We start from the raw sequence: 57671 nt of genomic DNA, 5'->3' as shown, positions 1-57671 counted from the left end.
TCTGGCTTTCTTCAGGGAAGTGTTGGGCAAAGGTCTTCGACAAGATCTGGATAGCTGGCCGGTCCGCATCTTCTAGGGTCACCGGGACGTCGAAACTAGCCTGGATCTGCCAATCAGGCAAAAGACTTTGGATCTTCTGCTTCAATTCATCCGAATGCGAGCCATTGGGAAAGCGGCAGTCGACGGCGAGTTTGATAGCGGACTGAGCTCGAAAATCCACCTGACCTAGGTTAAAGGTCAAGGCTCCCATTTCCGGACTGGCATAGGCGATGCCGACTCCTGATCCATCGCTAGGGCTGAAGGTCCGGCCTAGTTCGCTAAAGCTTTCCAAGTCCAGGGCTTCTCCCAGGGTCTGGAAGAGCCGGCTGATAGCATTAATCCCGAGCTGGGGTTCTGAGGCGTGGGCCCCCTTGCCGTCCAGGCGCAAGTGGGTCTCACCATCTTGGTAGCTAACTTGGCCCGGCCAATCTTTCTGATCCAGATAAGTCTGGAGAAGCTCTTGGTAATCACCAGCTAAACGGGCTTGGGCCTGAGAAGGCACCACATTGGCTCCCTCTCCACCTGATAGCTCGAGGACTGGCCCGTAGCCTGCCAGTTCATGGCGGAATTCCCAGGTAATGGCGCCGAATTCCCCTACACAGACAGGAAAGACGCCATCCGGAGTGAAGGCAAAGTCAGGCTGGCCGGCCTGGCGCAAATAGGGCTCCAGGTCTAGCATCTCTGTTTCCTCATCAGAGCCATAGACCAGGCGCAACTGGTTGCGGAGAGGAATTTTGTAGTCCTGGATAATCTTCATGGCATAGAAGACCAAGAGGCAGGACCGTTTCATATCATTGACCCCGCGCCCATAGAGCTTGCCGTCTTCTTCTACCGCTTCAAAGGCGGGCCGGGTCCAATGACTGCCTGCTTGGACCACATCCAAGTGGCTGACCACGCCGATCCGGTAGGGGGTCGCTAACTGTCCGGGCAGGTCAATGGCAATCGCCTCATTAGCATAATTTTGTACAGTCAGGCCTTCTGCTTGGGCGAGCGCTATCATATAGTCCAGGGCGCGCCGGATTTCTTGACCATAAGGCGCCTCGCTGGAGGCTGTAGCCTCGTCGCGAACGGATGGAATGCGGACGAGGGCCTTGAGCTCGGCCAATAAGTCCTCGAAATAAGCGTCATAATTAATGGCTAACATCTGTGCCACCTCTTTCTAATTCATTACAAGAGCAAGTAACGGATCCCAGCATAAATAAGTAAGTGGGCCGGATAGAGAAAGTAGAACCAGCGGCTATTCCCCCGCCCCTTTTCTCCATTATAGTGGTAAATAAGGAAGTAAGCGACCAAAACACCAGGCCCCTCCCAGATCGAAGCCAGGCTTCCAACTAGCGCTTGATAGAAGCGGTTGGACCGGCTCAGATAGAGGAGAACCACCAGGGCTACCCCAAAGTAACCGTAGTCAACTCCCCCCAGCTCAGCGAGGACCATCAAGAATAGAGGCCCGATAACTTTGAGCCAGCGGTAACGGTCTTGTTTTAAGCTGACCAGGGCCAAGAGCGCTGCTAGAAGGGTAAAGAAAACATTCTGATGACTCCAGTCAAGGCTTTGCCGGAAGAGGGCCAGGTCGAAAGGCAGTTCTGAAAGGAGGGCCAAGACCCCAAGTCGCCCGGCATAGGCCTTGACCGACCGGGTGTGGACGAAGCCCTCAATCAGAAGGAAACAAAAAATAGGAAAGGCGATCCGGCCGATCGACCGCATGATGAGGTAGACCAGAGCCAAGCTATCGCTGGACACCGTCAAGAAGTCCAGCCAGGTCACTGGCACCAAGAGCTGGGGCTCTATGAAAACCACTGCCGCATGGTCAATAAACATGGCCAGCATGGCAATCAGCTTCAACTGGGTCCCCGTCAAGGAGAAGATTGGTCCTCTACTGTCATCATCGCACGTGTTTTGCATCTGCTTCCCTCTTTTCCTGAATGGCTTTGTTCTTCTGCTAGTTTTGTTTTATAATGCTCCTATCAAGACATAAAGGAGATGACACGATGGCAAGTGAATATCGTGCCCGTTTAAGGTCCTTACAAGACCGACTGGAAAGCCAGCATGTGACCCAAATCCTAGTGACTGACCCCTACAGCATCTATTATTATACCGGCGTCTTAGTCGACCCCATGGAGCGGCTCTGGCTCCTCATTGTGCCCTATAAAGGACGGCCCTGCCTCGTAGCCAACGAGCTCTTCCGCTTCCAAGTGGATGATATTTTTCAAGTGCTTCGGACCAAAGACCAAGATGACTTCGGCCAGCTGGTCAAGCGCTTGCCCCTAGAGGAAGTGGGAAATTTCGGCATCGATAAGCAGATGACAGCCAACTACCTCCTCCCCCTCATCACGACCTATCCCTTGAGTAACTTCAGTCTGGCCAGCCACTTGGTCGACCAGCAGCGCGGGATCAAGTCTGCGGATGAACAAGTGCTCATGCGCCAGGCTTCCGCCCTCAACGACCAAGCCATGGCCCGCTTAGTAGAAGAAGTGCTTCCCTATGGCCCCAGCGAAATCGAAGCCTGCTAGGCCTTGGAAAAGATCTACCGCGAAGTTGGAGCAGACGGAGGCTTTAGCTTCGAACCCATCGTCGCTTACGGGGCGAACGGGGCCGACCCCCACCACCTGTCGGACCACAGCCGACCTCAAGTGGGAGACGCCATTGTGGTCGACATCGGTTGCCGCCACCAAGGCTATTGCTCGGACATGACCCGGACCTTCTACTACGGCCAGGTCTCAGACAAGGACCGGGCCCTCTACCAGCTGACCCTGGAGGCCCAGGAAGCTGGAATTGCAGCCGTTAAGGTCGGTCAGGCTACTTTCCAAGCCATCGATTCGGCCTGCCGGACCACCATCGCCCAAGCTGGCTACGGCGACTGCTTCATCCACCGGACAGGTCACTTTATCGGCCAGGAAACCCACGAAGCCGGCAACGTCAGCCAAGCCAATACTCAAGTGGTTCAAGCCGGCCAGTGCTTCTCCATCGAACCCGGCATCTACCTAGAAGGCGAAACCGCAGTAAGAATCGAAGACCTAGTCATCGCCCAAGCCGACGGAGTCGAAGTCATCAACCACTACCCAAAAGAACTCACAGTTATTCCTGTAAAGGGTGAGAGGGAGCGCGGTTAGCTTCCTTTCACTGGAGCAAGTCACCAGAGCAGTCTGGAGGACTGCGATGGAGACTTGTGAAGTGACAAGGAAGCTGCGCGACCGAACCCGACTAAGGGTGCGAGCAAGAGCGGTTAGCTTTGGATGCTTGGAGTAAGTCGGAATAAGGGCAAGCCCTGCTTGTACGGTTCCGACTTGCGAAAGCACTCCAAAGCTGCTCTTGCGAACCCAACTAAGGGTGCGAGCAAGAGCGGTTAGCTTTTAGTAATTGGAATGGTGTCAAACAAGGTTCTAGCTGTCTGATTTGCATAGGGCAGTTCTGAGCACAATTGCAGCTGCCATTTTGTACTCAGCAGCTCTGAACGCAAATAACCGCTATCATTTTGCATTCAGCAAGTCTGAGCGCAAATTACTCAACCCCAACTAAGCTGTGAAGGCTAGCGGAAGAAATAAAGGTCTGGAACAAAGAGGATAAGACTGCCTTTAGTCGGTCTTACCAGTCATCCCCTCCTGCCTCGCCACTAAAACCAGAGCTGGGCCTGGTGGAAGAGGCCGCGCAGGTAGCTGATCACGAAGGGACCGATGAACCAGAGCAGGACCAGGGTCACGACAACCAATCCCAGGGCTAAGAAGCGGTAGGCGCCATGCTGGCTATCCGACCAGAACCACTGGCGCTTGCGCTCGCGGTCATAGAAGATTTCATTGGTATCCAGGTCGATCTCCCGCGTTTTGGAATCGACGGCTTCCCGGTCTCGCTTGCGGTCATCCGTCGCGTAGATTGTGGTTTCCTGCTGGTAGTGGGTATCGAATAAGGCTTGGCCTTTCTTTTTGGCGCGTTCTTTTTCCTTGGCGAGTTCCGCCTTGGCCTTGCGGTAGCTTGCGCGTTTCACTTGGTCCCCTCCTCTCTATTTTGGCGTCTAGCCCGCCCCAGTGGACCAGGCAGACACACTTTGCTTTTATTTTACCGACTATGTTTGAATTTTTAACGAACTTTCAAGATATTATTTGACCATTCCCAGCTTTACAATTACATGCTAGAATAGACAAGGAATAAAACGGAAAATATCCTTGCCCATTAAGGAGGACAAAATGTTACAAAACCATTATTTATTTACCAGTGAGAGTGTTACCGAAGGCCATCCCGACAAAATCGCTGACCAGATCAGTGACGCTGTCCTGGATGCAGCCCTCAGCCAGGACCCTAACAGCCGGGTAGCTTGTGAGACCATTGTGAATACCGGCCTGGTTGTGATCTTCGGTGAAATCTCCAGCCAAGCCAATCTCGACTTCCAGACCATTGTCCGCGAGACCGTCAAAAATATTGGCTACACCCGGGGCAAATACGGCTTCGACGCAGAGAACCTCAACGTAATGGTCGCGCTCGACCAGCAATCCCCTGATATCGCGCAAGGGGTCGACCAGGCCCTCGAAATCCGGGATAAAGAAGGCGAAGAAGCGCTCGGTGCTGGGGACCAGGGCCTGATGTTTGGCTTTGCCTGCGACGAAACCGAAGACTTCATGCCCCTGCCTATCCAACTGGCCCACCGCTTGGCCGAGCACCTGGCCTACCTTCGCCACGAAGAGATCCTGCCCTACCTGCGTCCCGACGGCAAGACCCAGGTTACCGTGGAATATGATGAGAACAAGAAACCTGTTCGCGTCGACACCATTGTCGTTTCCACCCAACATGCGGAATCAACACCCCTGGAACAAATTGAAGCTGACATCCACAAGCACCTGATCAAGGAAGTCATCCCAAGCCATCTCTTAGATGACGAGACCAAGTACTATATCAACCCAACTGGCCGCTTTGTTATCGGCGGGCCCAAGGGAGATGCTGGTCTAACGGGACGGAAGATCATTGTGGATACCTACGGCGGCATGGCACGCCACGGGGGCGGCGCCTTCTCCGGTAAGGACGCCACCAAAGTTGACCGGAGTGCTTCATATATGGCCCGCTACATTGCGAAAAACATCGTTGCTAGCCAACTGGCCAGCCGGTGCGAAATCCAACTCGCCTACGCCATCGGGGTTGCCCAACCTGTTTCCATCAATATCGATACATTCGGCACCGAAACCGTGGCCAAGGAGAAAATCACCCAAGCCGTCCGGCAGATTTTTGACCTGTCGCCACGCGGTATCATCGACAGCCTGGACCTGCGCCAAGCCATCTATGAACCCACTGCCGCCTACGGACACTTCGGCCGCCATGCAGAAGGCCCCTACTTCCCTTGGGAGCGGACCGACCGCATTGACGACCTCAAAGCTGCTGTGGACGCCCTGGACTAAGATAAATAAGATAAAAAAGAAAGCAGCTCTCTCCGGTCCAGGTTGGCTAGGGGAGAGCTGCTTTTGTTTAGTAATTACTTTTGAGCATCCGTTTTGCATTTGGACCTGGGCAACTTGCTAAGGAGACCGTCGTTCGCAAGTAGAGCCGCTCCAACTTGCGAATGGAAGCTCCGTTTGAAAGTAGTACCGCCTCAACTTGCTAATGAGGGCTCCGTTTGAAAGTAGCCCCGCTTCAACTTGCGAACCGGACCATCATTCGCTAGTTCAACACGCTTCTCCAAAAAATTTCCACAAAAAACTGCTAGGCAAGGCGATTTATTCCTTGGCTGGCAGTTTTTCCCCTCTATACTAGTCGCGCAATTCGGGATAAGTCGCTTCTAGGTGCTGGCAGAGGCCCTGGATGCCCTTTGTGACCAAATCATAGGTCAGGTCAAAGTTCCCGGTATAATAAGGGTCGGCGATCGGTCCAGGCTGGTCAGTGAAGTCCAATAATTGGTAGACCTTGTCGCTAGTGCCAACAATTTTCTCAATATTTTCGATATTGCTGTCGTCCATGCCAATTAAGTAGTCGTAGCGGTCGACGTCACCGGCTTCCAGCAGGCTGGCATACATATTGTCCGTGCTGATGCCCTTAGCTGCTAACAGATTGGCGGTGCCGGGATGGGGGGCTGAGCCCAGGTTCCAATCTCCTGTCGCTGCTGATTCCACCAAAACCCTATCCTCCCAACCGCGCTGCTTAACTTCCTCGCGCATCAAGGCTTCCGCCATGGGAGACCGGCAAATATTACCTAAACAAATAAAACAAATCTTAACCATAGAACCTCCTAAGTGAAATTTAATCATATTTTCTCATGGGCAATGCTAAAATAAGAGTAAGTCTCTTATTTGACCAATGAATAGAAAGAAGTGAATCACATCCAATGGTTACTGCTTATCGCCGCGCTAGCCGCGCTAAGATTTCCCTAGATGCTATTATACAGAACTACCGAGGGATTAAGCAATCCCTAGCCCCAGGCAAGCTGGTCTATGCCACGGTCAAGGCAGATGCTTATGGACACGGAGCTAAGGCCGTCAGCCAGGCCTTGGAAGAGGCCGGTGCCGATGGTTTCTGTGTGGCCCTAACCGATGAAGCCCTCGAACTCCGCCAGGCCGGCATCCAAAACGATATCATGGTCTTAGGGGTGATCCCAGCTTCCGATGCCCTGGAAATGGCCCAGGCCCAGATCGCCGTGACGGTCAGCCGGATAGACTGGCTAGAAGCGGTGACGGAAGAACTCGAAGCTTGCACTTACCCTGCCCTAGAGATCCACTTAGCTGTTGATTCCGGCATGGGACGGATTGGCTTCCTCGATAGTCAGAGCTTACAGGCTGCCATCGACTGGATTGCCGCTCATCCCAAGGCCTTCACGCTCAAGGGCATCTTCACCCATTTTGCGACGGCAGATAGCCAGGACCCCCAAGGCAAAAGCAAGCAGGCCACCCAAGCCCAAGCCTTCCAAGACATCCGCCAGGCCATCGATTGTAGCCAGCTCCCCCAAGCTCCTCTCTTCCACCAATCCAACAGTGCCATGGCCCTCTGGTATCCGGATGAGACCCTGGACATGGTACGTTTGGGAATTGCCCTCTACGGCGCCAATCCGTCGAACGGGGCAGAAGACCTCCCCTATACCTTGGAGCCTGCCCTCAGCTTGGAGACAGAAATTGCCCATGTCAAACAGATGCATGCTGGCGAAACAGTCGGCTACGGGGCCACCTACACCGCTAGCCAGGATGAATGGATTGCCACCCTCCCTATCGGCTATGCGGACGGCTGGCTGAGAGCCTATTCAGGACTCGAAGTCCTCGTCCAAGGCCAGGCCTGCCCTATCGTTGGCCGGGTCTGCATGGACCAGTGCATGGTCCGCCTCGACCAAGCCTACCCCATCGGCACCAAGGTCACCCTCATCGGTGAAAACCAGGGCCAGGTCATCCGGGCTGAGGACGTCGCCGCTCATGCCGGCACCATCGCCTATGAGACCTTCTGCCTCTTAAGCCAGCGCCTACCCCGGGACTACCAAGATTAAAGTCCTTTAACCGTTTTATCCTTGACTATTAATAGTGGCTATGTTAGATTAATAGCAATAGAAAAGTAGAGATATAGAGGCCGCGCTCACCATCATTAGGAAACGAAAGGGGTCAGCGCCGAAGCAAGCTTGCTTGCTGGGGGCAGTACTGAACAAGGCTGTCACTGTCAAATGAGAAGCCCATTCTTATTTTGGAGGACTTATCCTACTTGGGCCCGTGAACCATACACGCTGACTTTGTATAGGCATACCCAAGTAAGCTAAGATTCCTGAATCTTAGCTTTTTCTATTTTACTAAGCTGTTTAACCATTAAGGAGGAAATCAAATGTCTATTTATAGAGGATCTGGGGTGGCCATTGTTACCCCCTACCAGGATACAGAAGCGCGTGAAATTAACTATGAGGTCTTCCGCCAACTCGTTGAACGCCAAATCGAAGCAGGAACCGACGCCATCATTGTGGCCGGAACAACCGGCGAAGCCAGCAACCAAACCGATGAGGAACAGATTGATCTCATCCGTTACTGTGTAGAAGTTGTCGACCAGCGCGTCCCTGTCATTGCCGGCGCTGGTTCTAACGACACCCGCCACGGAGTCAACCTCTCCAAGGAATGTGAAGCAGCTGGTGCTGACGCCTTGCTCTCTGTTACGCCCTATTATCTCAAAACCAACCAAGAAGGCCTCTACCAACACTTCGCTGCCATCGCCAAGGCAGTAAATATACCTATCATCTTATACGATGTGCCAGGTCGGACCGGCATGGGCATTGCGCCGCAAACCCTCCGTCGCCTCATCGATGACTTTGAAAATATTGTCGGCCTCAAAGATGCGACCGGTAACTTCAACCACGCCGTTGACAACCTCCACTACTGCGGCGACCAGGTAGACGTGTACTCAGGCAACGATGATACCGCTGTACCCCTGATGAGCCTGGGCGGTCAAGGCGTGATCTCTGTTCTGGCCAATATCGCCCCTAAAGAAGTCCACGACATGATCCACGCCGCCCTCGACGGCGACTTCGCCAAGGCCCGCGAGCTCCAAGCCAAGTTCAAACCTCTAATCGACACCCTCTTCTGCGAACCCAACCCCATCCCCGTCAAAGCAGCCCTAGCTATCCAGGGCTTCGAAGTCGAACCAACCCGTCTCCCCTTGGGCCAACCCCAAGCAGAAACTGTGAATAAATTAAAAGAACAAATGGATGAACTCGGCCTTTTAAACAAATAGTATGACTTTCAGCCAGCTTTTCCAGCTGGCTTTTTGCTTGGAATGGAGTGATTTTAGCTGCTTATTTTTAACTTCACTAACTTGAATAAAATCGGTTTTAGTATAAAATAGTATCTATCATATACAACAATTGGAGGCTTAAACTAATGACCGACCGACAAGTCCCCTTTCGAATTAAAGCAACCGCGATGGATGAAGACTTCATCGACCAATATAACCGCTCTTCCTTCCACCGCCATGAGCTCGTTTTTGTCACTAAGGCGCTGCGGATCACCGTCAACCAGCAGTCACTTGAAGTCGAGCCCAAGCAAATCATCGTCATTCCTTCAAGCATTGACCTCAAACTCGAGGCAGGCCAACACTACGCTTCCCCTCAATTCTATGGCTATGTCCTCTCCATTGGGGACAACTATCTCGATGAGATCAACCATACCTTCATCGACACCACTGACCTCATCCAGGTCTTCAGTCAACTGCGCATCCTCCCCGTGAGCGAAAATAACTGGCAAGTCTTCCTCGACCTCTTCGGCCAGCTCAAACAAGTTCAAGCGGAAAAAGCTACCCTCTACCAGCAGAAGATTATCTTCCACCTGGCTAGCCTACTCTTCCTCGAAACCTGCCAAATCTACCAGTCGCCCAACGACCCCCTGCTCCACGAACATACCAAGCGCGACCAACTGGCCAGCGACATCAAGCAATACGTCGACGACCACTTCAACGAACCCATCACCCTCCAAGACACCGCCAAACGCTTCAATATCTCGACTTCAACCGTCAACCGTATCTTCCAAAAATACTACCACGACACCCTCTACCAATACCTCATCACCAAGCGCCTCAGCTACGCCCACGACTGCATCAAAAAAGGCCAATCCATCAGCCACTCCTGGAAAAACGCCGGCTTCAAAGACTACAGCAACTTCTACCGCTCCTTCATCAAACACTACCATTACAGACCACACGACGCGAAATAAAGGGTGTGAGGGCGCGCGGGTAGCTTCCTTTCACTGGAGCATAAAGCCAGAGAAGGTTGAAAACCTTCGACGGCTTTATGTGAAGTGACAAGGAAGCTGCGCGCCCGAACCCGACTAGAAAGGGTGTGAGCAAAGGCGTTTAGAAAGGGATGACTGGAGGCAAAAGAGACAAGAGCGGCTTCGGCCGGTCGGTCTCTTTTGCTGAAGTCACTCCCTTTCTGCCTTTGCGAACCCAACTAGAAGGGTGCGAGAGGATGCGGGAGAAAGGGACCTCTGGAGCAAAGAGCCAGAGAAGACTGCAAGTCTTCGACGGATCTTTGTGAAGAGAAGCTATTTCTGCATCCTCGAACCCGACTAAAGGGTGTGAAGGCTAGCGGGAGAAATAGACCTCTGGAGCCAAAAGCCAGAGAAGGCTGAAACCCTTCGACGGATTTTGGTGAAGAGGAGCTATTTCTGCTAGCCTGAACCCGACTAAGGGTGTGAGCAAGTCCCTGTACAAACAGATCAATCCACAAGCAAAAGCTCTGAGTGTGGATTGCCATCAGCCAAGCCACACTAGAGGCCCCCCAATGTGGATTGACAACACCCGGCATTCAAACTATCCCCAAAAACAATTTTTAATAAGATAAATATAAAAGCTAGCGCCTCGCTAGCTTTTTTCATTATACTAAGCCAGAGGATCTTGCCAGCAGCGGTCCTACTTGCTAATAAGAGCTCGGTTCGCAAGTTGCCGCTGCCCGACTTGCTAACAAGACCCCCATTCGAAAGTCAACACTACCCTACTCGCAAACAAGACCCCCATTCGAAAGTCAACGCCACCCTACTCGCAAACAAGACCTCCATTCGCAAGTCGCCGTCACCCTAAGCCTACCCTCCAACTCCATATAAGATACAAAAAGACCTATCTCCCGCCATTCAAGGTCGGGAGATAGGCCTTTCTATCTTTCTTTAAGTCAATCTTATTGGAAGACCATGCCGCCATCGGTCACAATGATTTGACCGGTAATATAGTCCGCTTTTTCTGAGGCGAGGAAGGAGACTAAATTAGCCACATCTTCTGGTTCTTGGGTGCGGCCGAGCGCAATATTGGCCACCTGTTCCTTGAAGGTCTCCCCTCTTTCAGCGCCAGTCAGTTCCGCGAATTTTTCATCTAGGCGGTCCCACATGCCGGTGCCAGCGATCCCTGGCGCATAAGCATTGACGGTAATTCCATCATCTGCTAATTCCTTGGCTGCGGTCTGGGTCAGGCCACTCACCGCGAATTTAGTCGCTGAGTAGGCACTGAGCATTTCAAAACCTTCGCGTCCCGCAATACTGGAGGCATTGATAATCTTACCTTTAATGCCGAGTTCCTTCATCTGCTTGGCTGCGGCTTGGATCCCGTAGATGGTCCCCTTAATATTGATATCGAAGAGCGCCCCCAGATCTTCCTCTTCCAGATCGATCAGCGGTGCCACTCGCCCTTCAATCCCGGCATTATTAACAAAAACATCTAAACGGCCAAATTGGTCCACCGCATAAGCCGTCAGGTCCTTCTGATCTTGGAGCTTGCTGACATCCGCTTCCTTAATAGCTGCCTCGATGCCTTGGTCTGCAAATTCTTTCTGGGTAGCTTCTAAGGTCTCTCGGTCGATGTCCGCTAAGACCAGGTCAAAGCCATCCGCCGCTAATTGCTGGGCGATAGCCTTGCCTAAGCCCTGGGCCCCACCTGTAATCACTGCCACTTTCTTCTCTGACATAAAATAAATTCCTCCTTTTCTTGACTTAGCTTAAGTATAACAATTTCGGAACCGAAATAAAACTCAAAGCCCTCGACCCAAATTCAAAAGCGAAACAGATTCCCCTCCCAAAACAAAAAAGCCTCCAAAGACAAGTCAATGTCCTTGGAGGCTCTTCAATTTCTACATATTTAATTGACGTTGTAGGTTGGCGATCACAGCATCGGCAGCGACTTCCTGGTCCTGGGTTAGGGACTGGTAGAGCTTAAAGTAGAAGCGGGCTGTCTTCATATTGCCCAGTTCTACTGCTGCTTGGGCCATGTTGACCAACTTGCAGAGGGCGGCATCGGAAGGGAATTGGTCCAACTTGTAGTCTTGGAGGATCTGTGCCACTTCCTTATTGGTCGAGGGCTCTTCAACTTCCAGGCCCTCTTCCTTGAGCGATTCGAGCAGGTCGGTCGCGCCCTCATTCTCCTTCCAACGCAGGCTAATCTTAGCAAAGTTCAGGGCAGCTTCTAAGTCCCCCTTGCCGGCGTAGAATTTCGCTAAGCAGGCATAACCTCGGGCCAAGGCTGACCGTTCGATTGAATACTTCAGGCCTTTTAGGATCATAGCATAGGCCATGCCGTACTGGTCCATATCCAGGTAGAGAGCCGCCAAGTCATAGATCATCGCCACTTGGTAAGGATGCCAGAGCAGGGCCTGTTGGTAGGCGTCCGCCGCTTCCTTGCGCTCATTAGCCTGGAGCAGGACCTTGGCATAGGTCTGGTAGATCTTGCTGAAGTCGCGGTGGGTCGGCAAGAGCTGCATGCCCGCTTCTTCGTGGAGCAAGAATTCAAAACGCCCCACCAAGTCAAAGATACTCAAGTGACGCTGGCCAGGTTTAGGATTGTACTGGTCAAAGTCAGAATCTAGGCTACGGATGAAGTCTTCCATGGCAAAGCGCGCCTCTGTCACCTCACCCGCCGCTAACATCTCGTCGATCTTAGCCATTAAGATATTGTCGGAGTGCTTGTCCGAGTCATCATAACGCTTGCGATTCTTCAAGGTCTCTTCAGGATAAGCTTCATAGAGCAGGTCCTCTAATTTCGAAAGGAATTCTTCGTTACGGATCAGGACAATATTTTCCACCAATTTTTGGCCCACTTCGCTAATGGCCTGGCTATAATTGCCCACAAGTAATTGTTCAATTTCTTTTAGTAAATGTTCTTGATCTTGATTCATAATATTTCCCCTTAATTCGGAATAATGATTACCGGTCAAAGACACCAGTAATTATTGTAATCGGCCCTTGGTCAAAGTTCAAGGCTGGGCATAGGGTCAGTGATGCCTTTTACCGATCACTCTTGATTAATCATCCAAGGGCCCAGCAGGAAAGCGTTCCTCCAAAGATTCCTCCATCTCTTCCAGAGACATCACTTTGACAAAAGAGTCTGGGGTAAAGCGGGGCTTATAGTCCGTTGGAAAGTCATCAAATTCTGCCGAATTAAAGAGGTATTTTTGCTTCTCGTCATCGGATAGGGTCCGGAAATAAGCCATGGGAATCATGTCATCGGCCAAGCGATTATTGGCCAGGCGCTTGATGAAGTGTGTAATATTCGAGAGGTCGTAATAATAAGCGTAATAGAGGTCAGACTGGCGCTGGTCAACTGGTGTCATGGTGAAGTCCACTAAGAGCTTTAAGAGAGCCTGTTTTTCTAAGATTTGTCGGTTATTGAAGCCCTGGAAGCTCGTCCGCAGCATATAGGGCTGGTCCAAGTTGACCTCCGCTAGCTTACTGTCATCATCATAAATCTTCAAGACACGAAAACTCTCGCCCTCCCACTCCTTGGTCGTCACATAATAATTCTCAATGAAAGCCAAATGATTCAAACGGGTATATAATTCATCCAAACGCATGGTCTCGCCTCCACCCTCCTAGTCAAGCTATTGAAACGCTAACAGTCTTATTATAACAGACTCTGCAAGGAATAACCGCCAAAAGCGCTAGTTTATTTATTTGATCAAAAGTACATTGGATGGCCAACCCGTATTCACAGCAAGTGACTAATTGTGCGAGTGAGCATCCCTTCCGCTTTTGAAATTGGCCTTTAGAGGACTACACTTCCCATAAAAAAGAGGCCTGCTGGGGCCCTTTTTAGTCTTTATTCGCTTTGACGACCGCAAACCAGCGCCGGTCAACGATCCCGCGGTTGTTGGCTAAGCCGCGTTTCTGGACGCCTTCTTCCTGGTAGTCGCAGGCTTCTAAGATGGCTTGGTTGGCCTGGTCCTCCACGTCAATTCCTACTTGGACCCGTTCCGCTTGAACAGCGTCGAAGAGGAAGTGGGTAACTGTCCGGACCGCTTCCGCCCCCAATTCGGTGCGCTGGTCCGACTGGGCGAAGAGAAATTCCAGTTCACAGGTCGCAATCTTTTTAACGATCCGTTTCACGTGGATTTCACCAATAAGGGCCTGACTAGCTTTGTCTTCCACCCCCCAGCGGTAGATTTTATCGTTAGTGCGCTTGGGCTGCCAGTGTTCCAAGAGCTTCTTGGTGGTACGCTTGGACTCATGGACACCCCAACTGGCGTACTGGGTCAGCTGGCTATCCCCTGCCCAATTCTGATACATCTGTTCATAATCAGACACATCAAACTTGCGTAAGAGCAAGTTCTGTGTCTCAATGGTCTTTGTTCCTTTGTGATTCATACAAGTTTTTCCCCGATTCCGGCTCAGTCGAAGCCTAAATATTCATTGTCACGGCTTATTATAACATAAGTTCCAAACATTTGGCCTAAGATCCTGACTTAACTTGGTCCCGGTAGCGGGCCAGTTGCAAGTATTCTTCTAGGGTCAACCCATATCGCTGGATAAAGGCGGCGTGTTCTCTGCCGACATAGCGGTAGTGCCAGGGTTCAAATTCATAACCCGTAATGGCTTCGCGATCCTTGAGATAGCGCAAAATGAAGCCATACTTATGGGCATTATCGGCCAACCACTTGGCCGCTGGATCCTCAACGAAGCTGTCATCGAGGCCTCCACCCTGGTCCAGCCAAGCCTGGCTCAACCAGTCGAAGGCCAGACCCGTCGCATGTTCCGTTGCCCGCTCCGGTGCGATGTAGGCATCCGTCATCCGCTCGGCTTCTTCCCTGGACTTGCCCTGGTTGAGATAGGTCTCATATTGGTGCTGGCGGTTGTAGGCCTGGGATTCGATGGAGCGGAAGGCCGAGATGGTGCGCAGGTCATAGCCCGCCGCTTGGGCATCGGCCATGAGGGCTTCCAGGTCCCCTTGGAGGCGCTGGTCATAGACTTGACCTTCTGGCGTCTGGGCAGCTTCAAAATCCGGTTCCTTATCTAGGAGCGCCTGGCGGTTGACAAGGATCAAGCGCCAGTCCTTGGGGTCGATAGAGTCAGGCATCTCAGCAAGGACTTGGTCTAATTGGCCTCCGAACCTAGCCTCCAATTGGTCAGCGCCCGCTACCTGGAGCTTACCCTGGCTGGGGCGTTCATTCGCTTTCAAGGTAGGCACTTGGTTGGTCAGCTTGGCCTGACTCTCAAAAGCAGACGACCGGTCCACAAGTCCCAAAACCACTACCATTCCGGCTAAGAGGATCATATAGACCATCTGTCTCACACGTTTAAAGCCCTCTCCTGTCATCGCACCCGCCTCCTTAAGTCTTACTTCCTATTATAACAGTCTTTAGTCCCAGTCGAAAGCTTTTTAAACCAGGCAAGGCTAGGCAAACTATGGTACAATAATGAAGAAATTATGAGAGAACGGAGCGATGAAGATATGGAGCGCCAAGACCTAGCCCATGCCCAACGCCTAGTATTCAAAATCGGAACCAATTCCCTATTAACAGACCAAAACACGATCGACTACCCGCGCATCGACCGGCTCGCCTTCACCCTGGCTAGCCTCCGCCAAGCCGGCAAGGAAGTTGTTCTCGTCAGCTCAGGTGCCATCGGGGTCGGCTGTGTCCAACAAGGGATCGCCCAGCGCCCCCAAGCCATCCCCGAACAACAAGCCCTGGCTGCCTTGGGTCAAGTCACCCTGATGAGTATCTACAGCCGCTTCTTTGCTTATTACAACCAGGATGTGGCCCAGATCCTCTTAACCCGGGACGTCATGGACTATCCGGAAAGCCTGAAGAACTGCCGGAACAGCCTGGAAGTTCTCCTAGCTCAAAAAGTTATCCCCGTCATCAATGAAAATGACGCAGTCGCTGTCGACGAACTGGACCACCAGACCCGCTTCGGGGACAATGACACCCTATCTGCTCTGGTTACTAATATTGTTGAAGCCGACCTCTTAGTCCTACTTACGGATGTCGATGGCTTCTATACCGCTGACCCCCACTCCGACCCCCAAGCCCAAAGAATCAGCCGGCTGGAAGGCATCAGCCAAGACAACTTAGACCAAGCTGGCGGCAAGGGATCCAGCTTCTCAACCGGTGGCATGACCACCAAACTCAAAGCCGGCAAGTTGGTCTTGGACCAGGGCCGGAGCATGGTCATCATGGGCAGCCAGGAACCCGCCGATATCTTCAATCTTTTAGCAGGAGAAGATATTGGTAGCCTGGTCTCCGCCCGCCAATCATCCCAAAAGGAGGAAAAATAAAATGGACATCAAAGACCTTGAAGTCATGGGCCAGAAAGCCCAGACCGCTGCCCGCCAACTTGGCCAGGCCAGCAGCCAAAGTAAAGAAGCCGCCCTCTTAGCCATGGCAGACCAACTCCGCCAAAAGCAGGCAGCCATCCTCAAAGCCAATGCCCAAGATATCGCCAGGACCCGGGACCAAGGCCGGCCCGACAGCTTTATCGAACGCATGACCCTGACCGAAGACCGGGTGGAAGCCATGGCGCTCGGCCTGGAAGATGTGGCTCGCCAGCCCGACCCCATCCACGAAGTTATCACCGGCTGGACCACCCCCCAGGGCCTAGACATCGTCCAAAAACGCGTCCCCCTCGGCGTGATCGGCATTATCTACGAGTCCCGGCCTAATGTCACCGCCGACGCCGCAAGTCTCTGCTTTAAGACGGGGAACAGCGTCATCCTGCGCGGAGGTAAGGAAACCCTCCAATCCAACCTAGCCATCGTGTCGGCCCTCCAAGCGGGACTCGCTGACGTTGACCTGCCCCAGGACGCCATCCAATACATCGATGACCCAGACCGAGCCTTGGCCACAGCCTTCATGCAGCTGGACCGCTATATCGACTGCCTGATCCCCCGGGGGAGCGCCAACTTGATCCAGAGCGTGGTCCAAAACGCCACCATCCCCACCATTGAAACCGGTGTGGGCAACTGCCACCTCTACGTCCACCAGTCTGCCGACTTAGATGAAGCCGTCCAACTCTTCATCAACGGCAAGGCCCAGCGCGTGTCTGTCTGCAATGCCCTGGAAACTTTAATCCTCGACCAGGAAATTGCCAAGGACTTCCTGGACCAGGCCCGTCTCCTAATTGAGCAAAACGGGATCCGCCTCCACGGTGACCAACGCACCTGTAGCCTGGTCAAGGATGCCATTCCAGCCGAAGAGAAGGACTATGCGGAAGAATACCTGGACTACGATATTGCTGTTAAGATCGTCGACTCCTACCAGGAGGCTATCGACCATATCCAGACCTACTCCAGCAAGCACTCCGAAGTCATTGCCACAAAGGACTACCAAGTGGCCCAAGACTTCATGAACGATATCGACGCGGCTTGTGTCTATGTCAACGCCTCCTCTCGTTTCTCCGACGGCGGCGTCTTCGGCTTTGGCGGCGAGATCGGCATCTCCACCCAGAAACTCCACGCCCGCGGCCCCATGGGACTCAAGGCCCTGACCTCCTACAAGTACCTGATCCAGGGTCAGGGGCAGATCCGGGAATAGCATGTCAGTTTATAGCATTCAAAAAGGCATCACTTGAATTCTTCTCAAGCCATGCCTTTTTACTGTTATTTTAATGACGAGAGTCCACTTTACTGAGGTTTTTGCCGTTAATTTTTTTCAATCGAATAGGAAATCTGAACATTATATTTTGATTAAATTAAATATAAATTAACCAAAATTCTTGAAAGCGCTTTTTATGCTTGTTATATTGAATGTGTAAGGAACTAATAGCAACTGAAAGGAGCAGTTATATATTTAAACAGAAACTATTACTCTCAAGTGCCGTTGCCTTTTTACTTTCACCAATTGCAGTAACGGGAGTACAAGCAACAACCGTTCAGCCAAACGATTCTATCACTCAGCATGTATCCGAAGGTCAAAAAATAACTGAGTATTACAGTTTTACAAACCATGAATTTTTCGAAACTGCGAAAGAGCTTGGTTACGACCTTGAAGAACCAATAAATGATCCGAACTATGATCCTAATGAACTCAATACAATCCAGCCTGTGACAACAAGTTTTAGATCTGGAAGTATACTGGATCAAACTACTGTTACCCTATCACCAGAGGTTGTCAATAAAGTTAAAAATATTGGTGTAGGGGCTGGTTCATTAATACTAGCCGCAAAACTACCTGGCGGTTGGAAATTAGCACCTCAGATTGCTAATGTAATAATAAGTCAGGTTGATGCTACAAGGCCTTTACAAGTTTCTTTAGTCCTACAACGAACTGCAAATGGAGCTCAATGGTTTGCTACTGGTTATCAATGGGTGTAAAAAATGAGTAAGAAAAAAAAGAAAAATATCTATACAGCGATTATAATGGGCGTCTTAGTCTTCCTCAGTAGCCCAGGGAGTGCAAACGCAGTCTTTATATCGGAAACCTCCCTCAGAATTTTAAAAATTTTGCTTGTTCTTCTCTGTTTCTACTTATTAATTAAGCTAGAAAAATCGTAAGTCCTTTACTAGTCTTCAACTCTCTTACTTAAAAAGAATTTGAAATAAAATTTCCAATCTCTATTGCAAAAGGAGGTCCTATCAATGACCAAGCGGTGATTGATAGGGCCTCCTATTTTTCTATATAATTAAAGTTTAAGAAGAATCTATTTAGCCATTTATTGATGAGCAAGAGTGGAGCTCGAGTTTGATCGTTAGCCATGAATAAGCAAACGAAGCGAATTAGGGAGAGTTGGCGCAAGCCTTACTCTCCGTTTGAGTCTCGTTAGGCGAGAGACCGAGGCTCGAGCTGGTGCCATGGCTTTTTAACGATCAAACTCGAAGCGGAACGGATGCTCATAGCGCCATTTATTAAAGACGCTAAATCTTTTCTTCTGCTAAGACCTGTCCCTCTTCTGCTGCTTCCTCTTTATCCTTATAAAATTCTGCATCTGGTACCGGTGCTTTCTGGTCCTTGCGCTGGCAGGCGCTGGCGTAAAGAGTACCCACTAAGGTGTGGAGGACGGTTGTAGCTGCCCCAGCCAGAGCGACATTAGGATTGAAGTGTTGGAGGGCCAGAGTCGAAGCTAAGCCCCCGTTCTGCATGCCGATTTCAATGGCAATGGCCCGGGTGGATGGGATGTCGTAGTGGCGGAATTTGCAGACCAGGTAGCCGGCCATATAGCCACTGATATTGTGGATTAAGACAGCTGCCACAATGACCCAGCCAGTCGCCTTCAAGGTGTCTGCATTAATGGCTACAGATCCTGCCAAAACCAAGAGAACTGCCAAGGAAGATAAGCTCGGCAAGAAGTCTTGGACTCCATTCAAGCGGGCGCCCGCAAAGTAATTAATGGCAATCCCAATCACAATCGGTAAGAGAACGATTTTAACAATGGAAAGGAACATGGGCCAAAAGGCGATATCAATGTAGGCACCTCCGTAAGCGGCTAGGAGCAAGGGTGTCATAAAGGGCGACAGCAAAGTCGACACCGAGGTCGCGGACACCGATAAGGCCACATTCCCATTAGCCAAGAAGGTAATCACATTGGACGAGGTACCACCTGGGGCACAGCCAACGAAGATCAGGCCCAGAGCCATCTCTTGGGGCAGGTTGAAGAGCTTAGCCACCACATAGGCAGAAGCAGGCATGAAGCCGAATTGGACCACTGCCACCAGTAAGACCTGGAGAGGGTGCTTAAAGACCTCGGAGAAGTCGTGGGGCTTCATGGTCAAGCCCATGGTAAACATCACCAAGCTCAGAAAAATTGAGGTATAAGAAGACGCCCAGATAAAGGCCTGGGGAGCCAGCAGAGCACCCAAACCGACAACCAGGACAATGATCGCCAAATACCGGTTAAAATACCCATTGATACGAGCAAAAAATCCCATCAATAAAACTTCCTTTCTTCTATTTATCATCATTATCTCATTAATTTATCATTTTTCACCTAGTCTATACCTTCTCTCCATATTTTTCAAGCCCTTTACGGAATATTCTGTCATTTACTTTAAAAGACAAAAAGCCAGCTACCTAGCTAAACTAGACAACTGGCAATTTAAGACTAAGGCCTAGAATTTGCCTCGGGCCTGTCCGCGTTTGTAATAGAAGATAATCAGTAAGGCATAGAGGCAGCAGGCCCAACCGGAACTGAGGATGCTGTAGCCCCCGCCAGTGAAGAAGAGCGGTCCGCCCTGGTAGTAATAATAAGCTGGAGCCAGGCTGATCCCGCCCTCTTCTAGGGCCGGATCGACAAAGTAAAGCACCGAAGACAAGCCATTCAGGGCCACATGGAAGGCCATACTGGACCAGACATTGCCCTCCACATAGGCAACAAGGGAGAAGAGCAAGCTGGCAAGGAACCCAGCCAGGACTAGGATGACCTGGGAGGGACCATCCAGGGGCTTGTTCAAGAGATGCATGAGACCAAAGAGGCCGGCTGGTAGGAAGATCCCCCAGTAAACCGACCTTGCCCGCCCCAGGAGCTTCAAGGCGATAGCCCGGAAGACCAATTCTTCTTGGACTGCTCCATTCAAGCCATCCGCTAAGACTAAGTAGGCCAAACTATAGAGAGACACTTCCCCCGATTGGACTTGGCCGTCTAAGCCTAAGACCGTTCCCAAGACTAGGATGACAGGCAGAGCCAGGGCAAGAAGAGCAGTCGAAATAGACACAGACCGCGGCGCCAGCCCTAATTCCCTATCCCCCATTTTCAGAACCTTTATTTGGTAGACTTTAAAGATTCCTGCAAAGATCAAAAGATCGAGCAAGGGGTTGACCAGGCTAGCCAGCCCTTCATCCGATATTAAATTCGTCATAAGGGTCGCCAAGACTTGGGCTAGGATCATCAACAGGAAAGCGACCCCACTGTAGACCAGGGCACGGCTTAAAGACTTATTTTTCATTAGATTACCTCGCTTCTCTATGAAGTGAATTTCATCGGAAAAGTTTAGCACAAAAGCCAGACCAAGACAAGAGCTTTTAGGACAGGGATAGCTTATGATTAGGTAATCCTAATTATTTGCGTTATACTGACTATTGATTAGATAAATTATTGTAGTAAGGAGATTTTTATGTTTGATTTCTTTCTCAACTTACACCCCGTCGTCCAAGCTGGCCTGGCCGGTATTGTGACCTGGTTCTTTACCGCGCTCGGCTCTTCCTTGGTATTCTTCATGGGGGAAATTAACCGTAAATTATTGGACGCCATGAACGGTTTTGCGGCCGGGGTCATGATCGCAGCTAGCTTCTGGTCCCTGCTCGCGCCTTCCATTGAATACGCCGAAGCTGGCGGCTATGGCAAGTGGGCCTTCTTTCCGGCCCTGGTGGGATTTGTGGCAGGGGGCCTCTTCCTCAGCCTACTGGACAAGATTATCCCCCACATGCACATGGATAAGACCCGGTCTGAAGCAGAAGGGGTGCCGACCCAACTTTCCTCCACCTTCCTCCTCTTCCTAGCCATCACCATCCATAATATTCCGGAAGGACTCTCAGTTGGCGTAGCCTACGGGGCAGTCGGGTCTGGTCTCGCTAATGCCAGTATGGCTAGCGCTATTTCCTTAACCCTGGGGATTGCCCTGCAGAACTTCCCTGAAGGCTCTGCCTTGGCCATGCCGATCCGCGCTAATGGGAATAGCCGCTGGCGGGCCTTTAACCTGGGCCAAGCCTCTGCCCTGGTCGAGATTGTTGGGGCGATCCTGGGAGCTTGGTTGGTTACCCAGATGACTGTTATTCTCCCCTACGCTCTAGCCTTTGCGGCGGGCGCCATGATCTTCGTCTGCGTGGAAGAGCTCATTCCTGAATCCCAAAGCAATGGCAATGAAGACCTGGCTACCCTGGCTCTGATTGCTGGTTTTGCGGTTATGATGGTCCTCGACGTTGCCTTGGGATAGGCAGCTTTTGACAGGAACTAACCGACTTGTAAACGCTTTGAGCAAATGATTTGTATCTCAGCGGCATTCTGTTATGATTAAGCTATAGGAGGTAGATATTATGAACCAAGTAACGATTGAAGAATTTTACGACATTGTAAAAGCAGACGAACCCGTTAACATCCTGGATGTTCGCCCACGCGAATTATACGAAGAAGGCCACGTACCAGGCGCCGTTCACTTCCCTCTCTCTCAGATCGAAGACCACTTAGATGACTTAGACAAGGACCAAGTCTACTATGTCATCTGCCATGACGGCAAAGGGTCCAAAAAAGGCACTGAAATCCTAGAAAAGAATGGTTTCAATGCCGTTAACGTTGAAAAAGGTACCCCTGATTACCCAGGCGAATTAGAAAAATAAGTTTAATGATTTGACTAAAAGGCACCGTATCGGAAAATGATACGGTGCCTTTTTTTGATTTTCTAATAGACTGTGCTAGTGAGCATGCGTTGCGCTGTTGAATTTGGTCCTTGAATTATGGAGGGTCAAGAACGTCTGACGCCGTTTTGTACTTTATCCGTAAGTCGCTTTGCTCCTACGGCTAAAGCAGCACCGGTTCGGGCCAAGGTCTCTCACCTAGCCGTAATTCACATCTAGTCGGGTTCAGGCTAGCAGAAATAGCTCCTCTTCACCAAAAGCCGCCGAAGACTTGCAGTCTTCTCTGTCTTTTGGCTCCAGAGCTCTATTTCTCCCGCTAGCCTTCGCACCCTGAAGCTTGCTTAGTCACGGCTAAGGACCAACTTCAACGCTCCACTCCTGCTCAGAATCAAAACTGTTATTAAAACGCATATTTCCAATCGTTTGCTAACCGATTAAAATAGTCGCTTTCCCTTTTATCAAATCATACTAACCAAAAACTATATGCGAATTAATCAGCAAAATCAAGGCAGAACGGATGCTCATCAAAACTTTGCTCTTCCTGGAAACCTGTTCCAAAAGTCAGTCCTGACATCCACTTCATAAAGGCTATCCGAACTTTTAGTAATGTTCACCTAGCCTTTATTCCAGTGATTCAGTTCTAAACGACTTTTGTCACACGCTCTTATTTTTTGCCAAGGAAGTTAGCCAGGATCTGGCGGCCTTCTGGGGTCATGATGGATTCGGGGTGGAATTGGACGCCGTAGATGGGATAGTCCTGGTGTTCTAGGGCCATGATTTCAGCCTGGTCGGTCTGGCCGGTGACCTTGAGGCAGGCTGGCAGGCTCTTGGTTTCTGCGACCAAAGAATGGTAGCGAGCAACTGGGAAACGTTCAGGGCAGCCTTGGAAGAGCTGGCTGTCGGTGTCGACCTGAATCTCCGACTGCTTGCCGTGCATCATCCGGTCAGCATAGGTCACTACCCCACCAAAAGCCTGGCAGATGGCTTGGTGGCCTAGGCAGACCCCCAAGGTTGGAATCTTGGGACCAAGCTGGCGAACTAGGTCGACAATAACCCCCGCATCTTCAGGTCGGCCGGGACCAGGCGAAATCACAATGGCGTCCGGCGCCAGGGCTTCAATCTCTTCCAGGCTCAGCTCATCATTGCGGACCACCTGGATGTCTGGATCCAATTCCCCCAGTTCCTGGTAGAGGTTATAGGAGAAACTATCATAGTTATCAATCATTAAAATCATTAGTCCACCTCCTGGGCGAGTTCTAGGGCACTTAGGGACGCTTTGGCCTTGTTGAGGCACTCTTGGTATTCTTTTGCCGCTTGGGAGTCAGCGACAATCCCTGCCCCACTGCGGACAAAGACCTTGCCATTCTTGGCATAGATCAGGCGGATGCCGATGCAGGTTTCCATATTGCCGGTAAAATCAATGTAACCAATGGCGCCGCCGTATACCCCGCGCTTGCTTCCCTCCAATTCCGCAATCAACTGGCAGGCCCGGATCTTAGGCGCTCCCGATAGGGTACCAGCTGGGAGGACGGAGGCAATGGCATCCAGGGCGTCGCAGTCTGACCGCAGCTGGCTGCCGACCACCGACCCAATATGCATGACATGGGAGAAGCGTTCGATGGCATGGAGTTTTTCTACTTCCACACTGCCAATCTCACTGACCCGGCCTAAGTCATTGCGGCCCAAATCCACTAACATATTGTGTTCAGCCAATTCCTTACTGTCGGAGAGCAGGTCCTTTTCTAAGGCCTGGTCTTCTTCTACCGTCTTGCCTCGGGGCCGCGTTCCCGCCAGTGGGAAGGTGTGGAGCCGGCCTTCTTTTAGCTTGACCAAGGTTTCCGGCGAAGCTCCCGCTAATTCCACATCCGTTCCTGAGAAATAGAACATATAAGGCGAGGGATTCACCGTCCGCAAGAGCCGGTAGGTGTTGAAGAGGCTGCCCGAGAAAGGCGCGGATAGATAATTGGAGAGGACAATCTGGAAGATGTCCCCTTCCCGGATATAAGTCTTGGCACGCTCAACAATGTCACAGAATTCCTCCTGGTTGAAGTAAGGGGTCACAGGGCCCTGGATCCGACCTGCTTCTTCCTGGACCTTATCACCCTGACGAAGAAGGTCCTCCATAGCATTCAGAGCTTCCACAGCCTTGGCATAGTTAGTCGCCACATCATCCAGCTTGACATTAGCTATCAGAATAATTTTTTGTTTCAAGTGATCAAAGGCAATCACCTGGTCGAAAAGCATCAGGTCCAGGTCCTTGAAGTTCTCGTGGTCCGCAACCGGACGCTTGGCTGAAGGCTCCACATAGTTGAAGTAGTCGTAGGCGAAGTAACCCACCAGACCTCCCGTAAAAGTTGGAAAGTTGTCCAAGCGCGGGCTCCGGTAGTCAGCCAGTAATTGGCGGATGTAGGCCGCTGGGTCTTCCGTTTCATAGACTTGGTCCCCCATTTCTAAACGGCCATCCTTACAGGTCACTTCAAGCTTAGGCTCATAGCCGAGGAAGCTATAACGGCCCCAGGTCTCATTGGCCTGGGCTGACTCCAGCATGTAGCAGTGAGTCGAGGCCTGCTTCAGGATCCGCATGGCTTCGATGGGAGTAATAAAGTCCGATAGAATCTCACGCGCCAGGGGCACAATGGTATAGTCCGTATCTTGGGCGAAGGCTTGGACCTCCTCCAGGCTTAGGTTTAAGGGCATAATCTTTCCTCCAAATTCTTAAAACCGCCTGCCAAGAAAAAAAGTCCTTGACAGAATTACACATCTGTCAAGGACGAATCGTTACTTTGAGTAAATAATCCGCGGTGCCACCTTGAATTTACGCTTGCGCGCACACTTGGCTAGGATACCAACATATCCCCGGTTCGTCACGCCAACCTCACGTCGCAGGCTACTCGGCCTCAGCCTTTCATTGCGCCCTCTGCAGTCCATTTGACAACTTGTTTCTGGTCCGGCTCTCATCTCCCCGGGCTCTCTGCGCAGGCATCGTTGCCGTTATCTCCGCTTCATCGGTTTAATTGCCACTAGTCTAGCACGCTAGATATTACCTGTCAATAATAAAAATACAAAAACCGGCCCCAGATCAGGACCGGCCGAAAATTCATATCACTGCTAGGTCGTCAGAGACTACATGCCAAAGCGTAATGCGCGCTCACTGACACAGCTACTTGTACTGATCTCGCCTTTTTATTCTTCAGCACTGCTCACTTTAAAATTTGACTAAGGTTACTTAACAATCTCCTTGTGAGCAGAAGTGGAGCTTGAAAGTGATCGTTAGCCATGAAAAGCAAGCAATGTGAATTAGGGATAGTAGGCGCTAGCCGTACTAGCCCTTTGAAGCTTGCTAGGCGAGAGACCAAGGCTCGAGCCGGTGCCATGGCTCTCTAACGATCACTTTCAAGACGGAACGCATGCTCACTAGCACAGTTCATAGTCGGGTTCGCAAAGGCAGAAAGGGAGTGACTTCAGCAAAGTGGAACGACCGGCTAAAGCCGCTCTTATCCTCTTTGCCTCCAGTCATCCCTTTCTAAACGCCTTTACTCACACCCTGTCATACCACCAAAACATAAATAAAGTGAGCAGCTGCGCCCGCCACTAAACCACCGATCGTATGGCTGAAGAGGGCATAACCCGTCATCTCCTGGGTATCCAGGGCATCCATCATGGCAATATGGGTCGACAGGTAGCCCGACCAGCACATGCACATGGCGGTAAAGACAGCCAGGTCATTGCCGTTAGCCAGGCCCGATTCCACCAGCTTGGCAGCCAAACCCACAGCCGCTCCCGCTGCACCCAGGGCGGTAATTGGTACCGAGATAGCCTCAGGATTAGAGAAGCCAAAGATAGGAGTCAGGATAAAGGATAATTTTTCCCCAATCCAGGGTAAGAAAGGAACCCCCTGGCCGATCTCACCGGTATAGATGCCATCTGGTCCTGGGCCGTGGGTGAGTAACATAACCATGGTGCAGACCACGACCACGCCCGGAATAATGGCCATACCCATTTCTACCCCATTCTTACCCCCATCCAAGAGAGCGGAGAGGGCGCGCGATCCCACGCCCCCTGCCCGGACCACCCGGAATCCTTCTGGCAGGTCTTCTTCGTGGTCGATCTCCACATAGTCTTCCGTCCCATAAGCCTTCTTAGTGAAGTGGAGCATGAGGCGGACACTGACTAAGCTGCCGACAACGGCTCCTAGGTTCCCAATCAGAGCGGCTGTCGCTGAGCCTTCGAGCGGGATCGCCAGGACCGTTGCCGTCACAATCAAGCCCATCCCAAAGGAGGTCCCAATATTCGTTAGAGCCGGCAATTGGTATTTTTTGAAATAACGTTTGAAATTATCCTCCTTGGCCAAGGTTAGAACGGCTGGATTATCTGACATATAACAGTTGAGCACACCCAAAGACGAAGCCCCCGGCATGTCATAGATCGGGCCAATTAAGCGCGACAAAAGCTTGTCGATTAAAGCCACGAAACCAAATTCCGAAAAGAGCGAGGACAGGGCTCCCGTCACCACCGAAATGGCCATCAAGAAAAAGCAGGTATTCATGAGCAGGTCATAAGCCGTCGCCATAATCGTCGATAACATATTGACCACACCCATCCGCCAGCCAATCGCCCCAAATATCCCAAAGAAAACAAGCACAAAGAGAACCGGCTCTAGGCCGATCGCCTTTTTATATCGATAACGTTTCACCATTCCACTCCTTACCAGCTAAATCGTCACATAAAACTTTTCCCATTATAGCACAAAATCCCCGCTCTAGAGATAAGAAAAAGACGCCACAAGTATTGAGGCGCCTCTTCCTTAACCTTTAGCGACTAGTTCTTAAAGAAGGAAACCACCTTGGCCTTGTTCAAGGCGCGAGCGGTTTGATAAGCTAACTCAAAGTCCACCATGCCGTGGATAATCCCGCCCAAGCCAACAAAGACAAAGAGGGTGGTAAAGTAACCGGCAGCTGAATTGTCGGTCCCTATCCCAGTTACCAAATAGACAACGACCACCTCAGCTAAGGCATGGATAAAAGCCAGCACGAAGGAGAAAGCTGTTCGTGTAGTCAATTTGTCTACCACGCTGGGGTGCTTTTGGAAGTAGTAGGCCCCAAAAGTAGCGAAGAAGACGTGGCTGAGGCCGCGCAAGCCAATCACAAAGGGGAAACCGGCCAAGAAGAAGCCGATACCAGAAGCTAGGGCAACAAAGGCGGCTGGAGCGGGCCCCATGAAGATGGCCAAGACAATGGGCAGGTGGCTGGCCAGGGTGTAAGAAGCTGGGCCGAGAACCACTTTGATAGGCATGACCATGGGGATAAGAATCGCCAAGGCGGTCAAGAGAGCAGTTAGGGTTAGGCGTTGGATAGACTTTTTATTCTGACTTAGAGACATGGAATCACCTTTCATATATTTTTTGTTCTTAATCAAATTGACTGAGTGAGCATCCGTTCCGCTTTTGAAGTTGCTCCTTGAATTTTAGAGGATCAAGAACGGCTTTCGCCGTTTTGTACTTTATCCGTACGTCACTTTGTTCCTACGGCTAAAGCCGCACCGGCTCGAGCCGAGGTCTCTCACCTAGCAAGCTTCAAAGTTAGAGTGCGACAGAAGTCGTTAAGCTCTGAACCACTGGAGCAAAGGATAGAAGAGCCTTGTCAGAGGCTCGACTAGCCTTTGTGAAGTGGAGTCAGAGCTGACTTTTGGAGCAGATTTTGGCTAGTACGGCTGACGCCTACTATCCCTAATTCACATCTAGTCGGGTTCGGTCTGGCAACTTTCGTATCACTTCACAAGTCTCCGCCGCAGTCTGTGAGACTGCTCTGGCGACTTGCTCCAGTGAACGAAAGCTAACCGCCAGACCTCTCACCCTGTGACTTGCTTTTCATAGCTAAGGACCAACTTCAAAGCTACACTCCTGCTCAAAATTAAGATTACATCTCAACTACTATCGCTTAAATAATTCTATTTGTTTATCACCACGTGCCCTACTTATAGGTCCCGATACATGATATAGATATTACAATAAGTGCTATTCTTCAGTAGGAAGCCCTTGGGAATGGTGCCAATAATTTGAAAGCCCTGCTGGGTATAAACCTTAATAGCAGCATAGTTGATAGCCACCACCGCATTGTACTGCATGCCTCTAAAGCCCAGGGTCTTGGCTTCTTCCAGCGAAGCTTCCACCAGGCTGGAGAAAAGCCCCCGCCCGCGGAAGGCCTTGTTCATACAATATGAGGCGTTAACCACATGCCCGCAGCGGCCGATATTGTTGGGTTGGAGGGTGTAGAAACCAGCCACCCTGTCCCCTTCCTTCAAACAAGTCGCCGCCGACTTATGGCTCAGGTAGTCAGTGAAATCTCCCTCGCTATAAAGCTCCGTCCCTGGAAAGGCCAAACCATCTTCGAGAACATCATTCCAGATAGCCGTCATTTGCGAAATATCTTCATCTTGATAAGCTAACAGTTCCAATTTCTTACCTCTTTCTCATCTTTTACTCATTTATTATAGAGGACAAGTTTCCCTTTGCCTAGGGGGATTTTGAACTTTACCCTGCCACCAAAAAAATCCAAGGCTCTTTTGATTGATCCTTGGATTTTGATTCAAGTTTTAGCTTTTTATTCAACGGAGCTCAGCGCTTCTAGCATGTCCACCTGTTTGAGGCGCTGGTTAATGACTAGGGCTAAAAGCAGACTGATCCCAGCAACTAGCAGACTTGGTATGAGGAAAGGCCGACTAGTGAGCGCCGGATTAAACATCACATCGGCTGGGGGCAACATATGGATGATGTAGCGGTGGAGCCACTCGCCAATGCCGAAGCCAAAGACAATACCAAACAAGGTCAGGATAATAGTCTCACGGTAGATATAGAGAGTGACTTCCCTGTCATAGAAGCCAAGCACCTTGATGGTCGATAATTCTCGCATTCTTTCCGACACATTGATGGTGGTCAGATTATAGAGAATGACCGCAGCTAGAAGGCCAGCCACTAGGATCAAGACCATCATAATCTTATCAAGGGAATTCACAATGGTTCGAATCTGATTCTGAAGGCTGGTATTCTGCACGATCCCTTTGACTCCATCGATAGCCATAAAGTCAGCCGCATAGTTTTCTGTATTTTCTTGACTTGTGTCCTTTAGGTTGACAAGCTGGGCATTAGTTTGGCAATCTTTGCCAAAGATATTCGCATAGCCGGCTTGGTTGGTGAAGACAAAGTGGCCCATGTACATTTCTGTAATCCCGGTCACCTTCATTTCATAGGTCTTGTGATCGGCATCTTCTAAGGTCAGCACATCACCTGGCCCAACGTCCAACAATTGAGCCAGGCGCTCTGAAATGATGACCCCATCCTCTTCCAGGCTCAGGCCTTGCCCTGTTTCTCGGTTGACTAAGTTGACATAGCGGTGGAAGTGGGCAGGGTTTTCTGGGACGATCAAGTGGATGGCTTGTTGGTCTTGGGCAGATCCTGCCGTCTTGGTCAATTGTTCATAGTGGATGCGGTCATGGCTGGACACCCCGCCCCCTGCTAGAAGGTCGGCTATCGCTTGCCGGTCATCGTCTGACGCCTGGTCCGCTTCAGCCACAATCATCTGATAGTGGATCAAATCGTTGAACTGGCGGTCGTTAATCCCCCTAATCGAATCTTGGACAGCTAGACCCGCGAAGAGGCAGGCCACCGCCCCAGCTACCCCAAAAATCGTCATCAGCATCCGCTGCTTGTAGCGGAAGATGTTGCGGGCCGTAATCTTTTGCATAAAGCCCAGACGATTCCAGATACCAGGAAAATGCTCCAAGAAAATCTTGCCCCCCGCTTTGGGCGCCTTGGGCATGAGGAGCTGGGCAGGCTTTTCCTTTAAGGCTCGGCGGGCTACGATGTAGGCAGGTAAGACTGCACAGAGAAGGGCCAGGGCGAGGGCCAGTAAGGAAATGGGCCAGTAGAAATGCAACTGGATCCGAGGCAGGGTAAAGCCTGTGCTATAGGCATTGTAAGCAATCAGGGGTAAGAGGATATGGCCCAGGCCAATCCCTAGCACAGAGCCCAAGAAGCTGGACAAGAAACCATAGACCACAAACTTCTTCACAATATCGCGCCTGCCGTAACCCAAGGCTTTCAAGGTCCCTGATTTAACCCGCTCTTCATCAACAAAACGTGTCATGGTGTTTAAGGTCAACAAGGCAGCTACAAAATAAAGAAAGATGGGGAAAATATTGGCCAAAGCATCCACAATATGGGAGACCGAGCCATAAATCCGGTAGCCCTCGCCACCGGGTATCTCACGGCGGCTATTGATCATGTAGCTGGGGAGATCTAATTGGTCCAGCCTTTCTTTAGACTCTGCCATTTCCTTGGTCTTTTGGTCGATTTCAGCTTGACCGGCTTTGACCTTCTCCTCTCCCTCTTTCAGGGCCTTTTCTTGGTCGGCTCCGATAGGCATCTGGGCTAGACGGGCCCGGTCTAAGTCTTGCTTGGCTTGGTCTAAGCGTTGGCTTTCCTGGTCCAGCTTCTTTTGAGCCGCTTGGATGCTTTGGTCAGCCGCTTGGAGCTGCTTGTGGCCTTGATCTTGAATCGCCGCTAGACGCTCTTCGGGCCGGTCTGCCAAGACCTCTGCCACCTGGTCCTTATGGGCTTGGATTTTGTCCGTATAAGCTTGGCCGTAAGGATCTAAGCCTTCTAAATCTTCAAAAGTCATCCGGGCCAACATATAAAGCTCGGAGTCAAAGGCCTCTTCGGCTAAAACTCCATAGCCCTTGAGCGCACCTGTGCCAGCCGTAGAGGGCCCGCGGTTAATGTCAGAGAGGATTTCACTAGAATAGACGAAACCTGTCAGAGTATAGCTGTCCCCCTTGAGCACTTTCTGCCCAAGCGGGTTCTCTGGCTCCTCAATTTGAATCTGGTCGCCAATTTGATAGTCCCCACGATAAGAGCCATCGAGGGCAATTTCATCCGCTGTTTCAGGTAAGCGACCTTCTAGAAGCTCCGCTTGGGACAAGTTCTCTGTCTTTGAAAAAAGACGCAAACTCTCCTTATCCCCTTTGAGTGTAACATCTTTCAAATAGCCTGCTTCAACTTCTTGAAGGCCATCTAGGCTTGCAAGCTGGTCCAAGTCCTCCTGGTTGAGGCCCAATGACCCCATCACCGTCAGATCAGCCGTATTCGCAGCTGCAAAATAATCCCGCCCGGTCTGCCGCATATTAGGCCCCGTTACCTTCAAGCCAACTAAAGCAAATGAACCAATCAGCATCAACATGAAGATTGAAATAAAACGAGCTTTGGACTGGCGAATGGACCGCCAGATTTCCTTCCATAATGTAGGCATCTTGTCACCCCCTACCATTCAATTGCTGCAATATCTGCGGGCTTATCGTTTAGCTCAACCGTCTCGACCCTAGCGTCCCGCATCCGGATCACCCGGTCGGCCATCGGAGCCAGAGCCGCATTATGGGTGACAATAATAACGGTCGTCCCCTCTTTTCGACACTTGTCTTGAAGAATTTGCAGGACCTGCTTGCCTGTTTGATAGTCCAAAGCTCCCGTTGGTTCGTCACAGAGTAAGAGCTTAGGCCGCTTAGCAAGCGCACGAGCAATTGACACCCGCTGCTGCTCCCCACCTGAAAGCTGGGAAGGAAAGTTTCCCATCCGCTCATCCAAGCCGACTGACTGAAGGGTTTCAACCGGATCTAAGGCATCCTTAACAATTTCGGTGGCTAATTCCACATTCTCTAAGGCCGTCAAATTAGGAACTAAGTTATAAAATTGGAAGACAAAACCAATCGCCTCCCGTCGGTACTGGGTCAAGGCCTGGGAACTATAATTTGAGATATCCTGGCCATCGACCAGGATCTGGCCCTCATCATTGCTGTCCATACCGGCCAAGATATTCAAGACCGTCGATTTACCCGCACCTGATGCGCCTAGAATGATGGCTAGCTCTCCTTTTTCAACTTCAAAGGACACCTGGTCATTGGCCACAATGCGGTTATCTCCCATCTCATAAAACTTGGAACTTTTTACCATTTCAATATAAGCCAATCTTACTCTCTCCTTTATATAAACAACGTGTTGATTTAACTACCCAGCCAGTATAAAATAAGAGTGAATAGAAAACAATCATCAATATCAACAATCTGTTGATTTAAGCAAAGAAAGGATAAGTAGGCATGAAAAGACAGACCGCAAGTAAAGATAAAATCAAGGTCGCCTTTATCGAACTAATCCATGAAGTTGGCTTCGACAGTCTCACGGTTAGCGATCTTGCCCGCCGCTCCGGCATTAACCGTGGCACCTTCTACCTGCACTATGTAGACAAGTATAACCTGATGGACCAGCTAGAAGAAGAAATTATGGACGAACTTGAGGCAATTTTCTTTAAAGAAGAATATCAGCAAGGCCAGGAAGTGGACGCGCTCAGCCTGATCCCTTACGCTGCCATCCTGGAAGCCCTCCAATATGTCGAGAGCCAGTTCACCCTGGTCCAAGCCCTGGCTAGCCCCCAGGGTGATCCCCATTTTATGATTAAAGTTAAGGACATCCTCAGCCGCTTAATTAGCGCCAAAGTGGAGGCGAGCGACCGGCTTAACTTTCCCCCTAAAGACCTCCCCCTTCCCTATGCCAAGGAGGTCCTTCTATCTAGTGTCGTTAGCATCATCAGGCTCTGGATCCAACGCGGGGGCCAGGAAAGCCCCGAAGATATCGCCCAGTTCATTGACCAGGCCAAACGTATCCCACCTTATCAGCTGATTTCTTAGCCTAGTTAAGAGATAGAGAAAGCCCTCTTATTTGGACCAGCATTGTCGCTTGGAAGATGCTATACTGGACATAAGTTCAAGAAATAAAGGAGTGCTAAGAGATGACAAGAGAAAATCAAGACAAGGTCGCCATTATTACCGGAGGCGGTTCGGGACTGGGCCATGATATCACAGAAGCCTTCTGCCAGGCCCACTACCAGGTGGTCATTACCGGACGAACGGAAAAAACTTTAGCTGCCACCGTCGAAGACTTCCGCGAACGCTATGAAGCACAGATCCACTACTTCGTGGCCGATGGCGGTGAAGAAGACCGGGTCCAAGAAGTGGTTGCGGCCATTGTGGACAAGCTAGGGCGAATCGATGTCCTCATCAACAATGCCCAGGCTGTGAACACCGGCATTGCCCTGGAAGACCAGACCCTGGACGACTTCCGCCTGGCCATTAATTCCGGCCTCTACGGGACCTTCAACTACATGAAGGCCTGCTTCCCCTACCTAAAAGAAAGCAAGGGCAGTATTATCAACATGGGATCGGGTGCAGGCATCACGGGTATGGCCGGCTTCGCCTCCTATGCTGCGACCAAAGAAGCCATCCGCGGGCTCACCCGGGTAGCAGCGACCGAATGGAGCCAGTACGGCATCAACACCAATGCCATCTGCCCCGCCGTCCTCACCCCTGCCTTCGAAGAGTGGTCCAAAGAACACCCCGAAGAATACCAAGCCGTCCTCGCTAGCGTCCCCGCCCGGCAATTTCCAGACGGCGCCACCCACGTCGGCGGCACCTGCCTCTACCTCGCCAGCCCCGCCGGTAAAATGATCACCGGCCGCACTCTGGATGTCGACGGCGGCCAAAACCAAAGACCGTAAAGGGTGTGAGACTTGGCGTCTAGGCTTGGATGATTGGAGCAAGTCAGGATAAGAACGAAGCATTCGCTCGTTCCTCACTTGTGAAATCACTCCAAGCCTGCCAAGTCGAACCCAACTAAGGGTGAGAGGGCGCGCGGTTAGCTTCCTTTCACTGGAGCATAAAGCCAGAGAAGGTTGAAAACCTTCGACGGCTTTATGTGAAGTGACAAGGAAGCTGCGCGACCGAACCCGACTAGGGTGTGAGGGAACGCAGGTAGAGGTAAAGCTCTGGAGCAAAGATTTTTAAATGATCTAACCCTCAATCAAAGCTTACAATTGTGGCTTAGCGACTCCCGACATCCACTCAAAAGCTCAGAGTGTGGGTTGACGTTATTCAACATTCAAACAGAGGCCCCGAGTGTGGATTGACAAGTTTCAACACCCAAACAAAGCCATCCAGTGTGGCTTGGCAACATCTAATACCCAAACAGAGTCTTTAAGTGTGGCTTCATACTTCGACCCTATCTAAGGCTATGAACAAGCACACTTAGCTCCGTTAATTATCTGCACCAAAAAAGGCTGGAAACTTAGCTCCAGCCTTTTTAACTGTCAAAAGCTCCCCTAATCAAGAGGAGCTTGCGATGAACAAACATACCAGCTATTGAAAGAGCAGTCTCTTTATGCACCGGGCCTATCTAAGGCCCAAATTCAACAGCGAAACGCCTGCTCACCAGCACATTTCATCTTGTAAGCAGAATATTTTTTTACAAAATCATCCTATTCCCCAAAGAACTGGTAGGCGATCTCATGGCCTTGGTCGATCTTAGCCCACTGCTGGTCTTCGGTCAATTCATTGCCGCAGTCGCAAGAAGCAAAGCCACATTGGTGGGAGAGGTATAAGTTTTCTTTAGGAATGTACTTGGTCGCTTCGTCGAGGAGGCGGAGGGCACGGTCCGCGTCATCCAAACCAGCCGTCTTAGAAGACAGGGCACCCACAACGACTTCCACATCTGGGCGATCTTTGAAGACCTTGAGTGCAGACAAGCTACCGGCCCGTTCGTCATCCCATTCTAAGTAGAAGCGGTCATAGTGCTGACGGGCCAGGAAGTACTGGGCGACTTCTGTATAGGCGCCATCTGTGAAGGCCCGAGAAGCATAGTTGCCCCGGCAGTTGTGGCCGTAGACTTTGAGCCCGAGTTCATGGGCATAGTCAGCTACCGCATTATTCAATTCAATCAATTGATTGGCCAGTTCTTCCTTGGAGAAGCTGGACCCATCGAAATCTAGGGAGTCTAAGCGGATTTCATCCTCATCACCGACAAAACTGGCCCAGATACAGTCGTCAATTTGGAGAATTTCAGCCCCAGCTTCCGCATATTCCTTAACGAATTCCTTGTAAGCATGGGCTAGGTCATGGCGGAATTCAGCTAGGTCAGAATAGAACTTCCCTTCCCCAATTTCACCAAGAGCCAATAATTCAAAGTAGAGGTGACCCGGCGCGAAGATGGTGTGTTTAACCGCCACATCCTCTGGCGCAAGTTCCTTGACCAGCTTGAAGTGGTCAACGAAAGGATGGTTCTTGCCCGATAATTTACCGGTCACATGGAGGCCGATATCGCGTCGGGTTTCATAGTCCTGCTTGTTGCCATCTTCATCCTCTTCGTAGAAGTGGTAGCCGGAATCATTGATATAGCGGTCGATCCCCTGTAGGCCCCAGGCAAAGTCCAAGTGCCAGAGTGAGCGTTGGAATTCCCCATCAGAGATTTCGGTCAGACCATGGGCCACTTGCTTGGCCACAATGTCCTTGACTGCTGCTTCTTCAGCTTCCTTGTAGCCTGGCAGGTCATCATAGAAGGGATAAGTAATGTCATCGCGTTTTTCAATTTCATTTTTATATTTTAAAAGTTCTTTTGGACGTAGGAGAGAGCCTACTGTTAAGAATCGTTTGGAAAAAGTTGTCATGTCAATCACTCGCTTTCTTGACTCTTACTATACGCGAAGGCCAGAAAAATTTGAAATATCTATTTACAAGAGCTAGCTATAGCGGTAGACTATAGCCAATCTTTTGAAAAGGAGCCAGACCATGCGCCTCGAAGACTTTAAATATTTCCAAACCATCGCCAGCGAGCTATCCCTCAGCCAGGCTGCCAACAAACTCTATATCTCCCAACCTTCTCTATCCAATGCCATGACCAAACTGGAAAAGGAACTGGACGTCACCCTCTTCACCCGGAGCTCGCGCGGGATCTCTCTGACCACGGACGGCGAGGAATTCCTCCAATACGCCAACCAAATCCTGGAGCAGATGCAGCTGGTTGAGCGCCGCTACTTCGACAAGGAACCACCAGCCCTGCCCATCTTCTCTGTCGTCTGCCACCACTATGCCTTCGTCGTCGAGGCCTTCTCCCGCCTGCTCAAGCGCCACCAGGACAAGGCCTTCCAAGCCTCGGTTAAAGAGGTTCGGACCTATGAGGTAATTGAGGAAGTTTACCAATTGCGGAGCGAATTGGGCGTTATCTACCGCAGCCACTACAACCGGCAGATCATTGACCGAGTCCTCTCTGACAAGCACCTCAGCTTCACCCCCCTAGTCACCGCCAAGCCCCATATCTTCACCTACAAGGGACACCCCCTGGCCCATAAGAAGCGCCTGACCTTCGAGGACCTAGCCCCCTACCCCCGGCTCAACTTCGACCAGGGCAAGCACAACTCCTTCTACTTCTGGGAAGAAGTCCACGCTGACCAGGACGTCAAACAATCCATCGTCGTCAGCGACCGGGCCACAATCTTCAACCTCATGATTGGCCTCAACGGCTACACCATCTCCTCGGGCATCATCAACGCCAACCTCAACGGCGAAGACATCATCGCCATCCCCCTCGACTCCAGCGAAGAAATCGAAATCGGCTACCTCACCAACGACAGCCACACCCCCAACCCCATCGCCAAAGAATTCATCAGCATCCTAGAAGACTGCCTAAAAGAAGGCTTAGAAAAACAAAGGGTGTGAGACTTGGCGCTTAGGCTTGGATGATTGGAGCAATTAAGAATAAGGGCGAAGCATTCGCTCGTTTCTTAATTGTGAAATCACTCCAAGCCTGCCAAGTCGAACCCAACTAGGGTGTGAAGGCTAGCGGGAGAAATAGACCTCTGGAGCCAAAAGCCAGAGAAGACTGAAAGTCTTCGGCGGATTTTGGTGAAGAGGAGCTATTTCTGCTAGCCTGAACCCGGCTAAGGGTGTGAAGGCGCGCGGTCAGCTTCCTTTCACTGGAGCAAGTCACCAGAGCAGTCTAACAGACTGCGGCGGAGACTTGTGAAGTGACAAGGAAGCTGCGCGACCGAACCCGACTAGGGAGGGTGTAAGAAAGAGCGCTTAGCTTTAGTTGCTTGGAGTAAGTTGGAATAAGGGCAAGCAAGGCTTGGACGATTGCCCATCGTGAGTAAAAAATACTATTTATAAAAAACGAGACCGACCCACAAACAAAAACCTGAAGTGTGGGTTCGTTAGATCTAACACACAATTAAGACCTTCCATAGTGGCTTGACTGCTTTCAATCCACAATTGGACCCTTTTAGTGTGTACTGGCAAGATTCACCACACAATTAAGACCTTCAAATGAGTGTTCGCAAGCGCCAACACACAAACAACGATCCCAATTGTGTATTGGCAATTTTTTTCAATAAAATAATCGGTTAAACAAGCTAGCAGGACCTCGCTAGCTTGTTTTCATTATGGGAAGAGAAATGGCAGCTTGCCTATTAGGGGCTACTTGCTAATGCTGGCCTTGTTCGCGAGTTGGTGCGCCCCTACTTGCTAAGCAGAGCCCCGTTTGCGAGTCGACGCAGCTCTACTTGCTAATGGCGGCTCCGTTTGCGAGTTGGCGCAAGTCTACTTGCAAATCCGGTCATCATTTGAAAATTCGACAAGCAAGCACCAGAAGAACGAAAAACCAGCAGAGCCCACATTCTGCTGGTTTTTCCATAGCTTCTATTAAGCGTCCCTCACTGTTCCCAAACTAGGCTTCCTCATCGAGGACCGCAATTACTTCAGCTGGGAAGGCAACGGCATCTTTGATATGGGGTGCGTTGATCATAATCGCACTGCCAACAGCAGGGACCTGGTCCAAATTAGCCATGACTTCGACCTGGAACTTGTTTTCGTTGAGCCAAAAGCGCTGGGCAACCAGGTCACCGGCTGCAGCGGCTTCAGGGCCTGCATCAGTATTCAGTGTCTCGTGGCCAATGGCGGTAATCCCCTGGTCGCGGCTCAGGTATTCCAAGGCAGCCACCGACCAGCCCGGCGTCACTTCCACCCCATCTTCATTGGTATTGGTGAAGGCCTCCTGGGAATGGATCCGCTTGTACCAGCCGGACGAGAAGGCGACAAAAGCGCCTGCTGGAATGTCGCCATAGCGGGCTTCGAAGGCCTTAATATCTTCCACCGTCACGGCATAACCAGCGTTTGCTGCCACCTTGTCTTCCAGATGCAAAACATAGAGGGGCAGGTAGCGTTCCTTCTGGGGAATATCTGCCATGATCCGGCCGCCCGCCATGAAGTGGGCCGGCGCGTCAATATGAGTCCCATGGGAAGTTCCCAGGGTGTATTCCCGGTTGTCCGACCCCGTCTCCTCCAAGGTCGTCAGCACCCGCTCTTGCAGGGGGTTGAAGGCCTGGTAGATGGCCATATCCTTAGTCACTTCATGGGTCAGATTGACCCATTTTTTCGCTTTCAAGCCAGCAAGTAGTTCATGTGTTGTCATTTAATCATCCTCCAAATTATCTCAATCAGGCAAATAAATAAAACTCCGAAAGCCCCTCGACTTATAGTAAGCATCAGCTCCATTGTGGTAGATAAAGGCCTGGCCATAGCGATAATCGCCAAAGACAGCGCCTCCTAATTCACGCACTGCAGCTGGTGTCTTCAGCCAAGAAGAGGTCTTTGAATCAAGATTCTCTAACAAGTGCAAGGTCAAATACATATCGATTGGCATCAATCGTGTCCCCATGGCCTGGCACATCTCTTCGACGCTCGTCTCAGGTGGAAACTTCTTCCGCCCCAAGCGTGCCTCCCGGTCATAGCAGAGACTCCGCCGCCCTGCCGGAGTCTCTAGGCTCATATCCGCAAAAAAGGCCCGCCTAAAGGGTTCGCTGGCGATCAAATCCGGTTCGCCGCCTGTCTCTTCCATGGCAAGCAGGCTCTCTACAAGGTCTTCCCTGCCTGCTAAACAAGCCAGCACGTCCTCCCAAGTCCAATCCGGATGGCGGTCAGGATGGGCCTCAAAACGTTCCGCCACCGGCTTCAAGCGCTCATTCAAATCCATATGACAGTCTCCCTTCTCTATTATTAAGCCTAGGATAACATGTTTTAGATCCAAATTTTAGCCAGGCGACCTGATCAAAGAAAAAAGCACCAAAAGAGATAAGCTCTTCTGGCACTTTCATGCGTACAGTATGGCAGAGGACGTTATTTTCTAAAAATTATCACTTTGTTCATCCAAGCGAGTGGCGTATTCCTCTTCGTTAATACTATGTTCACGGGCAGCCACCAAGAAGCCAGTAATTGCACCTGTATGAACATTGGTTGAGGTCCGCGCCATATCCGCTACTCCAGCAATTGGACTAAGAACCAGGATCATTTCAACCGGTAAGCCCATAGCTGCAAAGAGCGCCGTGGCTTGAATGGTCCCTGTGCCAGGAACACCCACCGTCCCAATCGAGGCAAGGAGGGCCGCACCAATCATGAGGACATATTGGTTGAGGCCAAAGTCGATATTTAAGGCATTAATCGTAAAGATAGCAAGTAGAACTGGCCAAATGGCAGCACAACCAGGCATCCCAAAAGTGGTTCCTATCGATGCAGAGATGGAGGCAATATTTTCAGGAACACCTAGACTCCGCTGACTCTTCACACTAGCTGGAATAGAGCCAATAGAACTTTGGGTCGTAAAGCCTACCAACCAAGCAGGGAAGATCTTACGCTGAACCTTGAAGGGATTGTGCTGGCTGAAGAGAGCCACCATGGCGGAAGATGTAATGAAGCTGTGGAAGAGACAGGCAATATAAACAGCTGCCAGTAAGCTTAACAAGGACGTCACAAAGGACAAATCCAAAGAAGACACTTGGTTAGCCAACAAAGATAAGACAGCATAAGGTGTAAACTTGACAATTGCGCCGATCGCCCGGTTCATCAACTTATTCCCCGCTTGCACAAAATCAATAAAAGCTTGGATTTCAGACTTATCTTCATAAATTAAAATAACTAGACCCACAATGACACTGAAAATAACAATCGGCACAATATTATTGTTGGCCATATTATCAACAATATTGCGGGGGAAGAAACTAATAATAACTTCTGAAAAATGAGGCACTTCTTCAAGTTCTGCAGCTTTATCAAACTGTACTCCTGAATTCAGGCCAAGATGCATCAAGCCGCCGACAATAATGGCAATGATCGAACCTAAAATGTTATGCAAAGAAAGAAAACCCAAGATCCGTCCACCAATCGATCCCAAGGTCTTCATATCGCCAATATTAATGATTGTAGCTACAATTGAAAATACTAATAAGGGAATCACAAAGGCCATCAAGAGGTTAGCATAAACCTTCCCAAAGACAACCACATAGTCAGTATGTCCCATAAAGATAAAACCTAGAACAGCACCCATAGCTGTTGCTGTTAGCACCCGGACCATTAAAGATAGTTTTCTTTTTTGCATCCGGTAAAGAATATAATATAAAACTAAAGTCACAAGGACTGCTAATAAACTTTTCACAATACTCTCCCTTTCACAAATTTTTCCATTCTTAATTCACCTTCGAAAAGCATGGAAATTCTTAAACAAACCTTAGCAATTGCACCCGTTTACCATACTGTGATCGTTTTTTCCTTTCATTCACCCCCTTGCAATTTATCCGTACTTATACTAACACTGATCCATCAGCTTCACAATGTCACTTGCTATCGATTTCACATTAATGATTAAAAATTAAACAGAATCTTACTGTTCTCTTATCTAGCTAAGTATTCATCCTAGTCCACAAAAAAAATAAGTGGACTCCCCCTCAGATCAAAACTAAACGATAAAAAAGCGCACCAAGATTATATTCTTGATGCGCTCTGACTTATCTTCACTTGGTTCAACTTAGCGATTAAAGTCAAGTTTTGCTTAATGGATTAAGCTTTTTTCTTCTTCGTGGAGAAGGTCAAGAGACCGAGTCCTAGCACGAGGGTCAATACGGCTGGGTGGAAGCGGTTAGCGCTAGCCTCTGCCCCAGTCGCTGGCAATTGGGTCAGCGGCGTATAGGCCTTGGCTTGTCCACTTTCTGGACTGCTTCCTTTTAGGACTTTAACTTGGTCTGTGTTGAGCTTGACTGCTTCAGGCTTAGTGTCTTGACGTCTTTCTTCGAATGAAGGAACTTTGTCAGCAGAGCTTGGATCTTTATGACCTGATTCTGGATCTTTAGAGATGGCATGATCCTTGTCCTTCAGCTTGTCTTGGTCGCCGTTTTGAGGATCCTTGCTTGGCAGTTTATCCTTGTCTGAACCTTGGGGATCCTTGCCGGCTTCTGGCTCTTTCTCATCGGATTGAGGGTCTTTATGACCTGATTCTGGCTCTTTTGGATCTGTAGATTGGTCCTTACCGCCTTGTGGATCTTGAGGGTCCTTAGACTGGTCCTTGTCGCCTTGTGGATCTTGAGGATCTTTCGATTGGTCCTTGTCGCCTTCTGGATTGTGAGGGATGACAGCTGGTTTATCCGTCTTAGCACAGCCGACTTCAACGATCATCTTGCGGCCTTCCTGTTTCACCACGGTCTTGCCGTCCCGGATTTCGCTGATGCGCTTTTCGCCAGGATCTACCACTTTGACTTGGCCAGGCTTGAGGTCCTTGTTGTAGACCACTTCAATGCCTAGGCAGTCCTTGATGATTTCAACCGGTACTTCCCTGATCACTTCGACAGGAACTTCCTTGATCACTTCAACGGGAACTTCCTTAACGACTTCGACTACTTTCTCAACGGGAACTTCCTTAACGATCTCAACAATCTTCTCGACAGGAACTTCCTTGATCACTTCGACAGGAACTTCTTTGATGACCTCAACAGGGACTTCCTTAACCACTTCAACGACCTTTTCAACGGGAACTTCCTTGACAACTTCCACAATCTTCTCAACTGGAACTTCCTTAATCAATTGCTTGATGCCGACGCGGAGGATCCGTTTTTGCGGTTCGCGGAGGACTTCCTGGTTGACTTGCTTGTCTTGGAGAACACCGTTAACAATTACTTGGGTCACGGTTTCCTTGACTTGGCCTGGCTGACCGGCTTGGACTTCTTCGACCTTGCCTGAATCGAGCTGGTCGTCATAGATCACTTCCGTTGCAAAAGGCGTTTCGTGGATACTTTCATGGTTGAACTGGCCGTCATAGCCCTTGGTGCCCACCTTCACAATGTGCTTGGCTGGGGTCACTAAAGGTACTTCTTCCGTCACAACCTTGCCATCAACCACCTTGTTGACAATTTGACTGGTCACATGACCTGGTACAACTTGGACAGTTTCTAGCTTGCCCTTGTCCAGACTTGGATCATATTCAAAGATGGTTTCAACAGGCACATCCTTGTTGCTTTCATGGCTGTTGCCTTGAACTGGCTTGGTGCCCACTTCAATGATGTGGGCTTTTGGTGCAGTGTAGGCGCCGTCTTGGCTGACTGGTGCGCCGTCAGCCTGGCCATTCTTAATGGCTTGGGTGTAGTCCGTGGTCTTAGAACCAGGAACGCCCTCTTGGACTGTCTTGCTTGTTCCAACTGTGAGATCAGGGTTTTGTCTGATTTCAACTGGGAATGGCACAGGACAGGTATTGGAGAACTTGTAGTCACCGGTGAAGTCCTTGGACCCAACGCGGACGATGTGTTTAGCTGGGGTTACGACCGTTTCTTCTGTATTGACCACCTGGCCGTCCACAACCTTAGAAACGACTCTAGTTTCTGACTTACCTGGAGTCAATTGACCGGTTTGAACTTGACCTTTTTCAAGGCTGTCATCAAAGACGTATTCAATTTCAACTGGGATTTCCTTGTTGATGGCTGTTTCGGTACCAGCAACAGGCTGGGTGCCGACTTCAAGGATATGGGCTTTAGGTTCGACTGGATTAGAGATTGCGCGTTCCAGTTGACCATCGGCTTGGCCATTCTTGATGGCTTGGGTGTAGGTCACGTCATAAGAACCTGGCTGACCTTCTTGGACCAGCTTGGTTTCGCCAGCCTTGAGATTTGGATTCTCGCGCACTTCGACCTTGTAAGGCACTTCGAAGCGTTCGGTGTGGTTCACTTGACCGGTAAAGTCTTGGTTGCCGACCTTAATCACTTGAGTCACAGGTTCTTTGGTCACTTTAGATACGGGTTGGCCAACAATTTGGGAATTCTCAATCGTAACGGTTGTTTCCTTAGTCCCTGGTTGACCTGGAGTCAGCACTTGGTAGTCACCCTTAGGCAGGCTTGGATCGACTTCAACCTTGACATCAAATGGAATTTCTTCTGTGGAAATGTGGCTGCCATCAGTCTTGGCCCCAATGCGGACGATCCGATTTTCAGGAGCGATCACTTCGCGGGTTTGGCCAAAGACCTTGTCTGCCATCGTGCCATTGACGTATTTCTGACTAACATCGCGTTCGATTAAACCGAGTTTACCTTCTTGTTCAACCACTTCTTGGCCTGGCTTCAAGCTTGGATCCAATTTGTATTCAGTCTTGAATGGGGCCAGGCTTTGTTCGGTGTGCTTAAATTCACCAGTGTAGTCCTTGGTGCCCACCACAATCACTTGCTTGGCTGGGATCACCACTTCTTCGGTTGTGGTTTCGATCTGGCCAGTTTGTGGGTTGAAGACGTTCTTAATCTTGCTTTCAACCTTACCTGGAGTGTAGGCACCCTTTTCAACGACGCCCTTGTCCTTAGTATTGTCGTAAACATATTCAATCTCGGCTGGGACTTCCTTGACCCTGCTTTCAGCATTTTCTGGGGCCTTAGTACCGACCTTGATGATATGGGTCTTGGGTTCCGTACGAGCGATTTCTTCCGTCTTCAGCTGGCCATCTGCCGCCCCATTCTTAATGGCTTGACTGTACTTAGTGGTCTTGGACCCGTTCTCGCCCTTTTGAACTTCTTGGATTTCGAAGAGTGGGAGATTTGGATCTTCTTGGATTTCAACCTTGAATGGGAGGGCTTCAGTGACATTATGGGACACTTCGCCCGTGAAGTCTTGGTCGCCCACCTTGATGACTTGGGTAACAGGTTCTTTGGTCAGCTTGCTAGAAGGTGTACCAACCACTTGAGAGTTCTCAATCGTTATCGTGGTTTCTTTGGTCCCTGGCTCACCTGGTGTGACAACTTGGTAGTCACCCTTAGGCAAGTTTGGATCAACTTCAACCTTGACCGCAAATGGAATTTCTTCTGTAGAAGTGTGGCTGCCGTCAGTCATTGAACCAATGCGGACAATTCGGTCTTGCGGTTTCATCACTTCTTCTGTCGGACTATAAGTCTTCTCACCGAGCTTGCCATTCACGAAGTCTTGGCTGACTTGACGTTGGATTAAGCCAAATTGACCTTCTTGATCAACGACTTCTTGACCATGCTTGAGCGTTGGGTCCAACTTGTAGATGGTTCGGTATGGCGCAATACTTTGTTCGGTATGTTTAAATTCTCCCGTATAGTCCTTAGTCCCGACAATAATTTGTTGTTTAGCTGGTGTCACGACATTTTCAACGGTGTTGACCACTTGGCCGTCGACCAGCTTGGAAACAACCTTGCTTTCGGTCTTGCCAGGAGTGACTTGACCGGCTTCAACAAAGCCCTTGTCCTTGGTGTTGTCATAAAGGTATTCAACTTCAACCGGAACATCTTGCTGGATTGGGGTTTCGGTCCCGCTAACTGGCTGGGTGCCCACTTCAATAACCCGGTTAACTGGCTCTAGGCGGTTTGCTTCGGTCTTCTTGAGCTCGCCGTCAGCTTGGCCATTTCGAATGCCTTGAGTGTAGGTCACATCAACGGAACCTGGCTTCCCTTCTTCAAGGACCTTGGTTTCGCCAGCTTTGACATTCGGATTGTAGCGGATTTCTACCGTATTTGGTACTGGTACTGTTTCGGTATGGGTCACTTGGCCGGTAAAGTCCTTGTTTCCAACCTTGATAAGCGCGTTGCTAGCCGGTGTTTCTTGGGTCAGCTTGCCCTCGCCAACTACAGAATTGGTGATTGGCCATTCCGTGGTCCGTGAGCCGACTGCCCCTGGGGTCACGATTTCATACTTGCCAGCTTCGATGGCTGGGTCGTATTCCACTGTGTAGCTAAATGGCAATTCTTCAGTGTAAGTATGGACGCCTTCCGTCTTAGCTCCCACCTTGATCTTGCGGTTGACCGGTGCCTTAGTTTGAACCGGATCAGAAACCACTTTCTCACCAGGAACACCGTTAGTAATGCTTTGGCTTACCTTGGTGGTGGTTTCACCTAACTGGCCTTTTTGCACTTCAACCACTTCGTTTGGTGCCAGACTTGGGTCGACTTCAACTTCGGTTTCAAATGGCAGGACATTGGTATATTCATGGCTGAATTCACCGTTGTAGCCTTGGGTCCCGACAATAATTTTCTTGTTGATTGGGGCCTTGGTTTCAGTAGTGCTTGTTTCGCCAGCAGTCACAGTACCGTCTTGGGCGGTAACTGGCGTGGTCTTGGTCTCTTCACCTGGAATGCCTGTATTTGGTACCACTTCGACTGTACCGGCAGGCTTGGTGTTGTCGTATTCAATTTCCACATCGAATGGTTTTTGGTTGCTGGTTGTCACATTGGTCGAACCGGCTAAAGGCTTGGTGCCGACCCGGATAATGTGTTCCTTAGCTGGTGTTTCCCCTTTGACATCTGAGGTCAATGCCCCATCAGCGGCTCCATTCTTAATGGCTTGGGTATAAGTTGTGGTCTTGGTTCCTGGCACCCCTTCTTGGTCCACATGGTAAGTCCCCTTGTCTAGACTTGGATCTTCAAGGACCTTGACTGGGAATGGGACTTTCTCAGTCACATCATGGCTGACTTCGCCGGTAAAGTCTTGGTCGCCAACTAAGACTACCGCATTGGTAGCTTGTTCATCAATGGTTGGCTCAGATGTTGCTGTTACTTGAGAGTTTTCAATGGTCAGGGTCTTGGTCTGGCTACCTGCCTTACCAGGCGTCTCGATCTTGTATTCGCCCTCCTTGACTGATGGGTCTTTCTTCACTTCCACTTGGAATGGAATTGCTTCGGTCACTTGGTGTGTCCCATTGGTCTTAGCCCCAATGCGAACGACCCGTTTGATGGGGGCCTTAGTTTGAACACTTTGACCTGGTGTCGAAGCCGTCACTTGACCATTCTTAATGGTGTGGGTAGTTGTAGTGGTCTTCTCACCGAGCCCACCTGGTTTTTCTACCACTTCAGCACCTGGATTTAAGCTATTATCTACAATGTATTCGGTTTCGAATGGAACAGGGTCCTTGTCTACCGTTTCAAAGGAGCCATTGTAGTCTTTTTGGCCGACCTTGATCACGGCATTGACTGGAGCGACTGTTTCAACGACAGGCTCGCCCACGATCTTGGAGTTTTCAATGGTCCAGGTCTTCTTGTTGGACCCGGCTTGGCCTGGCGTCACGACCTTGTAGTTCTCAGTCGCGTCGGGGTAGTTGGTGTAGAAGTTCGGATCGAATTCCACGGTGTAGTTGAATGGAATGTCATCAGTGTCAACAAGCGTGCCGGTGGTCTTGGTGCCGACTTTGATCACTTGGTCTTGTTTTGGCTTGACAGGCTTGGTGCTAACAGTCGATGGGAGGAGAATATCTCCCGATAGATGATTCTTGGCGTCCATGTAAATAAAGTTATAGAGTGGCACACCAGCATAGAATGATGTCATATCCCCATATTCATCGACCCCCTTAGTATAGAGATCTCTATCCCAATAGCCCTGGGCAACAAGATAGTTGGCGATCTTGTCATAGTTAGGAATACCACCAGGTAAATAGCTACCGCCTTCTGTTTCAACATTAACGTTGTCGAGATAATCTCTGAGGGGAGCCGAATCAATTAGACGAGCAGGGGTATACTTGCTTTGGGTCTTCCCAACGATTCCTTCTTGAACCACTTGTTTACTTCCAGCTGGCAGGCTGTTATCGAATTCTAACCGTGTTTCATAAGGAATATCATTGCTATGCTCATAGCTAGCAATCTTGATCTTACGCGGCATCATTGGCGTATCAATGGTCTTCTTTAAGCTAATGGCTCCTGTCTCAGGATTGCGGGTGGATGTAATCAAGACATAGCCATCCTGGCCCTCTTCAACCATTTCATCTTGTCCCGGTTGAAGGCTTGGATCAAGGATATATTCGGTAGTCATTGGAATATCCAGTCCTGTTTGAACGGGTTTAACCCCAATTCGGATCTCAGCATCCTTCTTCGGCTTAATGATAGTTTCTTGGACCTTAGTCATCACCGGTTGTTCCACCATCCGGCCATCGCGGTTGGCCCGTCTGCGGTTGTCATAGTTCCATTCATAGACCGTGCGCTTAGAGCCCAGTTCCCCATCTGTCTTCTTGACTACTCCTGCATCGAGAGTATCGTCATAGACCACATGGGTTTCAAAAGGAATCTCTTCTACTACCGCATGGCCGCCTTGAGCGATGTTGGTTGGCCGGGCGATAAATTGGGCCTTGATTTCAGCTGTGGCTCCATTGGCGTAATTTACCTTAACAGGGATGTAGATATTCTCTCCACCCTTGATATCGGCATTTTCAGGCACAACCGCCGTAACCTCACCTGTTTGTGAATTAATCGTTACATTATCCCAAACATTACCAACATTATCCTTATAGGTTCCGGGAACCAATTCATAGGATACCGGGTCATGCTTTTCAGCATCTTTAGCAGGTTTGGGCTCTGGGAGCTTAGTTAAAGTCTCACCTTGAAAGCCTGTCTCGGCGTGGTATTCTGGTCGATAATTGCCATCATCTTGGACGACAAAGTGGAACCAGTGAATATCTTGCGAGCCATTGGTATAGGTATAAGTTACCGGCACAGCGATAAATTCACCTGGCTTAGCATCTTTGGGAGCCTTAACCGTGAATTTGGTGATATCGTCGCTACTATGAGTGACGGTCCACTTCTCATCTTCAGTCAATTCATCTACTGTCTTGCCCTTACTATCAGCAATTTTTTGGTTTTCAGCCTTTACAAAGTCATGCCTGACCTCCCCTATTGCCTCACCTGCAACTTTAGCTGCTTTCATCTGGTCCGGCGTCTTTTGGTTAGCCTTTTTCTCATTTTCCGGTGGCATGAACATATTGACCTCAAATGGTTCGCCAGGTTTGATCGCAGAAGAGGTGTGATCTTCAGTATTTTGCCCATTTGCATCTTTAAAAGATTGGTCATAGTATCTGGTGTCGTCCAGGTTGACGGTAATTTCCCCGACCTTGTTGTAGTGGTCGTAGCGGGCAATCCCTTGCTTGTCGATGGTGACAGCTTGGCCATTGTGGTTAATGACCTTTGTGCCGGCACCGGTTGGGACGTAGAATTTATCTTCATAGCCTTGTAAGTCATTGGCTTCCTTAACAATGGCACTAAATTCGTCTGCCGTCCGCGGTCTGGCGAAGAAGCGAACATTGAGATTTTGAATGCCTTCGAATTTCGGATTGTTAAAGATGGAATTGGGATCTTGCAGGGCCCCTTGAGGCATCTTAAAGATGATATCTCCCGTCTTAATAGTTGAACCATCATATCTTGTTCTAATATCTTCTTCTCTTTCTGCCCTTACTTTCTCAGATAATTGGGTATTATCATTAAGTATTTTAAGTTCTTTTTCTAAAGTCTTATTTAACTCTGACCTTAAATTTTCGATATTTGTAGAGTCAACAAGTAAGGCTTTTGCTTCATTCGGATCAACCACCGTTCCATCTGGGTGGTAAACTTCACTGGTGATCCGGGTGTAGTCTTCTGGCAATAGGTTTTCAATCCGAGCCCCGGTCTTCAGGTATTGGCCTTGGACCGGCACATGAGCCACATTAGTTTCTCCTACAACGGAAATAATGGATAAATTCTTGTTCTCATTAGGGTAGGGGTTGACGGAGAAGCCAGCTCCAAAATTTTCTCCTGTAAACATCTTGGTGTTAGGATTATCCCGAGTGTATTCAGACTTCCAGGCGAAAGTCGTATTCTTATTATCTATAGCATTGAGATCACTAAGAAATTCTTCCCCGGTACTAATGCCAATTCCAACCTGACGGCCAAATTTTACCCCTGCATCGATTTTAGCTTCTTCTTCAGGGGTTCTTGGATAGTTAACCTTTTTAAAATCAGCGTCTTGGCCGGGTTTTACAATTTCTCCGTTGCCCGGTTTGACTTGTGCCCCTCTTTGGTTATCCGTCACGTAAACGCCCGTATAGGTTCTTTCACCTTTAGCGCGGTCAATTTCAATCTGGATTCCGAACTTCCGCTTGTCTTGGGAAGTTGGAGATGGGTTAAGAACAGTCGGGGTAACCCCTTCCTTAGTCGTCCCCACTTCTTCAGCAATAAAGTTTGCAGAAATCCCATTATTAGCCAAGTCCGAATTCCGGTAGTCGCCGACTTTGGCTTCGTCGGCTGCGACGGAATTAGCGGCCGTTGTTTTGACCTGGCCGTCAGCGGTGGTCGCAACCCCATCTCTGGCGGTGGTGTTAGCCCCAGCTGTCGGTGCCGCTGTATTCAGGGCTTCATTAATAGGGGCTTCGGTTCCCGTGCTACTCGGTTGTGTGGGAGCCGCTTCAGAGTCTGCAGCTGGTGCTGCTGGTTGGTTGGCTGTAATAGCAGCAGCGTCAAGATTTTCTGCCGCTTCAACGGCTTGAACCTGACCAGCTAAAAAAGCTGCGATCGCCACACTTCCCACACCGAGTGTCGTCTTACGAATCGCATAACGATAATTCTTCTCCATACAAATCCTCCTAGCTTGCAAGCTTATCTCCTGGAGAAAGACAAGCCTTCCACTAAAGTGTTTATTTTTTTGTTTTAATCTAAATTATAATTTAGTTAGCTTAACACATTGTATCTTAGCATTTCCTTGTTAGACTGGCAATTTCTAAGTGCTGTTTGCTTTTATATTAAATTCAAATCCATAATAAATATTGATTTAACAAGCTTTATTGCTCTTTAATCCCCATTAAAAGATACAAAATAAAAACTTTATTATCTAAGAATTTAATGATATCGAAGATAAGGACATGTAGCTTTATAGCGTTCAAAGCTTTTATCAGTCTACGGAATCGACGATTAAGCGGTAGCGGTAGATCTTGCTCTTGACAATCAACCACTGGCCGTCGATCTTCTCAAAGTGATCCTTATAATAGCCGTAGCCGTTGAAGGCCGCAAAGCCTTTGAAGAGAACCCGGTCTTCAAAGGGAAAATAAGCCCTGGCTGTGCAGTCGGATTCGATGGTGATTTCTGGGATATGGCCCATATGCGCACTTTGGGTACCCGCGCCCATGATCTTTCGCGCATTCCCCATGACTTCTGCTAGTGACCGAGAAGGTTCTGTTTTGGCTGGAAGCAAGGGGTGCTGGCCCTTAATCGGGTCCCAAGTCGAAAGCGAGGTATCAAAGACCACCCTCTCTGCCATGACAGTCCTTAAGAGGTCGAAGTCCTTACTATCAATGGCTCGCCAGTAACGCGCCTTACACTGCTTAATGGCTTCAATCGCTTCTAATTTTTCTAATCGCTTCATCGTCTGTACCTGCTTTCTTTTTCTCATCATTCTATACCCTGACGAGTGCTTTGCGTCGACCAATCTTGCCAAGAACTACTCTGAGCATAAGATTCGCCCTGGCCAAGCTGTGCGCGTATAATGGCTAATGTAAGATTTTGTAGCTTGCAACTACAAAGGAGGAATAAAGATTATGACAAAAGACTACCGTGTCTTATTATTTTATAAATATGAACATATTGAAGATCCTGAGGCTTTTGCCAAAGACCACTTAGCCTTCTGCAAGGGGATTGGGCTCAGAGGCCGGGTCCTGGTCGGTGAGGAAGGCATCAACGGGACGGTCTCTGGGACGATCGACCAGACTGACCAGTACATGGCCTATGTCCACAGCCTGCCAGATTTTGAAGATGTCTGGTTCAAGATTGACGAGGCGGACGACTATGCCCACAAGAAGATGTTCGTCCGTCCCCGCAAGGAAATCGTCTCCCTCAACTTGGACGAAGACCTGGACCCCCTCGAGACGACCGGCGACTATCTCAAGCCAACCGACTTCCGGGAAGCCCTCCTCGATGAAGACACCATTGTCTTGGACACCCGGAACGACTACGAATACGACCTGGGCCACTTCCAAGGGGCCATCCGCCCAGACATCCACTCCTTCCGCGAACTCCCTCAATGGGTGATTGACAATAAAGAGCAATTCATGGATAAGAAGGTCGTGGTCTACTGCACCGGCGGCATCCGCTGCGAAAAATTCTCTGGCTGGCTGGTCCGTGAAGGTATCGGGGAAAAAGTTGGCCAATTAGAAGGTGGCATCGACACTTACGGCAAGGACCCTGAAACCAAGGGAGACCTCTGGGAAGGCAAGATGTATGTTTTCGATGAGCGGATTTCCGTACCGATTAACCATGTCGATCCAAGCGTTATCGGCCGTGACCACTTCGACGGCGAGCCTTGCGACCGCTATGTCAACTGCGCCAATCCGGAATGTAACAAGCAGATCTTCGCCTCCGAGGCTAATGAGGATAAGTACCTGCGCGGCTGCTCCCCTGAATGCCGACGCCACCCCCGCAACCGCTATGTGGCTGAGCACGGGTTGAGCAAGGCCCAGTGGGAAGACCGCTTGAACGCGATTGGTGAAAGCTTGCAGGTATCGGAAAAAGCTTAAAAATAAAGGGTGTGAAGGCTAGCGGGAGAAAGAGACCTCTGGAGCCAAAAACCAGAGAAGACTGAAAGTCTTCGGCGGATTTTGGTGAAGAGGAGCTCTTTCTGCTAGCCTGAACCCGACTACAGGGTGTGAACAAGATTGATTAGACTGGAATGATTGGCGGCGCATCAAAATAGACTGACACCAATCAGACTTTTCGATGAGCTGAAATCACTCCAAGTCTGCTCTTATGCACTCTACTGAGGTACGAGAAAAGCGCCCCTAGTTTTGCAGTGGCGCTTTTTTCCTAACTTCCCTAGCATATTTTTATCATCTGTGCTATAATAGCTTCTATCAGATAGTTATCGAGATGTAGCGCAGTCTGGTAGCGCACTAGCATGGGATGCTAGGGGTCGCAGGTTCAATTCCTGTCATCTCGATTTATAAGGCCGAGCGATTCTTTGAGTCGCTCGGTTTTTTGTATACTCAACAATTTAATCGTGCTAGTGAGCATACGTTGCGCTGTTGAACCAAATGATCATTATTCAAAATAAAAATCACCAAGAAAAAGAAGAGGCTGGAAGGCAATGTCCAGTCTCTTCTTTTATTGTTCTTATTTTACTTAATAGGACCTTGCTAAGGATATTTTTTGCGACAATGCTGTTTCTCACAAGCTTCGAATACGGTCCACTGACTATTGACCTAGTTACCATATATCTTCAAGAAGCCTTGGTGGAGTTCCTGGTTGGCGGTGTCCTTGAAGTGGACCTGGCCCTCGCTATCCGGACCTTGCTCTGCCACTAAGACCCGGGGACGCCCCTTATCTTCAACAAAGAGGTAAAAGTGGCGACCGGAGCTTGGGTTATCCTTGTCTTCGATATCGCTATAGGCTGCCAACAAGCGCAAGTCGTCGGCGTCATCCCCTGCTTGGACTTGGCGTGTCTTACCATCCAAGGTGATCGTGAAGTCCTCCTGGGGTAGCTTGGCCCCATAGAAATCAGCTGGCTGGTCGGGCGTGTAGGCTTCATAGTCCTGCTTCATCACCCGTCCCCAATTCTCCTTGATAAAGAAGTCAAGCGTAGAGGCTCTATAGCCTGACCAAGCGACGGCTTCTGAGCTTTGAGCCGGCCGATCCGGATAGTGGTTGTTAATGGCTATACCGTAGCGCTCTGAATAGTCGACCGCTGGCTTGGACCCTACATCGCCTGCAAGAGGCACACCGAACCAGATCTCACCCGTTGCTGGATCTTGGGCCTGGACTCGAGTAGAGCCGATATCCGTCGAGTAAGGCCAAACAATGTGAGAATAAAGGTCGGCCTGGAAGGGAATTTCATCCTTGAAGTTGGGATAATTAACCAGGGTCTGATAAGCTTCCATGGCGACGCCGTTGTGGACAGCCAAACGGTTGACCTCGTCAAAGCTCTCATCACTTAGAGCCGCCACATCCGCCATCTGCTTAGAAAAGTCCAAGTGATCTAAGACATACTGGCTCATCCGCCATTTAGCATCCAAGCGATTTTGATAGTCTTCATAAACCAAGCCCGTCAACCATTCCCTAAGCTGGTCTAAAGCCTCTTGGTCTGCTGCATCAAGTTCTGGCAAGAGCATCTTCTCCAGGACAAAAGTATCCGAGTACAGGACCCGGTAGTTCTCTTGGTGGTCCTCCTTAGTCAGTTCTTGGTCCAATTTCTGATAGAGGGCGGCAATGGCTGGATGAACATCACCGGGATCACGATCGGCGGCTTGAACACTTTGGGCGGTGGGCAAGCCCGAAGCCAGTGCTTGGTCCAAACGCTTTGACCAACGTGCATTGGCTTGGCGGAGGCCTTGAATATAGCTTGACTGGTCCTTATCTTTCGTCTCAGAAGCAGCCCCAAGGGATTCCTTGGTCGGGTCAGGGCTTGAAGGCTCCGCCTGACTGGACTCTTCATTTGCTCGTGTCAGCTGGTCTGTCGCCTGGCTTTGTTCCTGGCCTGAGCTTTGCTTGGGGCTAGCTACTTCCTGGCCACAAGCAGCCAAAGCCAACTGGCAAGCCAAGACCAAGCCCCCTAATCTGATCCATCCTTTTCTCATCATCAGTCCTCCATCCTAATTCTTACACCATCTTTAACCAACATAGCGCATATAAAGCAAGGGATAAGGCCTGCCCACCTCATCCTGCTCGGTTCGCCGGTAACAGCGAAAGCCCATATGCTGGTAGAAGGCCACCGCTTGGGGATTCTGCTCATTAACGGTGAGCTGGCGAAGCCCATAAGCAGTCAAACCTTCTTCAAGCAAGGCCCTGCCGAGTCCCAGCCCCCAAGCATTCGGATGGAGAAAAAGCATCTCCAAGTTCTCCCCATCGATCCCCATAAAGCCAACAAGTTCACCCGCCGCTGACCAGGCCAAGACGAGCTGGGCTACCCCCATCAAAGCCCCAGGGACCTCTGCTTTAATGGCCTGGATAGCCTCTTCCGAAAGAAAATCATGGCTGGCTCGGATCGACGCCTCCCAGATTCCCAGCAGGTCCGCTAGATAGTCTTCACGCTTAGTCACTTCACGGATTTGAAAGTGTCTGGCCATACTTAGGCCTCATCTTCCCGCGTTAAGCGCTCAATAATCGCCGCATGGTCTGGGTACTGATCTAGCAAGTCCTGGCGGCTAAAGAGTTCAAAATCATCATACTCAAATCCCGGTGCACAGAGGCAGCTGACCAGGGCATAGCCTTCCTCTACTGTAGAGCCGAAGATGGTTCCCTGGGGCACCACATAGGATAGGTGTTGGCCCTGTTCCGGATCCAAACCCAGGTCCACCGTCTCATAGCGGCCATCAGGGTGGATCATATGCACGGTCAGCGGCTGGCCGGCATGGTAGTACCAAATCTCATCACAAGTTAAGCGATGGAAGTGGGAGGGATTATCCGCTTCCAGCACGAAATAAATACTCGTATAGAGGGCACGCTCACCCTCCCGCACCCGTTCTGAGCTCTTGACCACTTGCCGGTAATAGCCCCCTTCCACATGGGGCTCTAAGTTCAGGGCTTTGGCCCATTCAGCACTTGTCTTCATTCAATAAACCTCCTTTGCCTCCAGTTTACCATTTTCCTCCTTAGGCGCCTACTCCTTTCGACCAAGCTGACCTTAGTGGCGTTCGCGGTGGGCAAAGTATCGGCTAGACAAAAGTAGGGCCAGGCCTAAGAAGAGACTGCCGAAAACTAGGGCGACTAAGCCGTTAAAAGAGGTCGCTTCAAGGCCATTCTGGAAGTCAGCCATGGCACAGCTCACATAGTAGCCACTGTAGCAATAAGGGTAAAGCATCCATAAGCTGGTATTGGCAAAAAGAATACTGGGAATAACCAGGAATAAATTCAGAGCCAGGGATAAGAAAGGCTGGCTAATCACAATAGTAAACAGCCAAATACAGGCCAGGCAAGGCAACATAGTGAGAAAGATTCCCAGGCACTTGCTGGCCAGGTAGGCTAAGGGCACCGCCTGGTCAATCTCTGCCCAGTGTGTGGCTAGAAGGCCCGCCACTATAAAAACAAAGAGGAAGAAGAGGATTTCTAGTCCTAAGAAAGTGACCAGAACGATAAATTTAGCCAGGTTCACTTGGCCTATTTTCACCGGCAGACTGAGCAGCTTGACTAAGGCACGATCCTTCGTTTCCAAGCGCTTGAGCATTAAGGCAACAACAATCATGGTGAAGGGCAGGAGGTAGTAGGCATACAAGAGGCAGGATTGGATAAACATAGCGCCCCAGGCCCCCTTATATTCCGGGGTAAAATAAGCCGAAATCGAATGCACACCGCTTAGGATAATCAGTAAGGGGGCAATCAAGATCAAAGGTAAGATATGGGTGCGGCGCAGCTTAAGGCTTTCAACTTTTAGGACCGTTAACATATGGATAGACTCCTTTCTTATTCATAATGGCGGCTGTGGGCAAGATAGACGCCCCAGATAATGTAAAACAGGGCCGATAAGACCGCCAAGCCGACCATCCCCTCTGACAAAGTGAAGGTCATCCTGGCAGAAGGCTGGAACATCAAGACAAAGGGATGGATAAGAACCACTGGCTGGTTGAAGTTGGCAAGGGCGAGTCCAGTGAGGAGGCCAACTAAGCCAACCCCCAGCGAGGTCCACAGGTTCTGACAGCGAGAGGCTACAAGAACCATCCCTGTCAGGACCGGCAAGGACGAGAGAAAGGCCAGGCCAAATGCTAAGCCAACTAAGGCCAGCCGATCAGCCGTGAAGCCTAATTGCCCTGCCATCAAGCTCGCCATGGCGGCAAATTCGGTGAGAAGACTGAGTCCGTACAGCATAATTAAGAGGCATAACTTGGCCAGGTACATCCGAGCCAGAGAATAGGGCAAGAAGTAGAGGTGCTTGATAGCCTGGCCGCGGTGTTCGAGGTCATAGCTTAGGCTTGCCGCGATGACCAGGGCCAGCATATTCAGCAGAGTCAGTACACCATAGAGTTGGACCGGGAGGACTTGGATGGGGTCACCAGGCAAGTTCAAGAGCTGGTCGCGCCGCAAGAAATATGTCAGACCAAGCAGCCCAGCTCCCAGGAGACCAGTCAACAGTAGACCCGGTACAATCCCGGTCCGCTTCAGCTTCTTCCCCTCAATCAGCAAGGCTTTTAACATGAGAGCTCCCTCCTTGTCCGTGATTATCGGCTATAATCTTCTCTAGGAAGAGGTCTTCTAAAGACTCCTGGCCACCTGCTTGGGCCATCAAGTCATCCAGTGAGCCTTCGTAGAGCTGGCGGCCCCGGTTCATGATGCAGAGGTGGTCTACCAGCTGCTCCATTTCTGACAAGAGATGGGAAGAGATCAAGACCGTACAGCCATAGCGTTGCGGGAGGGAGAGGATGAGTTGGCGGATCTCATGGATGCCCGCCGGATCGAGACCATTGGTGGGTTCATCCAGGATTAAGAGCGGGGGTTGTCCAATCAAGGCCGAGGCAATCCCCAAGCGCTGCTTCATCCCTAGCGAATAGTGGCGGACAAGTCGGTCAGCATAGGGCAGTAAGTCCACCAGGTCCAAGGCTTGGTCCACAGCTTCTGGGCCCAGGTCCAAGATGCGCCGAATCAGGTCCAAATTCTCCCGTCCACTGAGGTTAGCATAGTAGGATGGCGCCTCAATCAAGGCCCCAACCTTGCGCAGAATAGCTTGACGGTCCTCAGGGAAGCTCAGTCCGTCAATCTGGCAAGTGCCAGAAGATGGGGCCGTCAGCCCCAAAAGCATCTTCATCGCGGTCGACTTGCCTGCCCCATTCGGCCCCAGCAAGCCATAGATCGAGGCCCGTCTCACATGGAGAGAGACCTCGTCGACAGCGATAAAATCCTTATAAACTTTACTTAAGTGGTGACTTTCGATGATGTAGTCAGTCATTGTGATCATCCTTTCTTCCTGACTTGCCCCTAGCATAGCAAAGCAAGCTGACAGCTCCCTGGCCCCAAACTGACATTTCCCTGACATTTTCCAAGAAGCATTGCTTCCCCTTTTTTTCCTGCCTATAATAGCCTTAAGGAGGAAGTGCCGATGACTAGCCATTATTTAAAAGAAAAAAAGATCCTCTTAGTCGATGATGAGAGGGACTTATTGGAGATGACCGCAGACTTTCTGAGGCAAGGGGGCTACCAGGAAATCTATACCGCCCAATCGGCTGAGGAAGCCCTGGGCCTAGTAAAGGAAACGCCACCCGACCTCGCCATCCTGGACATCATGTTGCCAGACATGAATGGCTTTGACCTGATGCAGCGCCTGCGAGAAAAGCAGAACTACCCCATCCTCTTCCTCTCTGCCCGGGGTGAAGCGGAGGACCGCTTGCGGGGCTATGACCTGGGTGCGGATGATTATGTGGTCAAGCCCTTCCTGGCCAAGGAACTCCTCTATAAGATTACCGCCATCCTCAGGCGAGCCTATCCCAAGGCTGAAAGCCGCTTTGACCTCCTGGACTGCCAGGTTGACCTCGAAGCAGCTGAAGTCATCCGGGGCGAGGAAAGAGTCCGCCTGACCGCCAAGGAAGTGGCTCTCTTGCGCGTGCTCTACCGCAATGAGGGAAAGATTGTCACCATCGATAATCTCTGCCTAGCCATCTGGGGGGACAATCCTTTTGGCTATGAAGAAGCCCTGATGACCCATGTCCGTCGGGTCCGTAAGAAGATTGAAGCAGACCCCTCCCATCCCCAATGCCTGGTCACCGCTAAGGGCCTAGGCTACAAGCTGCTCACGA

Annotated in this window: 46 protein-coding genes, 1 tRNA gene and 1 riboswitch (2 of these 48 cut by a window edge); of the genes, 17 read left to right on the top strand and 30 right to left on the bottom strand. The window is 50.1% G+C overall.

Annotated elements, in window-relative coordinates; genetic code table 11:
- Together QP339_RS07160 and QP339_RS07155 are read right to left on the bottom strand one after the other, a co-directional pair.
- A protein-coding gene (locus tag QP339_RS07160) for a Sapep family Mn(2+)-dependent dipeptidase (RefSeq protein ID WP_284910968.1) crosses the window boundary here: on the bottom strand, positions 1-1183 show its 5' portion. 191 nt of this gene lie to the left of the window's left edge; only the first 1183 of its 1374 coding nucleotides appear in the window; its start codon is at positions 1181-1183; its stop codon lies beyond the left edge, outside the window.
- A gap of 23 nt (positions 1184-1206) precedes the next feature.
- Positions 1207-1941, bottom strand: a complete 735-nt coding sequence (locus QP339_RS07155; RefSeq protein ID WP_284910967.1) for a TraX family protein — start codon at positions 1939-1941, stop codon at positions 1207-1209.
- Positions 1942-2027: 86 nt separating this feature from the next.
- On the opposite strand from QP339_RS07155, the gene QP339_RS07150 reads away from it, so the two are divergent.
- The gene (locus tag QP339_RS07150) at positions 2028-2549 is read left to right on the top strand and encodes an aminopeptidase P family N-terminal domain-containing protein (protein ID WP_284910966.1); all 522 of its coding nucleotides are present in this window, start codon (positions 2028-2030) and stop codon (positions 2547-2549) included.
- Between the two features lie 3 nt (positions 2550-2552).
- Positions 2553-3149, top strand: a complete 597-nt coding sequence (locus QP339_RS07145) for a M24 family metallopeptidase (protein WP_284910965.1) — start codon at positions 2553-2555, stop codon at positions 3147-3149.
- Positions 3150-3649: 500 nt separating this feature from the next.
- On the opposite strand, the gene QP339_RS07140 is transcribed toward QP339_RS07145, so the two are convergent.
- Positions 3650-4018, bottom strand: coding sequence for a hypothetical protein (locus tag QP339_RS07140; RefSeq protein ID WP_284910964.1), 369 nt, complete (start codon positions 4016-4018; stop codon positions 3650-3652).
- Between the two features lie 199 nt (positions 4019-4217).
- On the opposite strand from QP339_RS07140, the gene metK reads away from it, so the two are divergent.
- Complete coding sequence (gene metK, locus QP339_RS07135; RefSeq protein ID WP_284910963.1) at positions 4218-5417, top strand: methionine adenosyltransferase; 1200 nt, start codon at positions 4218-4220, stop codon at positions 5415-5417.
- A gap of 348 nt (positions 5418-5765) precedes the next feature.
- On the opposite strand, the gene QP339_RS07130 is transcribed toward metK, so the two are convergent.
- Complete coding sequence (locus QP339_RS07130; protein ID WP_284910962.1) at positions 5766-6233, bottom strand: low molecular weight protein-tyrosine-phosphatase; 468 nt, start codon at positions 6231-6233, stop codon at positions 5766-5768.
- 104 nt (positions 6234-6337) lie between these two features.
- Between QP339_RS07130 and alr the strand changes: the two genes are divergently transcribed.
- From alr to QP339_RS07115, 3 genes are all read left to right on the top strand, one after another.
- Positions 6338-7480, top strand: coding sequence for an alanine racemase (alr, locus tag QP339_RS07125; RefSeq protein WP_284910961.1), 1143 nt, complete (start codon positions 6338-6340; stop codon positions 7478-7480).
- A 66-nt stretch (positions 7481-7546) separates the two neighbouring features.
- A riboswitch (Lysine riboswitch) is annotated at positions 7547-7689 on the top strand.
- A gap of 117 nt (positions 7690-7806) precedes the next feature.
- The gene (gene dapA / locus QP339_RS07120; protein ID WP_284910960.1) at positions 7807-8703 is read left to right on the top strand and encodes a 4-hydroxy-tetrahydrodipicolinate synthase; all 897 of its coding nucleotides are present in this window, start codon (positions 7807-7809) and stop codon (positions 8701-8703) included.
- Between the two features lie 146 nt (positions 8704-8849).
- Positions 8850-9677: a helix-turn-helix domain-containing protein gene (locus QP339_RS07115; RefSeq protein WP_284910959.1), complete on the top strand. Its 828-nt coding sequence runs from the start codon at positions 8850-8852 to the stop codon at positions 9675-9677.
- Positions 9678-10636: 959 nt separating this feature from the next.
- Here the strand turns inward: QP339_RS07115 and QP339_RS07110 are convergent.
- The 5 genes from QP339_RS07110 to QP339_RS07090 form a co-directional block, all read right to left on the bottom strand.
- Positions 10637-11416 (bottom strand): acetoin reductase, encoded by a 780-nt coding sequence (locus QP339_RS07110; RefSeq protein WP_284910958.1) that lies wholly within the window; start codon positions 11414-11416, stop codon positions 10637-10639.
- 162 nt (positions 11417-11578) lie between these two features.
- Entirely contained in the window at positions 11579-12619 is a 1041-nt protein-coding gene (locus tag QP339_RS07105) for a tetratricopeptide repeat protein (RefSeq protein ID WP_284910957.1), read from the bottom strand.
- A 126-nt stretch (positions 12620-12745) separates the two neighbouring features.
- Positions 12746-13294 carry a hypothetical protein gene (locus tag QP339_RS07100; protein WP_067972573.1) on the bottom strand — a complete coding sequence of 183 codons (549 nt, stop codon included), beginning with the start codon at positions 13292-13294 and terminating at the stop codon, positions 12746-12748.
- Positions 13295-13532: 238 nt separating this feature from the next.
- Positions 13533-14084, bottom strand: a complete 552-nt coding sequence (locus QP339_RS07095; protein WP_070619148.1) for a GNAT family N-acetyltransferase — start codon at positions 14082-14084, stop codon at positions 13533-13535.
- An 85-nt stretch (positions 14085-14169) separates the two neighbouring features.
- A complete protein-coding gene (locus QP339_RS07090; RefSeq protein ID WP_284910956.1) occupies positions 14170-15033 on the bottom strand; it encodes a M15 family metallopeptidase in 864 nt (287 codons plus the stop codon).
- Positions 15034-15144: 111 nt separating this feature from the next.
- Here QP339_RS07090 and proB point away from each other — a divergent pair, with 111 nt between their 5' ends.
- From proB to QP339_RS07075, 3 genes are all read left to right on the top strand, one after another.
- The gene (proB, locus tag QP339_RS07085; RefSeq protein ID WP_284910955.1) at positions 15145-15996 is read left to right on the top strand and encodes a glutamate 5-kinase; all 852 of its coding nucleotides are present in this window, start codon (positions 15145-15147) and stop codon (positions 15994-15996) included.
- 1 nt (position 15997) lies between these two features.
- Positions 15998-17251, top strand: coding sequence for a glutamate-5-semialdehyde dehydrogenase (locus tag QP339_RS07080; RefSeq protein WP_284910954.1), 1254 nt, complete (start codon positions 15998-16000; stop codon positions 17249-17251).
- Positions 17252-17463: 212 nt separating this feature from the next.
- Positions 17464-18030: a hypothetical protein gene (locus QP339_RS07075; protein ID WP_284910953.1), complete on the top strand. Its 567-nt coding sequence runs from the start codon at positions 17464-17466 to the stop codon at positions 18028-18030.
- A 540-nt stretch (positions 18031-18570) separates the two neighbouring features.
- Here QP339_RS07075 and QP339_RS07070 read toward each other — a convergent pair.
- Positions 18571-19581: a bile acid:sodium symporter family protein gene (locus tag QP339_RS07070; protein ID WP_284910952.1), complete on the bottom strand. Its 1011-nt coding sequence runs from the start codon at positions 19579-19581 to the stop codon at positions 18571-18573.
- 180 nt (positions 19582-19761) lie between these two features.
- A complete protein-coding gene (locus QP339_RS07065) occupies positions 19762-20595 on the bottom strand; it encodes a CPBP family intramembrane glutamic endopeptidase (protein ID WP_284910951.1) in 834 nt (277 codons plus the stop codon).
- A gap of 168 nt (positions 20596-20763) precedes the next feature.
- On the opposite strand from QP339_RS07065, the gene QP339_RS07060 reads away from it, so the two are divergent.
- Entirely contained in the window at positions 20764-21582 is an 819-nt protein-coding gene (locus QP339_RS07060) for a ZIP family metal transporter (RefSeq protein WP_284910950.1), read from the top strand.
- 100 nt (positions 21583-21682) lie between these two features.
- A complete protein-coding gene (locus QP339_RS07055) occupies positions 21683-21982 on the top strand; it encodes a rhodanese-like domain-containing protein (RefSeq protein ID WP_070619131.1) in 300 nt (99 codons plus the stop codon).
- A 682-nt stretch (positions 21983-22664) separates the two neighbouring features.
- On the opposite strand, the gene QP339_RS07050 is transcribed toward QP339_RS07055, so the two are convergent.
- From QP339_RS07050 to QP339_RS07020, 7 genes are all read right to left on the bottom strand, one after another.
- The gene (locus QP339_RS07050) at positions 22665-23234 is read right to left on the bottom strand and encodes an anthranilate synthase component II (RefSeq protein WP_284910949.1); all 570 of its coding nucleotides are present in this window, start codon (positions 23232-23234) and stop codon (positions 22665-22667) included.
- Positions 23234-24697, bottom strand: a complete 1464-nt coding sequence (gene trpE, locus QP339_RS07045; protein WP_284910948.1) for an anthranilate synthase component I — start codon at positions 24695-24697, stop codon at positions 23234-23236. Before trpE ends, QP339_RS07050 begins: the two co-directional genes overlap by 1 nt.
- 850 nt (positions 24698-25547) lie before the next feature.
- Positions 25548-26696 carry a CD0519/CD1768 family membrane protein gene (locus tag QP339_RS07040; RefSeq protein WP_284910947.1) on the bottom strand — a complete coding sequence of 383 codons (1149 nt, stop codon included), beginning with the start codon at positions 26694-26696 and terminating at the stop codon, positions 25548-25550.
- Positions 26697-26818: 122 nt separating this feature from the next.
- The gene (locus QP339_RS07035; RefSeq protein WP_284910946.1) at positions 26819-27379 is read right to left on the bottom strand and encodes a hypothetical protein; all 561 of its coding nucleotides are present in this window, start codon (positions 27377-27379) and stop codon (positions 26819-26821) included.
- 594 nt (positions 27380-27973) lie between these two features.
- Positions 27974-28453, bottom strand: a complete 480-nt coding sequence (locus QP339_RS07030) for a GNAT family N-acetyltransferase (protein ID WP_284910945.1) — start codon at positions 28451-28453, stop codon at positions 27974-27976.
- A gap of 146 nt (positions 28454-28599) precedes the next feature.
- Positions 28600-31302, bottom strand: coding sequence for an FtsX-like permease family protein (locus tag QP339_RS07025; RefSeq protein WP_284910944.1), 2703 nt, complete (start codon positions 31300-31302; stop codon positions 28600-28602).
- Positions 31303-31313: 11 nt separating this feature from the next.
- Positions 31314-32015 carry an ABC transporter ATP-binding protein gene (locus QP339_RS07020; protein ID WP_070619117.1) on the bottom strand — a complete coding sequence of 234 codons (702 nt, stop codon included), beginning with the start codon at positions 32013-32015 and terminating at the stop codon, positions 31314-31316.
- A 128-nt stretch (positions 32016-32143) separates the two neighbouring features.
- Between QP339_RS07020 and QP339_RS07015 the strand changes: the two genes are divergently transcribed.
- Together QP339_RS07015 and QP339_RS07010 are read left to right on the top strand one after the other, a co-directional pair.
- Entirely contained in the window at positions 32144-32731 is a 588-nt protein-coding gene (locus QP339_RS07015) for a TetR/AcrR family transcriptional regulator (protein WP_284910943.1), read from the top strand.
- A 101-nt stretch (positions 32732-32832) separates the two neighbouring features.
- Entirely contained in the window at positions 32833-33597 is a 765-nt protein-coding gene (locus QP339_RS07010) for an SDR family NAD(P)-dependent oxidoreductase (protein WP_284910942.1), read from the top strand.
- A 756-nt stretch (positions 33598-34353) separates the two neighbouring features.
- Here the strand turns inward: QP339_RS07010 and QP339_RS07005 are convergent.
- Positions 34354-35538 carry a uroporphyrinogen decarboxylase/cobalamine-independent methonine synthase family protein gene (locus tag QP339_RS07005; RefSeq protein ID WP_284910941.1) on the bottom strand — a complete coding sequence of 395 codons (1185 nt, stop codon included), beginning with the start codon at positions 35536-35538 and terminating at the stop codon, positions 34354-34356.
- Between the two features lie 121 nt (positions 35539-35659).
- Between QP339_RS07005 and QP339_RS07000 the strand changes: the two genes are divergently transcribed.
- Positions 35660-36586, top strand: coding sequence for a LysR family transcriptional regulator (locus QP339_RS07000; RefSeq protein ID WP_284910940.1), 927 nt, complete (start codon positions 35660-35662; stop codon positions 36584-36586).
- 1006 nt (positions 36587-37592) lie between these two features.
- Here QP339_RS07000 and QP339_RS06995 read toward each other — a convergent pair.
- The 5 genes from QP339_RS06995 to QP339_RS06975 all read right to left on the bottom strand — a co-directional run bounded on the left by QP339_RS06995 (position 37593) and on the right by QP339_RS06975 (position 50329).
- Positions 37593-38336 carry a cyclase family protein gene (locus QP339_RS06995; protein WP_284910939.1) on the bottom strand — a complete coding sequence of 248 codons (744 nt, stop codon included), beginning with the start codon at positions 38334-38336 and terminating at the stop codon, positions 37593-37595.
- 21 nt (positions 38337-38357) lie between these two features.
- A complete protein-coding gene (locus QP339_RS06990; RefSeq protein WP_284910938.1) occupies positions 38358-38897 on the bottom strand; it encodes a DUF4256 domain-containing protein in 540 nt (179 codons plus the stop codon).
- A 150-nt stretch (positions 38898-39047) separates the two neighbouring features.
- Positions 39048-40352: a dicarboxylate/amino acid:cation symporter gene (locus tag QP339_RS06985; protein WP_246818938.1), complete on the bottom strand. Its 1305-nt coding sequence runs from the start codon at positions 40350-40352 to the stop codon at positions 39048-39050.
- A 401-nt stretch (positions 40353-40753) separates the two neighbouring features.
- A complete protein-coding gene (locus tag QP339_RS06980) occupies positions 40754-49543 on the bottom strand; it encodes a G5 domain-containing protein (RefSeq protein WP_284910937.1) in 8790 nt (2929 codons plus the stop codon).
- A 315-nt stretch (positions 49544-49858) separates the two neighbouring features.
- A complete protein-coding gene (locus QP339_RS06975) occupies positions 49859-50329 on the bottom strand; it encodes a nuclear transport factor 2 family protein (RefSeq protein WP_070619095.1) in 471 nt (156 codons plus the stop codon).
- Between the two features lie 172 nt (positions 50330-50501).
- Here QP339_RS06975 and trhO point away from each other — a divergent pair, with 172 nt between their 5' ends.
- Together trhO and QP339_RS06965 are read left to right on the top strand one after the other, a co-directional pair.
- Positions 50502-51476, top strand: a complete 975-nt coding sequence (gene trhO / locus QP339_RS06970) for an oxygen-dependent tRNA uridine(34) hydroxylase TrhO (RefSeq protein WP_070619092.1) — start codon at positions 50502-50504, stop codon at positions 51474-51476.
- Positions 51477-51821: 345 nt separating this feature from the next.
- Positions 51822-51895: transfer RNA gene (locus tag QP339_RS06965), tRNA-Pro, on the top strand.
- A 262-nt stretch (positions 51896-52157) separates the two neighbouring features.
- Here the strand turns inward: QP339_RS06965 and QP339_RS06960 are convergent.
- The 6 genes from QP339_RS06960 to QP339_RS06935 all read right to left on the bottom strand — a co-directional run bounded on the left by QP339_RS06960 (position 52158) and on the right by QP339_RS06935 (position 56827).
- Positions 52158-53531: a DUF4767 domain-containing protein gene (locus QP339_RS06960; protein ID WP_284910936.1), complete on the bottom strand. Its 1374-nt coding sequence runs from the start codon at positions 53529-53531 to the stop codon at positions 52158-52160.
- A gap of 30 nt (positions 53532-53561) precedes the next feature.
- A complete protein-coding gene (locus tag QP339_RS06955; protein ID WP_070619086.1) occupies positions 53562-54017 on the bottom strand; it encodes a GNAT family N-acetyltransferase in 456 nt (151 codons plus the stop codon).
- A gap of 2 nt (positions 54018-54019) precedes the next feature.
- The gene (locus tag QP339_RS06950) at positions 54020-54502 is read right to left on the bottom strand and encodes a cupin domain-containing protein (protein WP_284910935.1); all 483 of its coding nucleotides are present in this window, start codon (positions 54500-54502) and stop codon (positions 54020-54022) included.
- Between the two features lie 72 nt (positions 54503-54574).
- Positions 54575-55333, bottom strand: coding sequence for an ABC transporter permease (locus tag QP339_RS06945; RefSeq protein WP_284910934.1), 759 nt, complete (start codon positions 55331-55333; stop codon positions 54575-54577).
- A gap of 17 nt (positions 55334-55350) precedes the next feature.
- The gene (locus QP339_RS06940; protein ID WP_284910933.1) at positions 55351-56079 is read right to left on the bottom strand and encodes an ABC transporter permease; all 729 of its coding nucleotides are present in this window, start codon (positions 56077-56079) and stop codon (positions 55351-55353) included.
- A complete protein-coding gene (locus QP339_RS06935) occupies positions 56057-56827 on the bottom strand; it encodes an ABC transporter ATP-binding protein (protein WP_284910932.1) in 771 nt (256 codons plus the stop codon). The genes QP339_RS06940 and QP339_RS06935 overlap by 23 nt, the downstream gene beginning before the upstream one ends.
- Positions 56828-56977: 150 nt before the next feature.
- On the opposite strand from QP339_RS06935, the gene QP339_RS06930 reads away from it, so the two are divergent.
- Positions 56978-57671, top strand: the 5' portion of a protein-coding gene (locus QP339_RS06930) for a response regulator transcription factor (RefSeq protein WP_284910931.1). 14 nt of this gene lie beyond the right edge of the window; the window shows 694 of its 708 coding nt (coding positions 1-694); the start codon lies at positions 56978-56980; its stop codon lies beyond the right edge, outside the window.

It is taken from the genome of Aerococcus sp. UMB7834 (assembly GCF_030215145.1).
In the GTDB taxonomy this organism is placed as follows: Bacteria; Bacillota; Bacilli; order Lactobacillales; family Aerococcaceae; genus Aerococcus.
Note: the sequence above shows the minus strand (reverse complement) of the source record. Positions and strands in the feature narration are given on the sequence as shown.

Bases quoted from the DNA above. Each gene is read 5' to 3' on its own strand.
- QP339_RS07155 (WP_284910967.1), bottom strand. From the start codon at position 1,941: ATGCAAAACACGTGCGATGATGACAGTAGAGGACCAATCTTCTCCTTG.
- QP339_RS07150 (WP_284910966.1), top strand. From the start codon at position 2,028: ATGGCAAGTGAATATCGTGCCCGTTTAAGGTCCTTACAAGACCGACTG.
- metK (WP_284910963.1), top strand. From the start codon at position 4,218: ATGTTACAAAACCATTATTTATTTACCAGTGAGAGTGTTACCGAAGGC.
- QP339_RS07130 (WP_284910962.1), bottom strand. From the start codon at position 6,233: ATGGTTAAGATTTGTTTTATTTGTTTAGGTAATATTTGCCGGTCTCCC.
- alr (WP_284910961.1), top strand. From the start codon at position 6,338: ATGGTTACTGCTTATCGCCGCGCTAGCCGCGCTAAGATTTCCCTAGAT.
- dapA (WP_284910960.1), top strand. From the start codon at position 7,807: ATGTCTATTTATAGAGGATCTGGGGTGGCCATTGTTACCCCCTACCAG.
- QP339_RS07115 (WP_284910959.1), top strand. From the start codon at position 8,850: ATGACCGACCGACAAGTCCCCTTTCGAATTAAAGCAACCGCGATGGAT.
- QP339_RS07110 (WP_284910958.1), bottom strand. From the start codon at position 11,416: ATGTCAGAGAAGAAAGTGGCAGTGATTACAGGTGGGGCCCAGGGCTTA.
- QP339_RS07105 (WP_284910957.1), bottom strand. From the start codon at position 12,619: ATGAATCAAGATCAAGAACATTTACTAAAAGAAATTGAACAATTACTT.
- QP339_RS07100 (WP_067972573.1), bottom strand. From the start codon at position 13,294: ATGCGTTTGGATGAATTATATACCCGTTTGAATCATTTGGCTTTCATT.
- QP339_RS07095 (WP_070619148.1), bottom strand. From the start codon at position 14,084: ATGAATCACAAAGGAACAAAGACCATTGAGACACAGAACTTGCTCTTA.
- QP339_RS07090 (WP_284910956.1), bottom strand. From the start codon at position 15,033: ATGACAGGAGAGGGCTTTAAACGTGTGAGACAGATGGTCTATATGATC.
- proB (WP_284910955.1), top strand. From the start codon at position 15,145: ATGAGAGAACGGAGCGATGAAGATATGGAGCGCCAAGACCTAGCCCAT.
- QP339_RS07080 (WP_284910954.1), top strand. From the start codon at position 15,998: ATGGACATCAAAGACCTTGAAGTCATGGGCCAGAAAGCCCAGACCGCT.
- QP339_RS07075 (WP_284910953.1), top strand. From the start codon at position 17,464: ATGTGTAAGGAACTAATAGCAACTGAAAGGAGCAGTTATATATTTAAA.
- QP339_RS07070 (WP_284910952.1), bottom strand. From the start codon at position 19,581: ATGGGATTTTTTGCTCGTATCAATGGGTATTTTAACCGGTATTTGGCG.
- QP339_RS07065 (WP_284910951.1), bottom strand. From the start codon at position 20,595: ATGAAAAATAAGTCTTTAAGCCGTGCCCTGGTCTACAGTGGGGTCGCT.
- QP339_RS07060 (WP_284910950.1), top strand. From the start codon at position 20,764: ATGTTTGATTTCTTTCTCAACTTACACCCCGTCGTCCAAGCTGGCCTG.
- QP339_RS07055 (WP_070619131.1), top strand. From the start codon at position 21,683: ATGAACCAAGTAACGATTGAAGAATTTTACGACATTGTAAAAGCAGAC.
- QP339_RS07050 (WP_284910949.1), bottom strand. From the start codon at position 23,234: ATGATTTTAATGATTGATAACTATGATAGTTTCTCCTATAACCTCTAC.
- trpE (WP_284910948.1), bottom strand. From the start codon at position 24,697: ATGCCCTTAAACCTAAGCCTGGAGGAGGTCCAAGCCTTCGCCCAAGAT.
- QP339_RS07040 (WP_284910947.1), bottom strand. From the start codon at position 26,696: ATGGTGAAACGTTATCGATATAAAAAGGCGATCGGCCTAGAGCCGGTT.
- QP339_RS07035 (WP_284910946.1), bottom strand. From the start codon at position 27,379: ATGTCTCTAAGTCAGAATAAAAAGTCTATCCAACGCCTAACCCTAACT.
- QP339_RS07025 (WP_284910944.1), bottom strand. From the start codon at position 31,302: ATGCCTACATTATGGAAGGAAATCTGGCGGTCCATTCGCCAGTCCAAA.
- QP339_RS07015 (WP_284910943.1), top strand. From the start codon at position 32,144: ATGAAAAGACAGACCGCAAGTAAAGATAAAATCAAGGTCGCCTTTATC.
- QP339_RS07010 (WP_284910942.1), top strand. From the start codon at position 32,833: ATGACAAGAGAAAATCAAGACAAGGTCGCCATTATTACCGGAGGCGGT.
- QP339_RS07005 (WP_284910941.1), bottom strand. From the start codon at position 35,538: ATGACAACTTTTTCCAAACGATTCTTAACAGTAGGCTCTCTCCTACGT.
- QP339_RS07000 (WP_284910940.1), top strand. From the start codon at position 35,660: ATGCGCCTCGAAGACTTTAAATATTTCCAAACCATCGCCAGCGAGCTA.
- QP339_RS06995 (WP_284910939.1), bottom strand. From the start codon at position 38,336: ATGACAACACATGAACTACTTGCTGGCTTGAAAGCGAAAAAATGGGTC.
- QP339_RS06990 (WP_284910938.1), bottom strand. From the start codon at position 38,897: ATGGATTTGAATGAGCGCTTGAAGCCGGTGGCGGAACGTTTTGAGGCC.
- QP339_RS06980 (WP_284910937.1), bottom strand. From the start codon at position 49,543: ATGGAGAAGAATTATCGTTATGCGATTCGTAAGACGACACTCGGTGTG.
- QP339_RS06975 (WP_070619095.1), bottom strand. From the start codon at position 50,329: ATGAAGCGATTAGAAAAATTAGAAGCGATTGAAGCCATTAAGCAGTGT.
- trhO (WP_070619092.1), top strand. From the start codon at position 50,502: ATGACAAAAGACTACCGTGTCTTATTATTTTATAAATATGAACATATT.
- QP339_RS06960 (WP_284910936.1), bottom strand. From the start codon at position 53,531: ATGATGAGAAAAGGATGGATCAGATTAGGGGGCTTGGTCTTGGCTTGC.
- QP339_RS06955 (WP_070619086.1), bottom strand. From the start codon at position 54,017: ATGGCCAGACACTTTCAAATCCGTGAAGTGACTAAGCGTGAAGACTAT.
- QP339_RS06950 (WP_284910935.1), bottom strand. From the start codon at position 54,502: ATGAAGACAAGTGCTGAATGGGCCAAAGCCCTGAACTTAGAGCCCCAT.
- QP339_RS06945 (WP_284910934.1), bottom strand. From the start codon at position 55,333: ATGTTAACGGTCCTAAAAGTTGAAAGCCTTAAGCTGCGCCGCACCCAT.
- QP339_RS06940 (WP_284910933.1), bottom strand. From the start codon at position 56,079: ATGTTAAAAGCCTTGCTGATTGAGGGGAAGAAGCTGAAGCGGACCGGG.
- QP339_RS06935 (WP_284910932.1), bottom strand. From the start codon at position 56,827: ATGACTGACTACATCATCGAAAGTCACCACTTAAGTAAAGTTTATAAG.